General features: G+C 67.9%; 65 protein-coding genes and 1 other RNA gene (2 of these 66 running past the window's edge). 28 read left to right on the forward strand and 38 right to left on the reverse strand.

The features are described 5' to 3' along the window. The 7 genes from KX816_00300 to rbfA form a co-directional block, all read right to left on the reverse strand. A protein-coding gene (locus tag KX816_00300) for a right-handed parallel beta-helix repeat-containing protein (protein ID QXQ06571.1) crosses the window boundary here: on the reverse strand, window positions 1-1219 show its 5' portion. It extends 638 nt beyond the left edge of the window; only the first 1219 of its 1857 coding nucleotides appear in the window; its start codon is at window positions 1217-1219; the stop codon falls past the left edge of the window. A gap of 149 nt (window positions 1220-1368) precedes the next feature. Next, on the reverse strand, window positions 1369-2598 hold the full coding sequence (locus KX816_00305; GenBank protein QXQ06572.1) for an acyl-CoA dehydrogenase: 1230 nt from the start codon (window positions 2596-2598) through the stop codon (window positions 1369-1371). Between the two features lie 49 nt (window positions 2599-2647). Further along, window positions 2648-3967, reverse strand: a complete 1320-nt coding sequence (locus tag KX816_00310; GenBank protein QXQ06573.1) for a sorbosone dehydrogenase family protein — start codon at window positions 3965-3967, stop codon at window positions 2648-2650. A 23-nt stretch (window positions 3968-3990) separates the two neighbouring features. After that, window positions 3991-4866: an alpha/beta hydrolase gene (locus KX816_00315; GenBank protein ID QXQ06574.1), complete on the reverse strand. Its 876-nt coding sequence runs from the start codon at window positions 4864-4866 to the stop codon at window positions 3991-3993. Between the two features lie 10 nt (window positions 4867-4876). Continuing rightward, complete coding sequence (locus KX816_00320; GenBank protein QXQ06575.1) at window positions 4877-5407, reverse strand: GNAT family N-acetyltransferase; 531 nt, start codon at window positions 5405-5407, stop codon at window positions 4877-4879. 7 nt (window positions 5408-5414) lie between these two features. Continuing rightward, complete coding sequence (locus KX816_00325) at window positions 5415-5957, reverse strand: HIT family protein (GenBank protein ID QXQ06576.1); 543 nt, start codon at window positions 5955-5957, stop codon at window positions 5415-5417. Beyond that, entirely contained in the window at window positions 5954-6415 is a 462-nt protein-coding gene (gene rbfA, locus KX816_00330) for a 30S ribosome-binding factor RbfA (protein ID QXQ06577.1), read from the reverse strand. Before rbfA ends, KX816_00325 begins: the two co-directional genes overlap by 4 nt. Before the next feature lie 149 nt (window positions 6416-6564). Between rbfA and KX816_00335 the strand changes: the two genes are divergently transcribed. Together KX816_00335 and bfr are read left to right on the forward strand one after the other, a co-directional pair. Then, entirely contained in the window at window positions 6565-6744 is a 180-nt protein-coding gene (locus tag KX816_00335; protein QXQ08314.1) for a hypothetical protein, read from the forward strand. An 89-nt stretch (window positions 6745-6833) separates the two neighbouring features. Beyond that, complete coding sequence (gene bfr / locus KX816_00340) at window positions 6834-7316, forward strand: bacterioferritin (GenBank protein QXQ06578.1); 483 nt, start codon at window positions 6834-6836, stop codon at window positions 7314-7316. 48 nt (window positions 7317-7364) lie between these two features. On the opposite strand, the gene KX816_00345 is transcribed toward bfr, so the two are convergent. Next, window positions 7365-8126 carry a MerR family transcriptional regulator gene (locus KX816_00345; GenBank protein QXQ06579.1) on the reverse strand — a complete coding sequence of 254 codons (762 nt, stop codon included), beginning with the start codon at window positions 8124-8126 and terminating at the stop codon, window positions 7365-7367. 93 nt (window positions 8127-8219) lie between these two features. Between KX816_00345 and KX816_00350 the strand changes: the two genes are divergently transcribed. The 5 genes from KX816_00350 to KX816_00370 all read left to right on the forward strand — a co-directional run bounded on the left by KX816_00350 (window position 8220) and on the right by KX816_00370 (window position 12585). After that, window positions 8220-8702 (forward strand): glutathione peroxidase, encoded by a 483-nt coding sequence (locus KX816_00350; protein ID QXQ06580.1) that lies wholly within the window; start codon window positions 8220-8222, stop codon window positions 8700-8702. 108 nt (window positions 8703-8810) lie between these two features. Continuing rightward, complete coding sequence (gene miaB, locus KX816_00355) at window positions 8811-10121, forward strand: tRNA (N6-isopentenyl adenosine(37)-C2)-methylthiotransferase MiaB (GenBank protein ID QXQ06581.1); 1311 nt, start codon at window positions 8811-8813, stop codon at window positions 10119-10121. Next, window positions 10122-11135, forward strand: a complete 1014-nt coding sequence (locus tag KX816_00360; GenBank protein QXQ06582.1) for a PhoH family protein — start codon at window positions 10122-10124, stop codon at window positions 11133-11135. Between the two features lies 1 nt (window position 11136). Further along, the gene (gene ybeY, locus KX816_00365; GenBank protein ID QXQ06583.1) at window positions 11137-11640 is read left to right on the forward strand and encodes an rRNA maturation RNase YbeY; all 504 of its coding nucleotides are present in this window, start codon (window positions 11137-11139) and stop codon (window positions 11638-11640) included. 33 nt (window positions 11641-11673) lie between these two features. Next, window positions 11674-12585, forward strand: coding sequence for a hemolysin family protein (locus tag KX816_00370; protein QXQ06584.1), 912 nt, complete (start codon window positions 11674-11676; stop codon window positions 12583-12585). On the opposite strand, the gene KX816_00375 is transcribed toward KX816_00370, so the two are convergent. Continuing rightward, window positions 12582-13688, reverse strand: a complete 1107-nt coding sequence (locus tag KX816_00375; protein QXQ06585.1) for an MBL fold metallo-hydrolase — start codon at window positions 13686-13688, stop codon at window positions 12582-12584. The two genes, KX816_00370 and KX816_00375, sit on opposite strands and share 4 nt — an antisense overlap. Window positions 13689-13828: 140 nt before the next feature. Here KX816_00375 and prfB point away from each other — a divergent pair. Further along, window positions 13829-14957, forward strand: a protein-coding gene (gene prfB / locus KX816_00380) for a peptide chain release factor 2 (GenBank protein QXQ06586.1) whose coding sequence is annotated in 2 segments (ribosomal slippage) — window positions 13829-13891 and window positions 13893-14957 — 1128 coding nt in all. Because the reading frame shifts where the segments join, the coding sequence is not laid out codon by codon here. 5 nt (window positions 14958-14962) lie between these two features. On the opposite strand, the gene KX816_00385 is transcribed toward prfB, so the two are convergent. From KX816_00385 to KX816_00395, 3 genes are all read right to left on the reverse strand, one after another. After that, the gene (locus KX816_00385) at window positions 14963-15748 is read right to left on the reverse strand and encodes an N-acetylmuramoyl-L-alanine amidase (GenBank protein ID QXQ06587.1); all 786 of its coding nucleotides are present in this window, start codon (window positions 15746-15748) and stop codon (window positions 14963-14965) included. Window positions 15749-15762: 14 nt separating this feature from the next. Beyond that, the gene (locus KX816_00390; protein ID QXQ06588.1) at window positions 15763-16935 is read right to left on the reverse strand and encodes a hypothetical protein; all 1173 of its coding nucleotides are present in this window, start codon (window positions 16933-16935) and stop codon (window positions 15763-15765) included. Window positions 16936-17002: 67 nt separating this feature from the next. Further along, entirely contained in the window at window positions 17003-17194 is a 192-nt protein-coding gene (locus KX816_00395) for a hypothetical protein (GenBank protein ID QXQ06589.1), read from the reverse strand. Window positions 17195-17352: 158 nt separating this feature from the next. On the opposite strand from KX816_00395, the gene KX816_00400 reads away from it, so the two are divergent. Beyond that, window positions 17353-18336 carry a magnesium transporter CorA family protein gene (locus KX816_00400; GenBank protein ID QXQ06590.1) on the forward strand — a complete coding sequence of 328 codons (984 nt, stop codon included), beginning with the start codon at window positions 17353-17355 and terminating at the stop codon, window positions 18334-18336. 3 nt (window positions 18337-18339) lie between these two features. Here the strand turns inward: KX816_00400 and KX816_00405 are convergent, their stop codons facing one another. Further along, a complete protein-coding gene (locus KX816_00405; GenBank protein QXQ06591.1) occupies window positions 18340-18654 on the reverse strand; it encodes a hypothetical protein in 315 nt (104 codons plus the stop codon). A gap of 106 nt (window positions 18655-18760) precedes the next feature. Here KX816_00405 and KX816_00410 point away from each other — a divergent pair, with 106 nt between their 5' ends. The 3 genes from KX816_00410 to dcd are packed head-to-tail and all read left to right on the forward strand — an operon-like array spanning window position 18761 to window position 20866. After that, window positions 18761-19828, forward strand: a complete 1068-nt coding sequence (locus KX816_00410; GenBank protein QXQ06592.1) for a beta-lactamase family protein — start codon at window positions 18761-18763, stop codon at window positions 19826-19828. Next, window positions 19825-20307 carry a UPF0262 family protein gene (locus KX816_00415; GenBank protein ID QXQ06593.1) on the forward strand — a complete coding sequence of 161 codons (483 nt, stop codon included), beginning with the start codon at window positions 19825-19827 and terminating at the stop codon, window positions 20305-20307. Before KX816_00410 ends, KX816_00415 begins: the two co-directional genes overlap by 4 nt. Window positions 20308-20311: 4 nt before the next feature. Beyond that, the gene (gene dcd / locus KX816_00420) at window positions 20312-20866 is read left to right on the forward strand and encodes a dCTP deaminase (protein ID QXQ06594.1); all 555 of its coding nucleotides are present in this window, start codon (window positions 20312-20314) and stop codon (window positions 20864-20866) included. 6 nt (window positions 20867-20872) lie between these two features. Here the strand turns inward: dcd and KX816_00425 are convergent, their stop codons facing one another. Further along, a complete protein-coding gene (locus KX816_00425; GenBank protein ID QXQ08315.1) occupies window positions 20873-21778 on the reverse strand; it encodes an NAD(P)/FAD-dependent oxidoreductase in 906 nt (301 codons plus the stop codon). A gap of 82 nt (window positions 21779-21860) precedes the next feature. On the opposite strand from KX816_00425, the gene murA reads away from it, so the two are divergent. The 5 genes from murA to KX816_00450 all read left to right on the forward strand — a co-directional run bounded on the left by murA (window position 21861) and on the right by KX816_00450 (window position 24680). Further along, a complete protein-coding gene (gene murA, locus KX816_00430) occupies window positions 21861-23141 on the forward strand; it encodes a UDP-N-acetylglucosamine 1-carboxyvinyltransferase (GenBank protein QXQ06595.1) in 1281 nt (426 codons plus the stop codon). Between the two features lie 4 nt (window positions 23142-23145). Further along, window positions 23146-23559 (forward strand): DUF2948 family protein, encoded by a 414-nt coding sequence (locus tag KX816_00435; protein QXQ06596.1) that lies wholly within the window; start codon window positions 23146-23148, stop codon window positions 23557-23559. Window positions 23560-23614: 55 nt separating this feature from the next. Then, window positions 23615-23881 (forward strand): hypothetical protein, encoded by a 267-nt coding sequence (locus tag KX816_00440; GenBank protein QXQ06597.1) that lies wholly within the window; start codon window positions 23615-23617, stop codon window positions 23879-23881. Window position 23882: 1 nt separating this feature from the next. Beyond that, on the forward strand, window positions 23883-24083 hold the full coding sequence (locus tag KX816_00445) for a hypothetical protein (GenBank protein ID QXQ06598.1): 201 nt from the start codon (window positions 23883-23885) through the stop codon (window positions 24081-24083). 216 nt (window positions 24084-24299) lie between these two features. Further along, window positions 24300-24680, forward strand: a complete 381-nt coding sequence (locus KX816_00450; protein ID QXQ06599.1) for a VOC family protein — start codon at window positions 24300-24302, stop codon at window positions 24678-24680. A gap of 127 nt (window positions 24681-24807) precedes the next feature. Here the strand turns inward: KX816_00450 and KX816_00455 are convergent, their stop codons facing one another. After that, window positions 24808-25728: a hydroxymethylglutaryl-CoA lyase gene (locus KX816_00455; GenBank protein QXQ06600.1), complete on the reverse strand. Its 921-nt coding sequence runs from the start codon at window positions 25726-25728 to the stop codon at window positions 24808-24810. Between the two features lie 80 nt (window positions 25729-25808). Here KX816_00455 and folE point away from each other — a divergent pair, with 80 nt between their 5' ends. From folE to KX816_00470, 3 genes are all read left to right on the forward strand, one after another. Next, window positions 25809-26432 (forward strand): GTP cyclohydrolase I FolE, encoded by a 624-nt coding sequence (gene folE, locus KX816_00460; protein QXQ06601.1) that lies wholly within the window; start codon window positions 25809-25811, stop codon window positions 26430-26432. Window positions 26433-26521: 89 nt separating this feature from the next. Then, window positions 26522-27832, forward strand: coding sequence for a family 1 glycosylhydrolase (locus tag KX816_00465; GenBank protein QXQ06602.1), 1311 nt, complete (start codon window positions 26522-26524; stop codon window positions 27830-27832). A 90-nt stretch (window positions 27833-27922) separates the two neighbouring features. Next, a complete protein-coding gene (locus tag KX816_00470; GenBank protein QXQ06603.1) occupies window positions 27923-28501 on the forward strand; it encodes a urate hydroxylase PuuD in 579 nt (192 codons plus the stop codon). Window positions 28502-28644: 143 nt separating this feature from the next. Here the strand turns inward: KX816_00470 and KX816_00475 are convergent, their stop codons facing one another. Next, window positions 28645-29535, reverse strand: coding sequence for an SMP-30/gluconolactonase/LRE family protein (locus KX816_00475; protein QXQ06604.1), 891 nt, complete (start codon window positions 29533-29535; stop codon window positions 28645-28647). 84 nt (window positions 29536-29619) lie between these two features. Here KX816_00475 and KX816_00480 point away from each other — a divergent pair, with 84 nt between their 5' ends. The 3 genes from KX816_00480 to KX816_00490 all read left to right on the forward strand — a co-directional run bounded on the left by KX816_00480 (window position 29620) and on the right by KX816_00490 (window position 31790). Next, window positions 29620-30567, forward strand: a complete 948-nt coding sequence (locus tag KX816_00480) for a 2-dehydro-3-deoxygalactonokinase (protein ID QXQ06605.1) — start codon at window positions 29620-29622, stop codon at window positions 30565-30567. Next, window positions 30564-31196, forward strand: coding sequence for a 2-dehydro-3-deoxy-6-phosphogalactonate aldolase (locus tag KX816_00485; protein ID QXQ06606.1), 633 nt, complete (start codon window positions 30564-30566; stop codon window positions 31194-31196). The genes KX816_00480 and KX816_00485 overlap by 4 nt, the downstream gene beginning before the upstream one ends. A 189-nt stretch (window positions 31197-31385) precedes the next feature. Then, window positions 31386-31790: a hypothetical protein gene (locus KX816_00490; protein ID QXQ08720.1), complete on the forward strand. Its 405-nt coding sequence runs from the start codon at window positions 31386-31388 to the stop codon at window positions 31788-31790. Window positions 31791-31900: 110 nt separating this feature from the next. Here the strand turns inward: KX816_00490 and KX816_00495 are convergent, their stop codons facing one another. Next, window positions 31901-33448, reverse strand: coding sequence for a DDE-type integrase/transposase/recombinase (locus tag KX816_00495; protein ID QXQ06607.1), 1548 nt, complete (start codon window positions 33446-33448; stop codon window positions 31901-31903). A 77-nt stretch (window positions 33449-33525) separates the two neighbouring features. On the opposite strand from KX816_00495, the gene KX816_00500 reads away from it, so the two are divergent. After that, the gene (locus KX816_00500) at window positions 33526-33705 is read left to right on the forward strand and encodes a glycine zipper 2TM domain-containing protein (GenBank protein ID QXQ06608.1); all 180 of its coding nucleotides are present in this window, start codon (window positions 33526-33528) and stop codon (window positions 33703-33705) included. Between the two features lie 302 nt (window positions 33706-34007). Here KX816_00500 and dapE read toward each other — a convergent pair whose 3' ends face one another. The 7 genes from dapE to rpmH all read right to left on the reverse strand — a co-directional run bounded on the left by dapE (window position 34008) and on the right by rpmH (window position 39032). Beyond that, the gene (gene dapE / locus KX816_00505) at window positions 34008-35219 is read right to left on the reverse strand and encodes a succinyl-diaminopimelate desuccinylase (GenBank protein ID QXQ06609.1); all 1212 of its coding nucleotides are present in this window, start codon (window positions 35217-35219) and stop codon (window positions 34008-34010) included. Continuing rightward, complete coding sequence (locus KX816_00510; protein ID QXQ06610.1) at window positions 35147-35848, reverse strand: glutathione S-transferase; 702 nt, start codon at window positions 35846-35848, stop codon at window positions 35147-35149. Before KX816_00510 ends, dapE begins: the two co-directional genes overlap by 73 nt. A gap of 24 nt (window positions 35849-35872) precedes the next feature. Then, the gene (gene yihA, locus KX816_00515; GenBank protein QXQ08316.1) at window positions 35873-36499 is read right to left on the reverse strand and encodes a ribosome biogenesis GTP-binding protein YihA/YsxC; all 627 of its coding nucleotides are present in this window, start codon (window positions 36497-36499) and stop codon (window positions 35873-35875) included. Window positions 36500-36561: 62 nt separating this feature from the next. Continuing rightward, window positions 36562-38268, reverse strand: a complete 1707-nt coding sequence (yidC, locus tag KX816_00520; protein QXQ06611.1) for a membrane protein insertase YidC — start codon at window positions 38266-38268, stop codon at window positions 36562-36564. 52 nt (window positions 38269-38320) lie between these two features. Beyond that, window positions 38321-38518 (reverse strand): membrane protein insertion efficiency factor YidD, encoded by a 198-nt coding sequence (gene yidD / locus KX816_00525; GenBank protein QXQ08317.1) that lies wholly within the window; start codon window positions 38516-38518, stop codon window positions 38321-38323. 23 nt (window positions 38519-38541) lie between these two features. After that, complete coding sequence (rnpA, locus tag KX816_00530; GenBank protein ID QXQ08318.1) at window positions 38542-38865, reverse strand: ribonuclease P protein component; 324 nt, start codon at window positions 38863-38865, stop codon at window positions 38542-38544. A 32-nt stretch (window positions 38866-38897) separates the two neighbouring features. Continuing rightward, on the reverse strand, window positions 38898-39032 hold the full coding sequence (gene rpmH, locus KX816_00535; protein ID QXQ06612.1) for a 50S ribosomal protein L34: 135 nt from the start codon (window positions 39030-39032) through the stop codon (window positions 38898-38900). Between the two features lie 184 nt (window positions 39033-39216). Here rpmH and KX816_00540 point away from each other — a divergent pair, with 184 nt between their 5' ends. Next, entirely contained in the window at window positions 39217-39654 is a 438-nt protein-coding gene (locus KX816_00540; protein QXQ06613.1) for a hypothetical protein, read from the forward strand. An 82-nt stretch (window positions 39655-39736) separates the two neighbouring features. On the opposite strand, the gene KX816_00545 is transcribed toward KX816_00540, so the two are convergent. From KX816_00545 to KX816_00555, 3 genes are read right to left on the reverse strand one after another with little or no spacing between them, the layout of a single operon-like run. Next, the gene (locus tag KX816_00545; GenBank protein ID QXQ06614.1) at window positions 39737-40519 is read right to left on the reverse strand and encodes a 3-hydroxybutyrate dehydrogenase; all 783 of its coding nucleotides are present in this window, start codon (window positions 40517-40519) and stop codon (window positions 39737-39739) included. A 15-nt stretch (window positions 40520-40534) separates the two neighbouring features. Continuing rightward, window positions 40535-41755 (reverse strand): patatin-like phospholipase family protein, encoded by a 1221-nt coding sequence (locus tag KX816_00550; protein ID QXQ06615.1) that lies wholly within the window; start codon window positions 41753-41755, stop codon window positions 40535-40537. Further along, entirely contained in the window at window positions 41748-42314 is a 567-nt protein-coding gene (locus tag KX816_00555) for a carboxymuconolactone decarboxylase family protein (GenBank protein QXQ06616.1), read from the reverse strand. Before KX816_00555 ends, KX816_00550 begins: the two co-directional genes overlap by 8 nt. A gap of 282 nt (window positions 42315-42596) precedes the next feature. Here KX816_00555 and KX816_00560 point away from each other — a divergent pair, with 282 nt between their 5' ends. After that, on the forward strand, window positions 42597-44075 hold the full coding sequence (locus KX816_00560) for an alkaline phosphatase D family protein (GenBank protein QXQ08319.1): 1479 nt from the start codon (window positions 42597-42599) through the stop codon (window positions 44073-44075). Between the two features lie 21 nt (window positions 44076-44096). On the opposite strand, the gene KX816_00565 is transcribed toward KX816_00560, so the two are convergent. Next, window positions 44097-44855 (reverse strand): methyltransferase, encoded by a 759-nt coding sequence (locus KX816_00565; protein QXQ06617.1) that lies wholly within the window; start codon window positions 44853-44855, stop codon window positions 44097-44099. A 144-nt stretch (window positions 44856-44999) separates the two neighbouring features. On the opposite strand from KX816_00565, the gene KX816_00570 reads away from it, so the two are divergent. Continuing rightward, window positions 45000-46187: a histidine kinase gene (locus KX816_00570; protein QXQ08320.1), complete on the forward strand. Its 1188-nt coding sequence runs from the start codon at window positions 45000-45002 to the stop codon at window positions 46185-46187. After that, complete coding sequence (locus KX816_00575) at window positions 46177-46920, forward strand: LytTR family DNA-binding domain-containing protein (GenBank protein ID QXQ06618.1); 744 nt, start codon at window positions 46177-46179, stop codon at window positions 46918-46920. The genes KX816_00570 and KX816_00575 overlap by 11 nt, the downstream gene beginning before the upstream one ends. 21 nt (window positions 46921-46941) lie before the next feature. Here the strand turns inward: KX816_00575 and KX816_00580 are convergent, their stop codons facing one another. The 10 genes from KX816_00580 to rpoC all read right to left on the reverse strand — a co-directional run. Beyond that, a complete protein-coding gene (locus KX816_00580; GenBank protein ID QXQ06619.1) occupies window positions 46942-47289 on the reverse strand; it encodes a UrcA family protein in 348 nt (115 codons plus the stop codon). Window positions 47290-47496: 207 nt separating this feature from the next. Beyond that, window positions 47497-48669, reverse strand: coding sequence for an endo-1,4-beta-xylanase (locus KX816_00585; protein QXQ06620.1), 1173 nt, complete (start codon window positions 48667-48669; stop codon window positions 47497-47499). Window positions 48670-48884: 215 nt separating this feature from the next. Beyond that, on the reverse strand, window positions 48885-50276 hold the full coding sequence (fumC, locus tag KX816_00590; GenBank protein ID QXQ06621.1) for a class II fumarate hydratase: 1392 nt from the start codon (window positions 50274-50276) through the stop codon (window positions 48885-48887). A gap of 114 nt (window positions 50277-50390) precedes the next feature. Continuing rightward, on the reverse strand, window positions 50391-50792 hold the full coding sequence (locus tag KX816_00595) for a nuclear transport factor 2 family protein (protein ID QXQ08321.1): 402 nt from the start codon (window positions 50790-50792) through the stop codon (window positions 50391-50393). 69 nt (window positions 50793-50861) lie between these two features. Continuing rightward, window positions 50862-51335: a hypothetical protein gene (locus tag KX816_00600; protein QXQ06622.1), complete on the reverse strand. Its 474-nt coding sequence runs from the start codon at window positions 51333-51335 to the stop codon at window positions 50862-50864. Window positions 51336-51465: 130 nt separating this feature from the next. Continuing rightward, window positions 51466-51848, reverse strand: a transfer-messenger RNA (tmRNA) gene (gene ssrA / locus KX816_00605). Further along, window positions 51801-53012, reverse strand: a complete 1212-nt coding sequence (locus tag KX816_00610; protein ID QXQ06623.1) for a glycosyltransferase family 1 protein — start codon at window positions 53010-53012, stop codon at window positions 51801-51803. Before KX816_00610 ends, ssrA begins: the two co-directional genes overlap by 48 nt. Window positions 53013-53061: 49 nt before the next feature. Further along, window positions 53062-53412 (reverse strand): hypothetical protein, encoded by a 351-nt coding sequence (locus KX816_00615; protein ID QXQ06624.1) that lies wholly within the window; start codon window positions 53410-53412, stop codon window positions 53062-53064. A 14-nt stretch (window positions 53413-53426) separates the two neighbouring features. After that, window positions 53427-53810, reverse strand: coding sequence for a hypothetical protein (locus tag KX816_00620; GenBank protein ID QXQ06625.1), 384 nt, complete (start codon window positions 53808-53810; stop codon window positions 53427-53429). A 112-nt stretch (window positions 53811-53922) separates the two neighbouring features. Further along, window positions 53923-54519 carry the final stretch of a DNA-directed RNA polymerase subunit beta' gene (gene rpoC / locus KX816_00625; protein QXQ06626.1) on the reverse strand. The gene runs 3600 nt beyond the window's last position, so only the last 597 of its 4197 coding nucleotides appear in the window; its start codon lies beyond the right edge, outside the window; its stop codon occupies window positions 53923-53925.

The raw sequence follows: 54519 nt of genomic DNA on the forward strand, positions 1-54519 counted from the left end.
TGAACGACGTGAACTGGTTCTGGGCGATGGTGACGTCGTGTACGGCGACGAAGTCAAAGCCCTCGCGGACACCGGTGACGCTGTTGCCGACGACGGTCAGCCGGTCGAGCTGCGAGAACACCGCGGCGTTGTTCCATTGCTCGAAGGTCGAGTCGGCGACGACGATGTCGGTGCCGTTGTCGATCCGCAGGCCCATGCCGTCGTTGAAGGCATTGCCGTCCATCGATCCGGTGAAGTCGACGCCGACGAATCCGATGTGGCTCGAGCTGCTGACATAGACCGCCTGGGTGAAGTCCTTTTCGACCACGGTCAGCGGCCGGTGGACGTCGACGTCGTTGAAGACGAAGCCCGACGCCTTGTCGATGCGGATGTTGGCGAACACCGCGTCGTGGTTCGCATCGGCCGACTTGATCGTGACATCGCTGGTCATGATCTTGGCCTTGATGTTGATCGTGCCGTAGTCGCCGGGCGCCAGCAGGATCGTCTCGCCGCCCTTGACCACCGCGAGCGCGGCCACGAGCTGGGCGTTGGTGGCGACGTTCAGGATCTTGCCGGGGCCGCCGACGGGGGCTGCCACCACCGCGACCGCGCCGGTGAAGATGTTGTCGCGGACGACGACGTTATGCGCGTCGAAGCCGGTCGTGCTCCAGTCGCCCTTGGCGGCCCCGACGAAGCGGTTGCCGGAGATGAGCGCGTCCTGGAGGTTGGCGAGGTCGAACGACTTGACGACGCTGGTCAGGGTGTTGCCGCTGATCGTCAGTCCGGTGTCGCCCGAGAACAATCCGGCGCGGTTGAACTGTTCGAAGGTCGAGCCGGTGACCGAGACGCCCTGGCTGTCGGCGACACGCAGCGCGACGCCGTCGTTGGCGGCGTTGCCGTCCATCGAGCCGGTGAAGTCGATGCCGACCATCGCGATGTTCGACGAGCCGCTGACATAGGCGACCTGGGTGTTGGTGCTCTCGCCGGTCGCCAGCGTGCGGTGGATGTCGATGTCCTCGATGCGGAAGCCCGACGACTTGTCGATGCGCAGGTCCGAAAAGGTCGCGTCGTGGTTTGCATCGGCGGACTTGATCGTCACCGTCGTGCCCAGCATCTTGCCCTTGATGCTGACCGCGCCGTAGTCGCCGGCGGCAAGCAGGATGGTCTCGCCGCCGGTCGCGATCCGGATTGCGGCGGTAAGCTGCGCGGCGTTCGCGACGGTGATGGTCTTGGTCGACATAGGGCCCTCCGATGGCGTGAACTGCACGGTCGCCAGACAGCAGGCGACACAGTGCAGTTGACGTCAGGGGCGGGAGGGCTTTGCCGAATATCGTGCGGATGAAATGGGTTACCGGGATGGTAACCATGTCCGCGGCGGGTGATGGCCGCCTAGAAGAACGCCTGCAACCCGGTCTGCGCACGGCCCAGAATGAGCGCGTGGACGTCGTGGGTGCCCTCGTAGGTGTTGACCGCCTCCAGGTTCATGACGTGGCGGATGACGCCGTACTCGTCGGAAATCCCGTTGCCGCCGTGCATGTCGCGCGCGACCCGGGCGATATCGAGCGCCTTGCCGCAGTTGTTGCGCTTGATCAGGCTGATCGCTTCCGGCGCAAGGTTGTGCGCGTTGAGCAGGCGCCCGGCGGCCAGCGCCGCGGTCAGCCCGAGCGTGATCTCGGTCTGCATGTCCGCCAGCTTCTTCTGGACCAGCTGGGTCTGCGCCAGCGGGCGGCCGAACTGCTTGCGATCGAGCGTGTACTGGCGCGCCGCGTGCCAGCAGAATTCGGCCGCGCCCATCGCGCCCCAGGCGATGCCGTAGCGCGCGTTGTTGAGGCAGCCGAACGGGCCCGACAGGCCCTTGACGTTGGGCAGCAGGCGGTCGGCGGGAATGTGGACATCCTGCAGGACGATCTCGCCCGTCACCCAGGCGCGGAGCGAGAACTTGCCCTCGATCTTGGGGGTTACCAGCCCGGCGTCGCCGCGGTCGATGACGAAGCCGCGGATGACGTCCTTGCCGTCTTCCTCCAGCTTGGCCCAGACGACGAAGACGTCCGCGACCGGAGCGCTGGTGATCCACATCTTGGCACCGTTGAGGACATAGCCGTCGGCGGTGACGCGGGCGCGGGTCTTCATGCTGCCGGGGTCGGAGCCGGCGTCGGGCTCGGTCAGGCCGAACGCGCCGATCAGTTCGCCCGAGCCGAGGCCGGGCAAGTACTTCTGGCGCTGCGCCTCGGTGCCATAGGCCCAGATCGGGTACATCACGAGGCTCGACTGCACCGACATCGCCGACCGGTAGGCCGAATCGACACGCTCGACCTCGCGCGCGATCAGGCCGTAGGCGACGTAGCTCGCGCCGGCGCAGCCATAGCCGTCGATGGTTGCGCCGAGCAGCCCGGCCGCGCCGAACTTGCGCATCAGGTCGGGGTCATAGCTCTCGTTGCGGTTGGCCTCGCGGACGACCGGCGCGAGCTCGGCGGCGCAGAACGCGCGGGCCGAGTCGCGGATCATGCGCTCGTCCTCGGTCAACTGCGTCTCGAGCAGCAGCGGGTCCTGCCAGTCGAAACGGGCCCAGGGGTGCGCCGGGGAGGCTTCGGCGGTGTCGATCTTGGTGGCAATGTTCATGCGACGTCTCGTAATGGATGATTTCCGCCAACTCTAGCCACTGAGCGCATCAACGTGAGGCGGACTGCTGCGCTCCCGTGACGCGCCAGACCTTGTTGCCGACGTCATCCGCGACCAGCAACCCGCCCTTGGCGTCGACGATGACCCCGACCGGGCGGCCCTGCGCGTTGCCGTTCGCAGCCAGAAACCCGGTCAGCACGTCGACCGGCTGGCCGCTCGGCATACCGGCGGCGAAGGGCACGAAGATCACCTTGTAGCCCGATGGCGGGTTGCGGTTCCAGCTGCCGTGCTGGCCGACGAACGCCCCGCTGGCGAAGCTCGCGGGCAGCGCCTTGGCGCCGTCCGAGAAGGTCAGGCCGAGCGACGCGGTGTGCGGCCCGAGCGCATAGTCGGGCTTGATCGCGCGGGCGACGAGGTCGGGACGCTGTTCCTTGACTCGGACGTCGACGTGCTGGCCGTAATAGCTGTACGGCCAGCCGTAGAAGCCGCCGTCCTGCACCGACGTCAGGTAGTCGGGCACGAGATCGCTGCCGATCTCGTCGCGCTCGTTGGCGACCGTCCACAACTTGCCGTCCTGCCACGCCATGCCGTTGGGATTGCGGATGCCGGTGGCGAATTCGCGATGCTTGCCGGTGGCGCGGTCGACTTCCCAGATTGCGGCACGGCCAGCCTCGGCGGGGATGCCGTTCTCGCCGACGTTCGAGTTCGATCCGACCGTGACGTACAGCTTCGAGCCGTCGGCGGACGCGACAACGTTCTTGGTCCAGTGGTGGTTGATCGTTCCCGCCGGCAGGTCGACGAGCTTGATGCCTGGGACCGCGATCGAGGTCTCGCCCGTAGTGTACGGGAAGCGCAGCACGGCATCGGTGTCGGCGACGTAGAGGTCGCCTCCGACCAGAACCATGCCGAACGGCGAGTTGAGGCCCTTCAGGAAGACGCTGCGCTGGTCGGCGATGCCGTCGCCGTTGGTGTCGCGGAGCAGGGTGATGCGGTTCGCGGTCGGCGCGGTCGCGCCCGCCTTGCCCATGATCAATCCGGCAAACCAGCCCTTTATGCCCTTGCCGTCGTCGGGCTTCGGGGGCGAGTTGGTCTCGGCCACCAGCACATCACCGTTCGGCAACTGGTACAGCCAGCGCGGGTGGTCGAGGCCCTCGGCGAAGGCGGCGACGGCGAGTCCGGGGGCTGCAACCGGATGACCGCCGGCGGGCCAGCCCTTGGCGGGGGCGATCTTCGTCGTCGGGAACATCGTCGCGTTGGGGGCGGGCAGCTGCGGGTTGGGGCCGATGCCGGCGCTGACCGGCAGCGAGGCGGTGTCGCCGCACGCGGCGAGCGCCAGCGCCGCGGCGCAGGACAGGAGGGCAGTGCGCATCGAGGTTCCTTCTGGGCGTGTCGTCAGGTGAACGCGGCTTCGCCCGGCGGCGTTCCGGCGGCAAGCCTGCGGATCGCCGCACGGACCCGCTCCGGATGCTCGAGCGGCAGGAAGTGCGAGGCGCCGTCGATGCGCTCTACGGTCGCGCCGGACGCAGCGATGGTATCGGCATCGGGCTGCGGAACGGTCGACGCGACGGTGCCGTGGAGGAGCGCGAGCGGACCGCGCCATGCCGCCAGCGCTGCCGCGACGCCAGTTGTCACCGAGGCGAACGTCGCGCCTTCCCACGCCGGGGCGCAGGCCAGTTCGGCGCCCTCGGCGGTATCGCGCATACCGCCGCGGACGTAGGCGTCGAGGGCGGTATCGCTCCAGCCGGCAAAGACTCCGCGACCGCGCCAGTTGTCGCGGGCAGCGTCGCGTGAGGCGAACACCGAGCGCCGGCGCGCGGCCTGTTCCGCCATCGGGTTGGGGCGAGGGGTGCCCGCGCTGCGCGCCGCTTCGTAGGCGGCGGCGTCGGCGAAGGGAATCGAGGCCGGTTCGACGAGCACGACCGCGGAGGCGAGGTCCGGGCGGCGCGCCGCGAGTTCGAAGGACACGCTCGCCCCCATCGAGTGGCCGGCCAGCAGCCAGCGGCCGGGGTGGTAGCGCGCCAGCAGCACCGCGAGGTCGTCCTGGAAGACGCGCCACGAGGTCAGGCTCGCGGGGTCGGCGGGGAGGACGGACTGGCCGTGACCGCGCGCATCGCTGGCGACGATGTTGAACTCGGCTGCCAACGGGTCGAGCAGCTCGGCATAAAGGTCGGCGCACATGCCGGTGGCGTGGGCGAAGTGAAGCCACGGTCGGGCGGGATCGCCGAGCCATTCGAGGACGCCGTGGCCGCCGGTTACGGTGCGCTTCAAGCCGCTTCCCTCATCTAGACTCACCCGGAAGCAGCGAATAGACCGCCGTATCGCGGACAAAGCCGGTCCAGGTGACGCGGTTCCGCCGCAGGACGCCGTCGAGATGCGCGCCCAGCCCGGCGACGGCGGCCATCGAGCGCGCGTTACGGGTGTCGACGCGGAACTCGATCCGGCCGATGCCGAAACCGAAGGCGCGATCGATCAGCAGCGCCTTCATCCGCCGGTTGGCACCGGTGCTGCGGAGCTTCGGGTGGATGTACGTCCCACCGATCTCGACCGCGGCATTGTCGGCGTCGTGCATGTACGAGGTGCAACCGAGCACTTCGCCGCCCTGCAGAACCGCGAACGCCAGCCGGCCCGGCGTTTCCAGCATGTGGTCGAACGCGGGGTCGAAGGCGTCGCCGAGCATCGAATAGGGAAACATCGCCCAGATTTCCGGATCGGCCGCACAGGCGGTGCGCAGCCCGTCCCGGTGCGCTTTGGTGAGCGGCACCAGTTCCAGGTCGCCGTCGCTCAGCGGCGCGTGCAGACCAGTCGTCAAGGCTGGATCACCGTTGCGCGCGGATCGCCGCCGCCAGCTTCGCGGCAACCGGGGCGAGCTGTTCGATCGGCACCAGCGGCGTGCCTTCGGGCGGGATCATGTTGCGATCGCCGTCGCCGTTGTAGCGCGGGATGACGTGGAGATGCAGGTGGAAGACGCTCTGCGCGCTGCCGTTGTTCTGCAGCATGACGACGCCGGTGGCCCCGAGCGCGGTGAACTCGGCGCGGGTGACGCGCTGGGCCACCGCCAGCATCCGCGCCAGCTCGCGCGGCTCGATCTCGAGCAGGTTGCGGGCGTGCGACGTCTTGGAGATGACCAGCACATGGCCCGGCACCAGCGGGTGGTTGTCCATGAACGCCAGCACGTGCGCGTCCTCGTAGACCTTGGCCGCGGGCAGCTGCCCCCGGATGATCCTCGCGAACGGGTTCTGCAGGTCGTAGGTACCCGCCAGTTGCGGCGGCAGCATCTCGATGGCGCGCGGCGCGGCGATCGCAGGACCTGCCAGCAGCAGCGCCATCACCAGCACGCGGATCGTCGGCGCGCCGCTCACGCGTCGTCGTAGTCCGGCCCGAGCCGGAGGTCTTCCTCGTCGAGCTCGGCGATGGTCGTGACGTGCGCTGCCGGACCCAGGTCACGGGCGATATTCGGGCGCTTCAGGATCGCGTCGATGCGCGCCCCGGCGTCGAAGCTCTCGTCCCGGCGGAAGCGCAGCTCGGGAGTGTATTTGGTCGCCAGCTGGCGCGCGACCTCGCCGCGCAGGTATTTCGCGTGGCTGGCCAGCGCCTTGATGATCGCCTGCTCGTCGGCGTCGCCGAGCGGTTTCACATAGGCGGTGGCGATGCGCATGTCGGCGGTGACGCGGACCTCGCTGACCGAGACGATGGTGTTGGTCAGCAGTTCGTCGCGCAGGTCGCCGCGCAGCAGCACCTGGGCGAGCGCGTGGCGGACTTGCTCACCGATGCGGAGCAGGCGGACCGACTGGCCTTTTTCATTGGGGGAGACTTTCATGCGCGCGGTTTAGCGCGGACCGGCCGCAAGGGACAGTCCGGGGTGCCGGACCCTCACCAAGTCCCGGCCGAAGGAAGCGCTTGCGAGGCACTTGCAACAGTGGCAGTGTTTCTGATACTGATTCGCAACTCACTGCGGGAGTGCGTGCCTTGATCGTCTGCCACTGCAACGCCATTCGCGACGCCGAGGTTCGCGCCGTCGCCCGTGACTGCGGCGGCTGCGTCCGCAACGCCTACGCCCGCCTCGGCTGCGAGGTCCAGTGCGGCAGTTGCGTCGATCATGCCGAGGACATCATCGAGGCCGAGACGCGGCAGTTGCTCGCCGCCTGACACAGGTTCGTTGGTACGCTCGCCGCCGTTCGAATTGACCTTGCGCCCTCGGTTCCCGATAGTCGCCCGACGAATTCAGGAGCGACACGATGAAGGGCGACCCCAAGGTTATCGGGTATCTGAACGCGGCGCTCAAGAATGAGCTGACCGCGATCAACCAGTATTTCCTGCACTACCGGATGCTCGACCACTGGGGCTTCGCGCGCCTGGCGAAGTACGAATACAGCGAATCCATCGACGAGATGAAGCACGCTGACTCGCTGATGGAACGCATCCTGTTCCTCGACGGCCTGCCCAATTTGCAGGCGCTCGGCCACCTTCGTATCGGCGAGAATGTCGAGGAGGTCCTGCGCTCCGACCTCGCCCTCGAGATGGAAGCGCTCGGCCAGCTCCGCGAAAGCATCGGCTATTGCGAAAGCATTCGCGACTACGTCTCGCGTGAATTGTTCGTCCACATCCTCGACAACGAGGAGGAGCACGTCGACTTCATCGAACGCCAGCTCGACATGATCGCCGCGATGGGCATCCAGAATTACATCCAGCTGCAGTCCAAGCCGGCGGACGACAAGTAGGCCAGCTTGTCATTCCGGCCTTCGCGGGAATGACAAGACACGCGGCGCTCAGCCAGCCTTTGCTCCCGACGCCGCCTTGATGAACCCCCACACGTCGCTCGGGAACGGCGGCTTCATGTCGCCCGACCACTCGTCCATGCGGTCGTACATCGTGCTCGCTCCTGCCCACATCGCGGGCGTCGCGACCTTGGCGAACGGGCTCAGCAGCACCTGCCATTCCTTGACGAAGGCCTGTGCCGCGGCGCTTGCCGGGGCCATCGGCAGGGCGGCGGCGATGCGCGTGCCGAGGTCGGCCCATTTGGCGCTGTAGTCGTTCTGGTCGAAACCGGCGGGCACGGCGGCCATCTTGTCGGCCCATTTCTCTTGCTCGTCGTTGGTGAAATAGCGGTCGGCAACGGTTTTCCACGCGGCTTGGTCGGTCATCGTCCGGGCTCCTTGCTTGATGAGGTCGCAAAAACTGTCGAGGTCGGGCAGGCGTCCGGCGGCGAGCGCAGCCTGTGCCGCCTTCAGGCTGCACGACGCGGCGTCGAGCTCGCGGCGCCCGGCCTCCAGATGCCCCAGCTGCGCTTCGATCACCGCCGCGAGGTCGAGGCCGTCGGCCCCGAGCAACTCGCCGATCCGGGTCAGACCGAACCCCGCTCCCTTCAGCGCAGTGATCTGGTGGAGGCGCGCCAGTTCCGCCGCGCCGTAGCGCCGCTGGCCCGCGGCCGAGCGCTGCGCGGTCAGCAATCCGCGGCTCTCGTAGAAACGCAGCGCGCGGGCGCTAAGCCCGGTGCGGCGGCAGATTTCGGTGATCGGCAGGGTCTCCATGACCCGAGTCGTAACCGATGACGCTCCGTCAACCGCAAGCGCTTATTGCGACGCGTGCGGGCCCGGTGCATCCTCTACGCCAAGGGGACCGCCATGACCGATGTCTATGACTTCACCGCGACCACGCTCGATGGGACGCCGAAGCCGCTCGCCGACTATCGCGGCAAGGTCGTGCTGGTCGTCAACACCGCGAGCAAGTGCGGTTTCACCCCGCAATACGCCGGACTCGAAAAACTCCACGAGGACTTCCCCGACCTCGCCGTGCTCGGCTTCCCGTGCAACCAGTTCGGCAAGCAGGAACCGGGCGACGCCGCCGAGATCGCCAGTTTCTGCTCCCTGACCTACGACGTGAAGTTCCCGATGTTCGCCAAGGTCGAGGTCAACGGCCCGGGCACGCACCCGCTGTTCAAGTGGCTCAAGGCGCAGGCGAAGGGCGTGCTCGGCAGCGAGTCGATCAAGTGGAACTTCACCAAGTTTTTGGTCGGGCGGGATGGCAAAATGGTCGACCGGTTCGCGCCGACGGTGACGCCGGAGAAATTGCGGGGGGAAGTGGAGAAGTTGCTGAGGCAAGGTTGAGGCTTGCCCCCACCCCGGCCCTCCCCACTCTCGGTTCGCGAAGGCGCTCACCTTGGGGGGAGGGAGCAGCAGGATGACGCGGCGTACGCCGGCCGCTATACCGCCGCGATGTCCGCCACCTATCACGTAAAATCCTTCGGCTGCCAGATGAACGCCTATGATGCCGAGCGCATCGGCGAACTACTGGAGGCGGACGGGCTGATCGCGTCCGACATGAGTGAGGCGGACGTCGTCGTGCTCAACACCTGCCACATCCGCGAGAAGGCGGCGGAGAAGGTCTATTCCGACATCGGCCGGCTGCGCGAGCGGACGGGCGGAGCGCCGCGGATCGTCGTCGCGGGCTGCGTCGCGCAGGCCGAGGGCGCGGAGATCGTGCGGCGCGCCCCTGCGGTCGACGTCGTGGTCGGCCCGCAGGCCTATCACCGGCTGCCGGAGCTGCTGCGCCAGGGCCGCGCCATCGACACCGACATGCCGGCGGTCCCCAAGTTCGACGCGCTGCCGGCGCGGCGCAAGCAGGTCGGGACCAACGCCTTCCTGACCGTGCAGGAGGGCTGCGACAAGTTCTGCACCTTCTGCGTCGTGCCCTACACCCGCGGCGGCGAGGTCTCGCGGCCCGTCGCGGCGGTGCTGGCCGAGGCGGTGGCGCTCGCCGAGGCGGGCGCGCGCGAGCTCACTCTGCTCGGGCAGAACGTCAATGCGTACCATGGTGAAGATGCCGCCGGCACGCTGAGCCTCGCCGGGCTGATCCGGCAGGTGGCGCGCATCCCGGGCATCGCGCGGATCCGCTATACGACCTCGCATCCGCGCGACATGACCGACGACCTGATCGACGCACACCTCGAGGTGCCGCAGCTGATGCCGTACCTGCACCTGCCGGTGCAGGCCGGGTCGGACCCGCTGCTGCGGCGGATGAACCGGGCGCATACGCGGGGCAGCTACCTGGCGCAGATCGCGGGGATCAAGCGCCGCGTGCCGGGCATCGCGATCTCCGGCGACTTCATCGTCGGCTTCCCGGGCGAGACCGACGACGACTTCGAGCAGACGCTCAGCCTCGTCCGCGAGGTCGGTTATGCGCAGGCCTACAGCTTCAAATACTCGCCCCGGCCCGGCACGCCGGCGGCGACGATGGCGGGCCAGGTGCCTGAATCCGTGAAGGACGCGCGACTGTTCGAACTCCAGCGCGTCATCGCGGAAGGGGCGATCGCCTTCAACCGCGCGTCGCTCGGCAAGCGCTGCGAAGTGTTGTTCGAACGCATCGGTCGGCGGCCCGGACAGCTGATCGGCAAGTCGCCATGGCTGCAGTCCGTTTTCGTGAGTGACGCCAGCCTCAGGATCGGCGACATTGCCGAAGTGGAGCTGATCGACGCGCAACCGAACTCGATGGAGGGACGCTTAGTGACCCTGGCCCAGGCCGCCTGAGTGGCAAAACCCAAAACGCACCGCGAGCCGGTTGCCGGGACCGACCGGGTTCGAGTCGAGGCGGAGTTCGAGCGGCCGCAGCTCCTTGGACCGCTGTTCGGCCAGTACGACCAGAATCTGATCGCGCTGGAAAACCGCCTCGGGGTCTATATCCAGGCGCGCGGCAACCGGGTCACGATCGAGGGCGAGGCTGAAAGCGCGGCGCGCGCGCGCGACGTACTGACCGGGCTGTACAACCGGCTGTCGCAGGGGCTGTCGGTCGATCTTGGCGATGTCGAGGGCGCAGTGTCCGTCGCCAACGAGCCGTCGCTGTTCGGGTTGACCCACGCCGATGCCGGGTTCGGCAGCTCCGCCGCGGTCATCCGCACGCGCCGCAAGACCATCGTCGCGCGGTCGCCGACGCAGGTTAAGTACATCGAGGCGCTGGGGTCGAAGGACATTATCTTCGCGCTCGGGCCGGCCGGTACCGGCAAGACCTATCTCGCGGTGGCGCAGGCGGTCAGCCAGTTGATCGCGGGCTCGGTCGACCGGCTGGTGCTGTCGCGCCCGGCGGTGGAGGCGGGCGAGCGGCTCGGCTTCCTGCCCGGCGACATGAAGGACAAGGTCGATCCGTACCTGCGCCCGCTGTACGATGCCCTGTACGACATGCTGCCGGCCGAGCAGGTCGAGCGGCGACTGGCCTCGGGCGAGATCGAGATCGCGCCGCTGGCGTTCATGCGCGGTCGTACGCTGGCGCACGCCTTCATCATCCTCGACGAGGCGCAGAACACCTCGCCGCTGCAGATGAAGATGTTCCTGACCCGCTTCGGCGAGGGCTCGCGGATGGTGGTCTGCGGCGACCCGAACCAGGTCGACCTGCCCGACCCGACCAAGTCCGGGCTGGCCGACGCGGTCCGCAAACTCGACGGCATCGACGGCATCGCGACCCTGCGCTTCTCGTCGCGCGAGGTCGTCCGCCATCCGATCGTCGGCAAGATCGTCGACGCCTACGAAGGCCCACCGCAGGACGGTTGAGATGCTGATCGTCGAAACCACCGTAGCCGCCCCGGGCTGGGGCGACGCGACCGACTGGGAGTCGCTGGCCTCGAAGGCCTGTGCCGCAGCGCTGGCCGAGACCCCGCACGCCGGGCTCGACCGGGCCGGATACTCGGTCGAGGTCGCGGTCCGGCTGGCCGATGATGCCGAGGTTCAGGGCCTCAACAAGCAGTATCGCGGCAAGGACCAGCCGACCAATGTGCTGAGCTTCCCGATGGTCCAGCCCGACCTGATCGAGGCGCTGTCGGCGGGCGACGACGGCCAGACCCTGCTCGGCGACATCGTGCTGGCCTGGGAAACCGTTGCGGCGGAGGCGGCGGCGAAGGCGTTGTCCCCGCCGGACCATGCGTCGCACCTGATTGTGCACGGCCTGCTCCACCTGCTAGGTTACGACCATGGGGACGACGCGCAGGGGACACACATGGAAGCTCTGGAGACCGCGGCGCTCGCCGGGCTCGGGCTCGGCGACCCCTACGCGAGCTGAATTCCGGGCTACCGGATCCTGGACAATCGAACGATGAGCGAACCTCGAAGTAGCGGCGATTTCGGCACAAGGCTGTGGCACGGGCTGCGCGCGCTGCTGACCGGCACCGACGCCGAGCCGTCGCTGCGTGCCAGCCTCGAGGAGGCGATCGACGAGCACGCCGCCGCCGGCGAGCAGGGTGACGATCTGTCGCCGGTCGAGCGCACGATGCTCAAGAACCTGCTGCACTTCGGCGAGCGCCTGGTCGGCGATACCGCCGTGCCGCGCGCCGACATCATCGCCTTCGACGTCGACGACAGCTTCGCCCAGCTCGTCGCGCAGTTCCGCGAGGCCGGCCACAGCCGCATGCCGGTGTTCCGCGACAGCCTCGACCAGGTCATCGGCATGGTCCACATCAAGGACGTCTACGCCCATATCTCGGAGACCTTCTCCGACGACGTGTCGTCGAAGGCCTATGAGCAGATCCCCGTCGCCTCGCTGCTCCGCGAAGTTCTCCACGTTCCTGAATCGATGCGCGTCCTCGACCTGCTGGCGCGGATGCGCGCCGGCGCGACCCATATGGCGATCGTCGTCGACGAGTACGGCGGCACCGACGGCCTGGTGACCATCGAGGACCTGGTCGAGGAGATCGTCGGCGACATCGAGGACGAGCACGACGAGTTGGCCGAAAAGCAGCTGCTGGCGATCGGCGAAGGCATCTACGAGGCCGACGCGCGCCTCGACCTCGAGGAACTGCATGAGGCGCTCGGGGTCAACCTGGCGAACGACGACATCGGCGAGGACGTCGATACATTGGGCGGCATGGTCTTCATGCTGGCCGGCCGCGTCCCCGCGATCGGCGAAACCGTCGAGCACCCCGCCGGCTGGAAGTTCGAGGTCATCGACGGCGACCCGCGCATGGTCCGCCGGGTCCGGCTTTACCCGCCGGAAGTAGCGATCGCCTAGCGGCTGGCGATCCCCTCCGGCCCGGCAATCGCCGGAATCTCCCAGGCCCCGCCCGCTTCCAGGACCCGGAAGCGCCCTGCCTCGATGTGCTTCTCGGCAAGCACCTTCGCCAGCAGCTGGGGTGGCTCGTCGATGGCTTCCGAGGTCAGCTCGAACGTTCCCCAGTGGACCCCCAGTGCATAGGCTGCACCAAGCTGCCCGAACGCCGTGACCGCCTCCGCCGGGCCGATGTGATTGCCGCTCGGGGCGCCCTCGAGCTTGATCGCGCCGATCGGCAGCACCGCCAGCCGCACCGGACGCTCGGTGCGCGCTTCGAGGCCCCACTTCATGTCGCCCGGCCCGGTATCGCCGGCGTAATAGAGGTCGCCGCCCGGCAGGGTGACGCGGAATGCGGTCCACAGGGTCAGGTCGTGGTCGTCGACCCAGTGCGCGCTCCAGTGGTGGGCGCGGTGGAGGGTGACGATGACTCCGGGGGCTACGGCCACGGTGCCGCCCCAGTCGCGCGCCACCGCCTTGATGCCGTGGTCCGCCAGCAGGACGTCGTTGCCGAGCCCGGTGACGATCAGCGGGTGGTCGCGGCGCCACAACTTGCCCATCACCGCGAGGTCGAGGTGGTCGTAGTGGTTGTGGCTGAGCAGCACGAGGTCGATCTTCGGCAGGTCGGCGAAGCGCACGCCGGGCTCGCGGACGCGGCGCGGCCCGGCGAACGCGACCGGTGAATCGCGCTCCGACCAGACCGGATCGAGCAGGATGTTGAGCCCGTTGGTCTGGATCAGCGCGGTAGCGTGCCCGATCCACGTTACCCGCATCGCCGTGCCCGCGACGCGCGCTGGCGGGACCGAGGGCGTCACCGGCACCGACTTCGGCCAGCTGCTGTGCTGGCCCTTGCCGAAGGCACGCTCGAGAAGGCCGAGATTGGACTGTTTCTCCTGCCCGCCGGTGCCCTGCTCGCCGTCGGGATTGAAGAACTTGCGGCCGTCGAAGTGCTCGCTGACCGGCCCCGTGTAGAAGCGATCGCGATGCGGCCCGGCGGCCGAGCAACCCCCGGCCGCGATCAGTCCCAGCGTCGCGACGACGGTGGCAACAGCGAAAATTATACGCATCCGTGGCCCCCCGGCTGACTTCCGGCGGGCACCAAAGTCCGGTTCGCAGCGGCTGTCAAACCGCGGGCCAACGCACTGCGCCTTGCGCCGACGGGGGCAGCGGCCCTATGTGCGGCGCTCACCGACAGGACCGAGACACCATGCGCGCCGAGGGCCAGGCCCATATCGACTCCATCAAGCAGGCGCTGGACCTGCTGAGGAGGTTCCTTTGACTGGGATCGTGCACTCCGACGCCTCGACGAGCTGAACGCGCGGGTCGAGGACCCGACCCTGTGGAACGACCCCAAGGCGGCGCAGGCCGTGATGCAGGAGCGTCGCCGTCTCGACGAGGCGATCGGCGCGACCCGCGCCATCGAGCGTGAACTCGACGAGACCGCCGAGCTGATCGAGATGGCCGAGGCCGAGGGCGACGTGGCCATGGTCGACGACGGCATCGCGGCGCTGAAGGCGCTCGCGGCCAAGGCCGAGACCGACAAGGTCCAGGCGCTGCTGGCGGGCGAGGCGGACGCCAACGATTCCTATATCGAGGTCAACTCGGGCGCCGGCGGCACCGAGTCCCAGGACTGGGCGTCGATGCTGCAGCGCATGTATCAGCGCTGGGCCGAGCGCCACGGCTACAAGGTCGAGCTGATCGACTTTCACGCCGGCGAGCAGGCCGGGATCAAGTCGGCGACGCTGCTGCTCAAGGGCCCCAACGCCTATGGCTGGTCGAAGACCGAGAGCGGCGTCCACCGGCTGGTGCGGATCAGCCCCTACGACTCGGCAGCGCGGCGGCACACCAGCTTCGCCAGCGTTTGGGTCTATCCGGTGGTCGACGACGACATCGACATCGTGGTCGACGACAAGGACCTGAAGGTCGACACCTACCGCGCCTCCGGGTCGGGCGGCCAGCACGTCAACACCACCGATTCCGCCGTACGCCTCACCCACATCCCGACCGGCGTCGTCGTCGCGTGCCAGAACGAGCGCTCGCAGCACAAGAACCGCGCCACCGCAATGAAGATGCTGAAGGCCCGGCTGTACGAGCGCGAGCTGGCGATCCGCGAAGCGGCGGCAGCGGACGTCGAGGCCGGCAAGACCGACATCGGCTGGGGCCATCAGATTCGCAGCTACGTCCTGCAGCCCTATCAGCTGGTCAAGGACCTGCGGACCGGGGTGACCAGCACCGCGCCGTCGGACGTTCTCGACGGCGACCTCGACCCGTTCATGGCGGCAGCGCTGTCGCAGCGGGTGACCGGCGAGGCGGTGACCGTCGAGGACGTCGACTAGGGCGCCTACGGACCCGCGGGTGCGAACAGCACCAGCCACGTCTTGGGGCCGACGATGCCGTCCGGGACCATGTCGTGCTCGCGCTGGAAGGCGCGGACCTTGGCCTCGGTGCCCCCACCGAACAGGCCGTCAACACCGATCTTCAGGGCGGCCTGGAGCTGCTTCACGGCATCGCCGCGGCTGCCGTTCCGCAACGTCGGGCGGGCATCGGCATCGACCGCCGGAACCGGCGGCGGCACTGGCGTGGTGCCCGACATGAAGCCCTGGATCTGGCTGCGGAACGCTTCCATGTCGAACGACGGGTCGCTCTTGCGGCCGTGGGGCACGGCCCATTCCTTGTGGCCGCAACACATCCCGACGGGCAGGTCGAGATGGCGGAAGATCGCCGCGATGCCGCGCGCATAGGCTTCCATCTGGATCGACGGCCACGGCGTGTCGTTGGGAAGGCCGGTATTCTCGGCCTCGATGCCGATGAAGTTGGTGTTGCCGCTGGTCTGGCCGTGCCACTCGCCTTTGCCGGCGTGCTGGCAGAAGCCCGCGGCGATGACATAGAAGGTGCCGTCGCGGCCAAGCCCGAGCTGCGCCAGCGGGCCCTGCAGGTCGGGGCGTCCGGTCTTGATGAGGTTCAGGCTGGGCATGTTTCCGGTGACGGGGCCGGCCGTGTGGTGGCAGATCACGCCGCGAATATCACCCATGTCCTTGAGGCCGCGTGCGCGCCATTCCGGCACCTCGGCAACCTTCAGGCCGGCATCGAGCAGGACCTCCGCCAGCCAGGTCAATGAAAACGCCATGGTCCCCCTCCCGCTCAGTTCGCTGGTGCGGCGACACCGCCGGCGGCGGGCGGCAGCGCGTCGTCGGGCGTCTCCTCGGACGGATCGAGGGCAGCGTCGCTCAGGCAGTCGCCGCCATGGTCGTCGGCATCGGTAGCGGCAGGCGGTGCGCCGGGGGCCGACCCGGTCGCGCCCGCGACCGCGCCCCTCGCGTCGCCGCCGTTGCCGCCGCCCTTGCCGTCCTTGTCGTCGGATCTGGATGACAGCGGCGCGGCAACCTTGGGCGGATCGGCCGTTACGACCACCGTCGCCAGCAGGTTACCGACCAGCCGCTCGACGAAGCCGGCGAGGAAGCCGATCACCGCCACCAGCATCGGGCTATAGTGGTCCTTCGCGACCCCCGCGCTGCCCCTGGTCAGGTCGCTGACGTTGTTCGGATTGAGCTTCGCGGCGTCGGCACCGAAGGCGATGCTGGAGACCAGCCCGGTCCGGAAAAGCTCGATCAGCACGACTGCGCCGATCATCCCGATGATCACCCGCAGGACCGCGTCGATACCGCTGTCCCACAACCGCAGGTCGCTCAGCGGTGCCCGGTCGCGTGTGGCGATGGCGACCGAGAAGAACGCGCCGAGCGCCCCCGCCCCGGCGGCGAGCATCAGGTTGTTGCCTTCCGCTTCGTAGTTTTTCCAGGTGAGGCCGACCCAGGCGAGGATGAGCAGGAAGAGCGAGGCGAACGCTGCGGTCGCGACATAGAAACGGCGGGCCCGGGCGCTGCGCTCGTCCTCGATGTCGTGCTTGACCCCGTCGAGATAGAGCAGTGCCGAAGGGACGTCGTTCTCGAGCGCGAGCGACAGCGCGTCGGCTACGCGGCGGTCGTAGCGCGCGGCGGCGGCCCGGCGCTGCGGACTGTCGCCGTCGCCGGCGATCCAGCGATGGGCGCGGGCAATGATGCCCGGATGCTCGTCGGCGCGTCCACCGACCGGGCCGCGCCAGCCGTCGATCAGGCCGTTGATCTGGCCACGCAACGGGTTGATCGGCGCCAGCACGCGGCGCTGCTCCTCCTGCTTGTCGGGGTCGTCGTGATAATGGACGACGACGCGGTCGGCCGCTCGAAAGATCGCGTAGTGGGGTGGGTTCCGATAGTAGATCTGCCCGATCTTGTTACCGGTTTCATCAAGGCCGCCCTTGACGATGCCTGCGACATCCATCCCCCACCTCCGCTTTGTCCCCTTGCTGGTTTATCCTAATCGCGGGTTTTCGCCAATGTGAGTTAACTCACGCGGCGCGGAGGCGGATCGTGTTCCAGTAGGGGGCGACGATCGGGAGTGCGGCGGAGCAACCAGCGCACTCGGCCGTGGCGCGACCGACAATCCAGTTGGTCTGGCCGCAGTCGGGGCAGCGGGTCTCGACACCCGGTCGGTACATCAGAACGGACGGGGCCGGGTCGGCGCGCTCAGGTCTCGCCATGATGCAATACCTCTCCTACGCCGGGTCAACGTGCGACGAGTCGGTGTGGTTGCGTGACGAGTCGTCGATAATTGTGCATAACTTTTTCACCGCTCCGTGCAGCACGTGCTCCAGCGACACCGGCGGCGTTTACGTTGCCACCTCAATCCGGTAGCGGCTTGGCGGTGCTAAGGATTTTCTCCCCCGGCGAAAACGGCGCGGCGTGCGTCACCAACTGCGACCTGTCGACATTACCCGCCGGCGCGGTGTGGATCGACATGCTGTGCCCGACCCAGGAGGAAGAAGATTTCGTCGAAGGCGCGCTCGGCGTTTCGGTGCCGACCCGCGATGAGATGGTCGAGATCGAGCCTTCGAGCCGGATGTACGAAGACAACGGCGCGATCTACGTCACCGCCAACATCGTTGCCGGCTTCGGTACCGACAAGCTCGCTTCGACCGCGGTGTCGTTCGTCCTGACACCCGCTCACCTGGTCACCGTGCGCTACGAATCGCCGAAGGTGTTCGAGGTCATCAAGGCGAACTTCGAGCGCAACAAGTCGCTGACCGCCGACCCCGCGACGACATTGGGCCAACTGCTCGATGCCGTCATCGACCGGCTCGCAGACGGGCTCGAGCATGTCGGCAGCGAGATGGACCATATCTCGCAGTCCACCTTCCGCCGCGCGGTCGTCGGCCAACGCCATGCACGTCTGTCGACGGTGGCGCTGCAGGCGCTGCTGTCGCGTATCGGGCACACCCAGGACGTCGTCTCCAAGGCGCGGGATTCGGCGCTGACGCTGGCACGGTCGCTCAGTTTCCTAGCGTTCGCGCTCGGCAAGGACGGGCCGCGCGAGCATCTGAAGTCGCTGTCGCGCGACGTCGCGGCGCTGACCGACCACGCCAATTACCTCGGTAACAACATCACTTTCCTGCTCGACGCGGTGCTCGGCCTGATCAACCTGGAACAGGCGAACATTTCCAAGATTTTCTCGGTCGCGGCGCTGGTGTTCCTGCCGCCGACCCTGATCGCGGGAATCTACGGCATGAACTTCGCGATCCTGCCGGAGCTACACTGGCAGTACGGGTATATCTGGGCGCTGTGCCTGATGCTGACCTCGGCGGTGGCACCGTATCTGGTGTTCCGCTGGAAGGGGTGGCTGTAACGCTCAGTCGTCGAAGCTGCAGCCGTATTCGCCCTTGAACGACGCCGAGCGCCGGGCAATGCCGGGCACCCACGCCGTGATGCGCTTCGCCGCCGGGTCGTCGGACATCTGGACAATCTCCATGCCGGGCTCGAAGTCGGTGGCGCAGCTTTTCATGTCGCGGCCACCGGCGTAGCGGCACGAGCACACGACATGGGCGACATAGCCGCTGGCGAGATACGCTCGCTTGCCCTGCGGCCCGAACTTGAGCCACGCGAAGCCGCCGCCGAGCGCGACCAGCACGACCGCGACCAGTATCAACCAAGTCCTTGCCTTCACGGACGCGCCCCCACTAACGTCGCCTGGCGAGCAACACTGCGTCGCTTACGAGCAACACGAACTTCGCCGCGAGGGCGAGCAAGGGAGACTGAACCGGATGCGGGGCGTGCGATCAAGCCTGTTCGCATTCGCCCTGTGGCTGGGGGTGCCGCTGGCTGCCCAGACTACGGGCCAGACCACAGGCCAGACCGCGCTGGTCGACGCCTTCTTCACCGACCCGAAACTCGCCGAGACCCGCGCCGTCATCGTCCTGCAGGACGGCAAGATTGTCGCCGAGCGCTACGGCAAGGGCTATGGACCCGCGAACCGCCTGATCGGCTGGTCGATGTCGAAGTCGATCACCGCGACGCTGATCGGGCAGCTGATCGGCGAGGGCCGGCTGGTCCTCGATGCCCCCGCGCCGGTCGCCGCATGGCACCGCGACCCGGCCGACCCGCGCGGCAAGATCACGCTTCGCCAGCTGCTCCATATGTCGTCGGGCGTGCGCCACGACGAGCTCGGCAACCCCGACGTCCAGGACGCCGACACCAACCGCGCGCTGTTCGCCGACGTCTCCGCCGATGCCGCGACCTTCGCCGAGACGCGCCCGCTGCAGTCGCCGCCGGGCACGGCCTACAATTACTCGTCGCTGACCACGGTGGTCCTCGCCGACATCGCCGTGCGGGCGATCGCCCCCGACGCGCGTACTCCGGTGGCCCGGCGCGAGGCAATGCGGGCCTATCTCAAGTCGCACCTCGTTGATCCCGTCATGCCGAGCCTGATCTGCGAGTTCGATGCGGCCGGCACCATGATCGGCGGCAGCTTCTGCCACGCGACGCCGCGCGACTGGGCGCGCTTCGGGCAATTGTACCTCGACGGCGGCAAGGTCGGCGACCTCCAGCTCGTGCCGCCCGCCTGGGTCGTGTTCGTCCGCACGCCCGCCCCGACCAACCCGAGCTACGGCGGGCACTTCTGGCTCAACCGCGCCAATCCCAAGGCCGACGATGCGGCGCTGTTTCCCGATCAGGGTCCCGCCGACACCTTCTCCCCGGTCGGCCATCTCGGCCAGTTCGTGACGATCACGCCGTCGAAGCGCCTCGTCGTGCTCCGCATGGGCAAGACCCAGGATCCGCAGCTGGCCCCGGTCAAGGTCGCGCTCGGCCGGCTGGTCAACAGTTACCCCGACGCGCCATGACCGATCACCGGATCTCCGACGTCAAGCTCGACGAGCGCACCATATTGTGGCGCAACGCCGATATCGAGCAGGAGCGCCGCGTCGCTATTTTCGATCTGCTCGAGGCCAATAGTTTCAGGCCGTTGACCGACTATCCCGACGGCTACCAGGGGCCGTACCGCATCGTCATGGGGGTCGAGGAGGGCCGGCTGACGGTACAGGTCAACGCCGAGGACGACCGCCACCTCGAGAGCTTCGTGCTGCCGCTGTCGCCCTTCCGGCGCACGGTCCGCGACTATTTCGCGATCTGCGACAGCTATTACAAAGCGGTCCGCGCCGCGACCTCGCAACAGATCGAGACCATCGACATGGCCCGCCGCGGGCTCCACAACGAAGCGGCCGAGATGCTCATCGAGCGCCTCGGCGGCCGCGTCGAGGTCGACTTCGACACCGCGCGGCGCCTGTTCACGCTGATCTGCGTGCTGCACATCCGGGGGTAACCAAGTGTCCGTCCAATCCGACCGCTGGATCCGCGAGCAGGCGCTCGCGACCGGCATGATCGAGCCGTTCGTCGACCGCCAGCAGCGCGACGGGGTGATCAGCTATGGCCTGAGTTCCTACGGCTACGACGCGCGCGTGTCGGACGAGTTCAAGATCTTCACCAACGTCGACTCGGTCATCGTCGACCCCAAGGACTTTCACCCCAACAGCTTCGTCGACCGCAAGACCGACTGCTGCATCATCCCGCCGAACAGCTTCGCGCTGGCCCGCACGGTCGAGTATTTCCGCGTGCCCCGCGACGTGCTGGTGATCTGCCTCGGCAAGTCGACCTACGCCCGCTGCGGAATCATCGTGAATGTCACCCCACTCGAGCCGGGCTGGGAGGGGCACGTCACGCTGGAGTTCAGCAACACAACGCCGCTGCCCGCCAAGGTCTATGCCAACGAGGGTGCCTGCCAGTTCCTGTTCCTGAAGGGCAACGAGCCCTGCGAGGTCAGCTACGCCGACCGCGCGGGCAAGTACCAGGGGCAGCGCGGGGTAACGTTGCCGAAGTTGTAGCCGCCATCAGCCTCGCGCCGGCACCTTCGGCAGCCGGTTGTGGATCGCGGTCGCCGCGATCGCGGCGTGACCCATGGCGACGCTGATCTGGTCGAGGCCCGGCACGATGTCGCCGGCGGTCCAGACGCCGCGCAGGCTGGTCTCCATGTGGTCGTCGCCGGGGACGCAGTTGTCGCCGACCATCTCGATGCCGAGTTCGCGGGCGATGCGCGCGTTGGCGTGGGTCCCAAGTGCCGGGTACAGCGTGTCGAAGGTCTGGCTGCTGCCGTCCTCAAGGTCGACGCGGACGACGCCGCCGCTAAAGTCGAAGCCCCGGACGGCGGGCTCGACGACGGTCACCCGCGCCTCCGCCAGTTCGGCTCGCTTCCCCGCATCGAGGTCGGCGAAACTTGCCGGGAGCAGGGTGACATCGGTGCTGTAGGTGCGCAGGAAGGTCGCCTCCGCGACGCCGTGCGCATCGCTGCCGAGCACCGCGACGCGGCGATGCTGGACCTCATAGCCATCGCACACCGGGCAATAACGGATCAGCCCCTCCGCCACCGCCGCGTCGTGGGTGGCGTCGTCGAGCAGTGCCGGGCGATGGTTGGTGACGCCTGTCGCGAGCAGCACGGTCCGCGCCCGGATGCGCTCGTTACCCGCCAGTCCGACGAAGCCGTCGCCGTCGACCTCGACATGGTCGATCTTGAGGTCGCGGACCGTCACACCGTACTCGGTCGCCTGCTCGCGCATCCGGGCGAGCAGCGACGGCCCGGTGATGCCACCCGGAAAGCCCGCGTGGTTGTGGCTCGTGGGGATCCACCGCGCCCGGCTACCGCCCGCGTCGGCGACCAGCGTCCTGCGCAGGAAGCGTGCCAGGTAGATCGCCGCGGTCAGCCCGGCGGGACCGCCGCCGACGATCAGGCAATCGAGCATGTCGTCATCGGGTCCTGTGGGGGGCATGGGTGTTTCCGGGGCGGCTCTTCCGCCGCACCCTCCAACGCGTTAGGTGACGAAGATGGACCAGATCGTCATTCGCGGTGGGCGCACACTTTCCGGCAGCATTCAAATCTCGGGGGCCAAGAACGCGGCGCTGACGCTGATGCCGTGCGCGTTGCTGTCGGAGGAACCGCTGACGCTGCGCAACCTGCCGCGCCTCGCCGATATCGACACCTTCGGCCACCTGCTCAACAATCACGGCGTCTCGACCACCATCGAGGGCTCGCACCCGGCAGAGTTCGGGCGGGTGATGACGCTCAGGGCCAACCGCATCACCTCGACGGTCGCGCCGTATGATATCGTCCGCAAGATGCGCGCCTCGATCCTCGTGCTCGGGCCGCTGCTGGCGCGGGCCGGCGAGGCGACGGTCAGCCTGCCCGGCGGCTGCGCCATCGGCAACCGCCCGATCGACCTGCACCTGAAGGCGCTGGAGCACCTCGGCGCGGAGATCGAAGTGTCGGCGGGGTACGTCAAGGCGACCGCCCGGAACGGCCTGCGCGGTGGCCGCTACGTGTTTCCGATGGTCTCGGTCGGGGCGACCGAGAACGCCCTGATGGCGGCCGTGCTGGCCAGGGGCGAGAGCGTGCTGGAAAACGCCGCGCGCGAGCCCGAGATCATCGACCTGTGCCGCTGCCTGATCGCGATGGGGGCCAGGATCGACGGCGTCGGCACCGAGCACCTGACCATCCAGGGCGTATCCAAGCTCCACGGCGCGACCTATGCCGTGATGCCCGACCGGATCGAAACCGGCAGCTACGCCTGCGCTGCGGCGATCACCGGCGGCGAACTCGAGCTTTTGGGGGCCGAGGAAGCGACGCTGGGCGCGACCTTCGATGCGCTGCGCGAGGCCGGCGTCGAGGCGACCCCGACGGCACGCGGCCTGATGGTGCGCCGCGCCAACGGCCTCCACGGCATTACCGTCTCGACCGCACCGTACCCGGGCTTCCCGACCGACATGCAGGCGCAATTCATGGCGATGCTCAGTGTCGCCGACGGGGCGTCACTGCTGACCGAGACGATCTTCGAGAACCGCTACATGCACGTGCCCGAGCTGGCACGGATGGGGGCCGACATCACGGTCCGCGGCCGCTCGGCGATCGTGCGCGGCGTGGCTGGGCTGGTTGGGGCCGAGGTCATGGCGACCGACCTCCGCGCCTCGATGAGCCTCGTGCTGGCCGGGCTGGCGGCGAAGGGCGAGACCATCGTCAACCGGGTCTATCACCTCGACCGCGGCTACGAACGGCTCGAGGAGAAGCTGTCCGCGGTGGGCGCCGACATCGAGCGCATTTCCGATGGCTGAGAGAGTGGGGACTGAGAAAGCGGGGGCCGAGCCGCTCCGGCTGCTGGCGCAGGAAGCGGACGACGTGCCGGCGCTGTCGGCGCTGGTCCAGTCGGCGGCGCTGCGCTGCGACGAGATCGCCTACGACGCGCGCGCCCGGCGGCTGGTGCTGATGCTCAGCCGCTACCGCTGGGAGGCGGCCGACAAGACCCGCGTCCGCGCGGCGCTGCGCATCGAGTGCGTCACCGGGGTCAAGCGCAAGGCGTGGCCGATCGGCGAGGCGGTACTCGAACTGCTGGCGCTGGAGTACGCCGGCGGCGCACTGACGCTGAGCTTTGCCGACGGCGCGACCTTGCGGGTCGAGGTCGAATGCCCCGACCTTGTGCTCGAGGACCTGACCGAGCCGTGGCCGGCGATCCGAGAACCCAGGCACGACTGAGCGCTCGGGAACGGCTGGCCGCGGCGCCGCGTTGGCAGGGTGAAGGAGACCCGCCATGTCCGATCAGAACGACAACAGCCCCGCACCGCCGACCACCGCCCACGCCGACGATCGCGAGCTCGGCTACGGTGCGGTCGACGCGCGCCCCGACGATGGTGCGTCGGGTGAAGTCGCGGGTGCACTCAACAGTGGCGGGCAATCGGCGGGCAACGCCTACCCAAGCACCGCGCCCGCGACCGACGGCGGCAAGCACGACGGCCAGTCCGAGCAGGGTTATTCGGGTACCCCGAACCCCAACGCGACCAGCACCGGGGACGACTAGCATGACCGCGCGTCCCGAGGACCAGCCGCTGCCGCTCGACCGGGGCCACGCCGAGAAGGCGGGCCGCCCGCCGCGCGACAGCGCCGACGACGGTAAGCGCGGCGGGCAGTCCCAGGGCGGCAAGCCGGGTGCCGGGCACATGCACCGCGAGCAGACCGCCCCTGGGTTGGCGACCGGCAAGAAGGTCGACGACGCGAAGTAGAGCGCAGGCTGGTCCTTCAGGGCGACCAATCTTTCGCATCCTCGAGCGAAAGCCCGAAAGTGGAGGATTCTTGTCAGTCCGATTAACGTCGACCACACGTGGAAACGGCCGTTTCATCCCGTTGACTTGTCCGCACCGAGAAAGCAGCAAGCAGGTCCGGACACCGCTCCGCAACCGGCACGCGCACCGCCGCCCCTGCCTGCAAAGGAAAAGACGATGGCGGACTCCGTTTTGGATGGGATTGCGTTCGGACGCGTGGCGCCGGGGATTTGCGTTCGAGACATCCACGCCGCCCACAATTTCTATTCGCGCGTATTGGGCTTCGAAAAGGTCTTCGAAAACGGTGATCCAGTCGGCTTTATGGTGATGAAAAAGGATCGCGCCGAAATCCACCTGAGCCAGAAGATCGACCACAAGGCTTCAACGGTCAACGTCATGCACATGTTCGTCAGTGACGTGGCAGCGCTTTACGCTGTTTGCGAGGCCGGGGGCGTGAGGATCATCAAAAGCCTCATGGACACAGACTACGGGCAGCGGGCGTTCGTGTTTGCTGACCCGGATGGCAATCGGATCGATATAGGCGAACGACGGCTTTAGCCCCGCTTGCCGCCGAGGGCCGCTTTTGGGCGGCCAGCGAGAGGAGAGTGAACGTCCACTTCTCGGCGAAACCGGTCGTCCGGAGAGCGGTTCGGCAATCGACTGATCGTGACCCAATTCTGACGTTCTACGCCGCCTCGCTCCAGCCCCCGGCCTTCGCCACCCGCGACGGTAACGCCCGCCCGAGCACCCCCGCGAACCAGGCGTTCGCCGCGATCATCGCCTCCAGATCGACTCCGTTCGCGACCCCGCTGCGGTCGAGCAGGAAGACGAGGTCCTCGGTGGCGATGTTGCCTGTTGCCTTGGGCGCGAACGGGCAGCCGCCGAGGCCGCCGAGGCTGGCGTCGAGGACGTGGACCCCGGCCTGATACGCCGCCCAGGCATTGGCGATGCCGGTGCCGCGCGTGTCGTGAAAGTGAGCGCGCAGCCGGATGCCGGGGACCGCGGTGGCGACGAGCCCGAACAGCTCGCTGACCTGCGCCGGGACCGCGACGCCGATGGTGTCGGCCAGCGCAATCTCGACTGCGCCCGCGTCCGCCATCTGTTCGGCGAGCGCGACCACCGTCGCCGCCGGCACCGCACCCTCGAACGGGCAGCCGAAGGCCGCGGAGATCGTCACCTGCGGCACCAGCCCCGCGTCCGCCGCCAAGCGCAGCATCGCCCGGTTCTCGACGATGCCCTCGGCGATGGACTGGCCCTGGTTGCGCTCGCCGAAGCTGTCCGACGCGACCAGCACGCACCCCGCCTCGTCGACCCCGCGCCGGCCACCCTCGCGCGACGCGATGGCGCGCAGCACGCCGCGCTTGTTGAGGCACAGCCCGATGTAGCTGACGTCCTTGCGGTCGGGCAGCGCCGCGATCACCGCTTCGCCGTCGGCCATCTGGGGAACCCGTGCCGGGTTGACGAACGAGGCCACCTCGATGCGCCGAATGCCGGCATCGAGCACCCGGCCGATCAGCCCGAGCTTGCCAGCGGTGCCGATCACCTCGGCCTCGTTCTGCAGGCCGTCACGCGGCCCGACCTCGACGATTTCGACTTGACGCGGCATTCGTGTCTCCAATCTCAGCTTCATATAGTGCGACTATTTCGCGGTTGTCAGGCGCGGTCGTTCCGCTTCTAAACGCCGGCATGGATGACCTGCTAGAAGACGACCCCCAGCGTCGCGCCGACGCCGTCGCACACGCTCCGATCCCCCAGGCCGAAGCCGAGGCGGCCGTCCGCACCCTGCTGCGCTGGGCCGGCGATGACCCGGACCGCGAGGGGCTGGTCGATACCCCGGCACGCGTGGCGCGGGCCTTCCGCGAGTATTTCCGCGGTTACCTCGAGGACCCCGGCATGCACCTCAGCCGGACCTTCGCGGAGGTCGGCGGCTATGACGAGATCGTGCTGCTCCGCGACATCCCGTTCCAGTCGCACTGCGAACACCACATGGCGCCGATCACCGGCATGGCGCACATCGCCTATTTGCCGCGCAGCCGCGTCGTCGGCATCTCCAAGCTGGCCCGCGTCCTGCACGGCTTCGCGCGCCGCCTGCAGGTCCAGGAGCGCCTGACCGCCGAAGTCGCCGACTGCATCCAGCAGCACCTCGATCCGGTCGGACTCGCCGTCGTCATCGAGGCGACCCACGCCTGCATGAGCGCGCGCGGCGTGATGACCCAGGGCGTCACCATGACCACCAGCCGGATGATGGGCAGCTTCCGCGACGACGACCGCAGCCGCAAGGAAGTGCTTGCGCTGATGGGCCGCGGGTAACCGGGCGGGGCAAAGCGACGAACCACCGGGCGCAAGCGTTCAGTCCGCCGATCCGGTCTGCACGACCGCGACCGAGAAAGACCCCGCTTATGTTCATGTTCGCCACCGGCATCGAGAACTCCAATCCGACGGTCACCGGCCGGCGGGTCGACCAGATGGCGAGCTGCGGCCACTACACCCGCTGGCGCGAAGACTTCGACCTCGTCGAGCAGCTCGGCATCCAGTTCCTGCGCTACGGCCCGCCGATCCACACGACGTGGCTGGGCGAGGGCCGGTATGACTGGGAATTCGCCGACCTGACGCTGGGCGACCTGCGCCGCCGCAACATCGTGCCGATCATCGACCTCTGCCACTTCGGCGTGCCCGACTGGATCGGCGACTTCCAGAACCCGGATTTCGGCCGGTTGTTCGGACGTTATGCAGCCGACTTCGCGCGCCGTTACCCGTGGATCCAGCTGTACACCCCGGTCAACGAGATGTTCATCTGCGCGCTGTTCAGCGGCAAGTACGGCTGGTGGAACGAGGGGCTGGCGACCGACCGCGGCTTCGTTACCGCGCTCAAGCACATCGTCAAGGCGAACGTCCTCGCGATGAGCGCGATCCTCGATGTCCGCCCCGACGCGATCTTCATCCAGTCGGAATCGTCGGAATATTACCACGCTGAGGATCCGCGCGCGATCAAGCCGGCAGAGATCCTGAACTCGATGCGCTTCCTCGGCCTCGACCTGAACTACGGCCGCCGCATCGATTCCGAGATGTTCGAGTACGTCATGGACAACGGCATGAGCCGCGAGGAGTACCAGTTCTTCCTCGACAACCGCTTCAAGCAGCACTGCATCATGGGCAACGACTATTACGTCACCAACGAGCACCGGGTCCGCGCCGACGGCAGCAGCACGGCATCGGGCGAGGTCTTCGGCTACGACGGCATCACCTGGCAATATTACGACCGCTACCGCCTGCCGGTGATGCACACCGAGACCAACATGACCGACAATGCCGAGGGCACGGCCGCGGTGGCGTGGCTGTGGAAGCAGTGGGCGAGCGTGCTCAGGGTCAGGAACGACGGCGTCCCGATCGTCGGTTTCACCTGGTACTCGCTGACCGACCAGGTCGACTGGGACACCGCGCTCAGGGAGGACAACGGCCGGGTCAACGCGGTTGGCCTGTACGACCTCGACCGCAACATCCGCCCGGTCGGCCAGGCCTACAAGCAGCTTATCCAGGACTGGGACAGCGTCCTGCCGATGCAGTCGGTGTGCCTGATCGTGCCGGTGGTGAAGCCGCAGGAGTACGAGGATGCGTGGGCGGTCCGGCGGCGTGACACGGCGCGCCAGTGGCGGCAGCGCAAGTCGACGATGATGGAGCCGACCCAGAACCAGTTCAGCGCGACGGTTTGAAAGGCGCGCGGTCGTTTCGCCGGAATATTGTGACAGCGGCGTAACTGCACGCTAGACTCCGCGATCGGGGCTAAAAACAGGGGGCGTTCGATGACGAAGCTGCTCGGGAATCTCAATACCGCGATCTTGATGGGGCTCGTGCTCCTGTTCATCATGGCGGTCGGGCTGCACAGCGCCGACTTCAGCCACGCCTACGCGACCCCGGTCATGCTGTTCCTCCACGTCCTGTCCGGCATCGTGTGGATCGGCCTTCTGTATTATTTCAACCTCGTGCAGATCCCGACGATGCCCAAGGTCCCCGCCGAGCTGAAGGGCGGCGTCACCAAGTACATCGCGCCCGAGGCGCTGTTCTGGTTCCGCTGGGGCGCGGTCGCGACCCTGGTCACCGGTCTCGGCGTCGCCGGGCTCAAGGGCTACACGGTCGAGGCGTTCACGCTGCAGCCGGGCTACCGCGCCATCGGGCTGGGCATGTATTTAGCGATCTTCATGGCCGCCAACGTCTGGATCATCATCTGGCCAAACCAGCAGCGCGCGCTGGGGCTGGTGCCCGCCGACGACGCCGCCAAGGCGACCAGCGGCCGCATCGCGATGCTCGGCTCGCGCACCAACTTCATCCTGTCGCTGCCGATGCTGTACGGCATGATCACGCAGAACTACCTGGCGAGCTGAGGCGCGCCGCAGCGTTGTCCCGGGCGCCGCTTGTAACCCCGGGCCCCACTGTCATCCCGGGCTTGACCCGGGACACAGCTAACCCCGGGATCGGACTTCGGAAGAAGCTGGGTCCCGGGTCAAGCCCGGGATGACAACGGCGCTCAACCCGCGAACTCGACCGGCGGGCAGCCGCGCGCCCCGTCCGCGTCGAGCTCGAACAACCCGCCCGCCAGCGGCTGAGCCTCCAGCGCGTCGCAGTCGAGCGCCTGCCGCGCGGTGGTGACGAACAGCCGGTCGAGGCCGGGGCCGGCGAAGGCCATGCTGGTGACGTTCGACACCGGCAGGTCGAACTTCGCCAGCACCGCGCCCGCCGGCGACACCCGGCGGACGCAGCAACCGCCCCAGAACGCCACCCACAGGTCGCCGCCGGCGTCGACGGTCATGCCGTCGGGGCTGCCGAAGTCCCTGGGCCACTGCGCGAATACCCGCTTGCCCGCGATGTTGCCGTCCGCCGCGACGTCGAAGGCGTAGGTCGTGCGCGAGCGCGTGTCGCTATGGTACATCACCCGCCCGTCGGGGCTGAACGCAGGGCCGTTGGTGATGCCGTAGTCGCAGTCCTCGGCGGTCCAGCGCAGGTCGGCGTCGACGCGGTACAGGCTGCCCTGCTTGTGGCGCTTGGTGTCGTCCATGGTCCCCGCCCAGAAGCGACCGGCGGGGTCGACCTTGCCGTCGTTGAAGCGGTTGGCGGGCAGGTGCGTCTCGGGCTCGGCGAAGATGTCCCAGCGGCCGGCGACGGGGTCGACCAACGCCAGCCCGGCCTCGGTCCCGGCGATGAAGCCGCCGGCGACGCGCGGCGCGATCGACCCGACCCGCCACGGCGGCGTGAAGCTCGCGTGCTTGCCGGTCGCGGGGTCGAAGCGGTGGACGGCGGGCCGCTCGATGTCGACGAACCACAGTGCCTGGTCGCGCTCGACCCACACCGGCCCCTCGCCGAGCTCGCAGCACAGTGGCCACGCGCATTTCCAGCCGGGGCCGGTCAGTTCGGTTTCCATGAGGTATCCGTCGCTGTTTTTGCACCGCCGACGCTATAGGCTAGACCGCGCGGGCTCAATGGACGGCGAGGGCGTTTAGGGACGATGACCGAGACCGCACCTTCCGCCGCAGCCCCAGCTTCCACCCCCGCCGGCCCGGCCCTCGTCGCCGTCGACTGGGGCACCTCGAACCGCCGGATCTTCACGCTCGACGCCGATGGCAGCGTGCTCGACCGCCACAGCGACGACCACGGCATCCTCAACTGCACCGACTTCCGCGCCGAGGTCGCGGCGATCCGCGCGCGCGCCGGGGGTGCACCGGTCCTGATGGCCGGGATGATCGGGTCGAACCGTGGCTGGGTCGAGGTGCCGTATGTCGCCGCGCCTGCCGGCCTTGCCGCGATCGCCGCGGGCATCAAGTGGATCGAGCCCGGCGTCGGCATCGTCCCCGGGGTCGCCTACCACGACGGGTTGGCGGCGGACGTGATGCGCGGCGAGGAGGTCCAGATCGTCGGCGCGCTGGCGCTCGGCCTGATCGGCGACGGGCTCGCGGCCCATCCCGGCACCCACGGCAAATGGGTCGAGGTCGTCGACCACCACATCGCGCGCTTCCGGACGGTGATGACCGGCGACATCTTCGCGGCGCTCAAGGCGAAGTCGATCCTCAGCGACCTGCTGGTCCACGAGGCCGGGACCGGCGATGCCTTCGTCGCGGGCGTCGACCACGGCCTCGCGCAGACCGACCTGACCGCCGAACTGTTCACCGTCCGCGCTCGCGTCCTGCTCGGCGCGGCCCGTGCCGAGGACGCCGCGAGCTATGTCTCCGGGCTGCTGATCGGCAGCGAGGTCCGCACCGGCCTCGGACGGCTGCGCGCCGATATCGTGCCCGTGATCGGCACCCCCGAACTGACCGAGCGCCTCGCCATCGCGCTCGGCCGCGCCAGCCGCACCGCGCTGATCGTGGACGGCGAGACGGTGTTCATCGCGGGCATCCGCGCCATCGCCGACGCCGCCGCCAAGGCCGCGGACGCCGCCCCGGGAGCCGCCACTTGAGCGCCGTCCAGATCTTCCGCGGCCACCTCCGGGCCTGCCCGCTGATCGCCATCGTCCGCGGCCTCGCCCCCGAGGAGGCCGAGGCGGTCGGTGCGGCGCTGATCGAGGCCGGCATCCGCATCATCGAGGTGCCGCTCAACTCGCCGCGCCCGTTCGACAGCATCGGGCTGCTGGCGAAGCGCTTCGGGGGCGACGCGACGATCGGCGCCGGCACCGTGCTCGACCCGGCCGACGTCGCGCGGGTCCAGTCGGCAGGCGGCGTCCTGACGGTCTCGCCTAACACCGCGCTGCCGGTGATCGAGGCCACCGTCGCCGCTAACATGGTCGCCGCGCCCGGCTTCTTCACCCCGAGCGAAGCCTTTGCCGCGCTCGGCGCCGGAGCGCACGCCCTCAAGCTGTTCCCCGCCGAAGCCACGACGCCGGCCGTCGCTAGGGCGCTGCTCGCGGTGCTGCCCAAGGGCACCGACCTGATCATCGTCGGCGGCGTCGGTCCCGACACGATGCAGCCGTGGCTGGCGGCAGGCGCGACCGGCTTCGGTCTAGGCTCGGGGCTGTTCACGCCGGGGCGGAGCGCGGCGGAGGTCGGGGCGAAGGCGCGGGCGTATGTGGCGGGGTTGGCGCGCGGCTGAGCGCGCCACGATCCCCAATTGTCATCCCGGCGAACGCCGGGACCCAGCTTGACCGCGTGAACCGGGCTTTGACTTTGTGGGGCAACTGGGTCCCGGCGTTCGCCGGGATGGCAATGGGGCTCCGCAAACCCATTCATCCCCGGTAGCCCGGACCGGCGCATTGGGTCTCCACCAACACGGGAGACCCCAATGAAACGCCTGACCTCATTGACCGCCCTCGCCGCGACGCTCTGCCTGAGTGTCACGCCGGCGCTTGCGCAAAGCCGTGGCGACGAGGCTCGCTTCGAGGCTGCCCAGCAGCGCTTCGCCAACGAGCTGAACATCTTCCGCGGCGAGTTCGACCGCTACCAGCGCGCCCGCGCCAATGGCCCGCAGGGGCGCTATTACCCGCAGGGCGGCCCCGGCTATGGCGGCCCGCCCCCGGGCTACAACGACGACCGCGACGAGGGTGGCTACGACCCCGGCCGCTACTACCGCGACGGGCCGAGCTACCAGGAGCGCGTGCTGGCGCAGGACGACCGCGTCTACCGCGGCAACGACGGGCGCTATTATTGCAAGCGTGTTGCCTCACGAGAAGATGTTCCCGAGCGGTGATGCCGTTGCCTCACCAGAGTGTTCCCCTACGCCGATCACCAGGCGAGGTCGATTCCCGGTTGATGGGACGCTGTGGAGCGGAGCCGTAGGCGAAGCGGAGCAGCGTCCCATCAACCTTCGACTAGCACCGACACCGGCATCGCCGTATCCGTAGGAGATTCCGCCGCCAGCCCGGAATGAGTGAACACCAGTGCGTGAGCGTATTCGGACCGCCAGACCTTAAGGCGGCGCTGGACGGTACGGATCAGGCCATCGGGATAGTTGTCGGGCCGCTCGACCTGAAGTTTTTCCAGCAGCTCCCTGCCGGTGCGCCACGGCTCGTCCTCGAACCAGCGCTTCAACTGCTCGCTCACCTCGATCAGCGGATCGGGACGGCGACGACCGCGCTTGATGACCGGTTTATTGGATGCAGTCGGTCGCGCTTCACCGCCCTGCCATATCGTTTGCAAGCTGGAGAGGAACGCGTCCAATGGTGGGGCCGCGGGCTGCTCGCTCACCGGTACTGGGCTGACCATGTCGGCAAGGGCGACCAGCCGCTGTTGGGCCGCCCTGATATCGCGCAGCAAGCGGACGGGATCGAGGTCGGCAAAGATCGCACGCACGCGTGTCCGGGTCTTATCAGATACCCGCGGATCGTCGAGCAACCGCTGATAGGGCGTCGCTGGTGCATGATAGCGCTTGCGAACCCGCGCACCGTCGCGGTGCTTCTCGGCCAGCTTGAACGAGGGCTGGAAGAAGTTCACGAACAGGCGCGACGCCGCGTACAGCTCAGCCAGCGCAACGGTCGCCTCCAGCCCCTCGAAGCGACGATAGCCAGCCAGGCGGCGCACGACTGATCCGTTCTTTTGCTCCACCCATGCCTGGTCGTTCTTGCGATAGGGTCGGCAGCGCGTGAACGCGATGTCGGAGGCAGCGCAGTAATCGCGCACCGTCTCGTTGATGAAGACGCTATCGTTGTCAGTGTCGAACCCCAGCAGCGGGAACGGCATCAGCCTGCGCACCTCGCTAAGCACCGCGACGAGCACCGTCTGCTCGCGAACCAGTAGCGGCGCGCACTCAGTCCAGCCGGTCGCGATGTCAGTCAACGTGAACGTCCACGCAAAGCTTCCCTTCGCGACCGGACCGCTGTGCGATACGAGATCGGCTTCGACATACCCCGGTGCCGGATTGTCCCAGTCGTCAAACGTCCTGATCGGTACGCTTTGCCGGAGCGCCGTTCCCGCGACACCACGTCGCCGCGGTTTGCGATTACCGGCCTTTGCGGCGCGAAGCACGCGATCGATCGTTGCCGCGCTCATCTTCGTCAGCTGCGACCTCACCGCCGGCGCCAAGTCCAGATGGCCATGGCGCTCCATCGCCTCCAGCAGGATCGGAATGAGCGGTCGCAATCGCTTGCCGCACAGCCGATCCGCCGCCTCCCAGAGCACGATAAGCGCGGTCCGGGCCGCCTCGTCGTAGATCCGACGCTCGATGCGGACGTTCGCCGTCGTGACCGCGGGGCCCGCCCGCATCAGCCGCATCGCATGCTTGCGGTGAAATCCCGTCACCGCAACGAACTCGTCCAGCACCCGGCCCTTGCTTGCTCGATCAGCCGATCGGTACCGTTCGCTGATCGCAGCGACCAGCTCCGTACGCGTTGCCATGCTCACCGTCCTCATAGCTCGCTCCCGAACAATCTCGAGAGCATTTTAAATGAGGCAACGACCCCCGCCGCGGGAGCAAATCAGGCGAGGCAATGCGCAAGCGCAACGACGGCACCACCGGGCTGATCGTCGGCGCGGTCGGCGGCGGCATCCTGGGGAACGTCATCGACGGCGGCCACTCGCGCGCCGCGGGGACGCTGATCGGCGGTGCGCTCGGTGCGATCGCGGGCAAGGCGGTCGACCAGAACAACGCCCAGGTGCGCTGCCGCTAGGCGCGCGCGCGACCACTCGGAGGGCGTTACCCCCGTTGTCATCCCGGGCTTGACCCGGGACCCAGCTAATCACGGAGTCCGAGCGCCGGGGTAGCTGGGTCCCGGGTCGAGCCCGGGATGACAATGGCGCCGGCGATGACTGCAGGGGCAATTGCCGGTGTTGTCCGCTGTCCTACGCCGAACCTATCCGGTACACTCACGGCATGGAACCGAATTGTCCGCCTCGCCCCGACGCCAATCTTTATAGTGCGTTACCCCGCACAAGCGTAAAGTTCCTAACGCTTGCGGCGTCGCAGTGCCCGCTAACCCCGCGCGAAGACGCGCTCGATGACGCCGGCATAGATCGCCTGCAGCGCCACGATATCGGCGACGGGCACCGACTCGTCGATCTTGTGCATGCTGGCGCCGACCAGTCCGAACTCGATGACCGGGCACAGGCGGCGGATGAAGCGCGCGTCGGAGGTGCCGCCCGTGGTCGACAGCTCGGGGCGGCGGCCGGTGACCGCCGCAACCGCGTCGCCGACGATATCCGACAGGTCGCCGGGTTCGGTCAGGAAGGCCTCGCCGGAGATGCGCACCGTCACTTCGGCGCGGGGCGCATGAGTGGCGACGACGCCGCGCAGCCACGCCTCGAGTGCGATACCCTCGTGGGTGTCGTTGAAGCGGATGTTGAGTCGGGCGTGGGCTTCGGCGGGGATGATGTTGGTCGACGGGTTGCCGACGCCGAGGTCGACGATCTCGAGGTTCGACGGCTGGAACCAGTCGTTGCCGTCGTCGAGCACGCGGGCCTTCAGCTCGGCGCAGATCGCGACCAGGCGGCTGACCGGGTTGTCGGCACGGTCGGGGTAGGCGACGTGGCCCTGCGTGCCGTGGACGGTGATCCAGGCGTTCAGCGACCCGCGCCGGCCGATCTTAACGGTGTCCCCCAGCACCACGGCGCTGGTCGGCTCGCCGACGAGGCAATAGTCGGGGACGAGGTTGCGCGCCGCCATCCAGGCCAGCAGCGGCGCGGTGCCGAAGGTTGCCGGGCCTTCCTCGTCGCCGGTGATGATCAGGCTGATGCGTCCCCCTCGCGTGGCAGCGACGGCGGCAGCGGCGAAGGCAGCGACCGCGCTCTTCATGTCGGCGGCACCGCGCCCGTGCAGGCGCCCGTCGACGACCGCGCCGTCGAAGGGCGGCGACGTCCACGCTTCGGTGTCCCCGGCGGGAACGACGTCGGTGTGGCCGGCGAAGGCGAAGTGCGGGTGGCCGTTGCCGGCGGGGTCGGCGATCGTCGCGAAGAGGTTGTCGATCGGGCCGTCGGGGGCTTCGCCGAACGGCAGGCGGTAGACTGTGAAGCCGTGCGCCTCGAGTGCGGCGGCCAGAACGTCCTGCGCGCCTGCGTCGGCAGGCGTCACGCTCGCGCAGCGGATCAGGTCCCGCGCCAGCTCGACCGCGTCGATCACGCCGGCACGCCGCCCGACTTGAGGTAGCGCGCAAACGGGTAGGTCTCGGCCTTGGCGGCCGTGGTCCATTCGACCATCCACGGATGCGCCGCGACCGCCTCGGCGTAGGCACGGGCGGTGTCGCTCATCGGCAGGCCGTAGGTGCGGAAGCGGGTGACGACCGGGGCGTACATCGCGTCCGCCGCACCGAATGCGCCGAACAGATATGGCCCCTCGTGGGCGACATCGGTGTGCGTCCCGAAAACCTCGCGGGCCTGGCTCCACAGCGCATCGATGCGGGCGACATCGGCAAGCACCGCGTCGTCGGCGACGAAGCCGGGGTAGTTCTGCTTGAGGTCCATCGAGCACTCGGAGCGCAGCGCCTGGAAGCCGCCGTGCATCTCCGCCGCCATCGAGCGAGCGAGGGCCCGCGCCGCCAGCCCGTGCGGCCAGAAGTGCCCGCGGCTGAGGCGGCTCTCGCGGACCCGGTCGGCGAGCCAGTCGATGATCGCCAGGCTGTCCCAGACCGGGATGTCGCCGTCCCAGATCACCGGCACCTTGCCCGACGGCAGGTCGCCCTTGGACGCACCCGAGTCCCACTCCGGCGTATCCATCGGTAGCACCTCGGTCTCGAAGTCGAGCGCCGACAGCTTGCATGCCAGCCAGCCCCGCAGCGACCAGCTCGAATAGGCCCGGTTCCCGATGATCAGCCTGAGCATGCGTGTCTCCCCAAGTCGTGCCGGCTAGTCGTTGACCGCGCTCATCACCGCCGCCCGCAGCTCCGGGATGCCGGTGCCCTTCTCGCTGCTCGTGCCGAGCAGGGTCGGGTACGCCGCCGGGTGCTTCGCCGCCTCCGCCGCGACCTTGGCGAGCGTCGCCGCAAGCTCGGTCGGCTTGATCTTGTCGGCCTTGGTCAGGGTGATCTGGTAGCTGACCGCGGCCTTGTCGAGCAGCGCCATGATCTGCGCATCGACAGGCTTGATGCCGTGGCGGGCGTCGATCAGCAGCAGCACGCGCTTCAGCACGGCGCGACCGCGCAGATAGTCGAAGACCAGGTCCTGCCACTTGCGGACGATGTCCTTGGGCGCTTCCGCATAGCCGTAGCCGGGCATGTCGATCAGGCGGAAGGCCAGCGGCTCGCCGACGTCGAAGACGTTCAGCTCCTGCGTCCGGCCCGGCGTGTTCGAGGTCCGCGCCAGCCCCTGCCGCCCGGTCAGAGCGTTGAGCAGCGACGACTTGCCGACGTTGGAGCGGCCGGCGAAGGCGATCTCGGGAACCAGCGCATCGGGGAGGAACTCGAGCGCCGGGGCCGACAGCTTGAACTCTATTGGCCCGGTGAAGATACGGCGCGCGTCCTCGAGCTTCCACAGCCGCGCGCGCTCCTCCTCCTTCGGGTCGACAGCGTCCGCAGCACCGAAGCCGGGGTCGTCGCTCACTTGGCCACGACCGGCGGTGTCGCCGGCATCGGGTACTTGCGCAGCATGAACCACTGCTGCGCGATAGAGAGCAGGTTGTTGGTCGTCCAGTACAGCTGAAGGCCGGCCGCGAACGGCGCCATGATGAACATGAACACCCACGGCATCAGCGCGAACACCTGCTTCTGGACCGGGTCCATGACCGCCGGGTTGAGCTTCTGCTGGAGCCACATGGTGATGCCGAGCAGGATCGGCAGGATACCGAGCGCGATCATGTGCGGCGGCTGCCACGGTATCAGCCCGAACAGGTTGAGCGGCGTCACCGGGTCCGGCGCGCTGAGGTCGTGGATCCACAAAACGAACGGCTGGTGGCGCATCTCGGTGGAGATCAGCAGCGTCTTGTACAGCGCGTAGAACACCGGGATCTGGACCATCACCGGCAGGCAGCCGGCGACGGGGTTAACCTTCTCCTTGGCGTACAGCGCCATCATCTCTTGCTGGAGCTTGGGCTTGTCGTCCTTGTACTGCTCCTGCAGCGCCTTCAGCCGCGGCGCGACGATCCGCATCTTGGCCATCGACGCGAACTGCTTGCTGGCGATCGGGAACATCAGGGTACGGATGACCAGCGTCAGCCCGATGATCGCGAGGCCGAAGTTGCCGGTGAGCTTGAACAGGAAGCTGAGCAGTTCGTAGATCGGCTGGGCGATGACGCGGAACCAGCCCCAGTCGACGGCGCGCTCGAACAGCGGGATGCCGAGGGTGTCGCGGTAGCGGCTCAGCGTCTCGACCTCCTTGGCACCGGCGAACAGCCGGGTGGTGACGGTCGCAGTGGCGCCGGGCGCGACACTGACCGGCGCGGTCTGCAGGTCGGTCTGGAAGCGCTCGCCGGGTGCCGAGGCGAAGCGCATCGATACCGGCGCGCGCTGGTCGGGAATCAGCGCCGCGAGCCAGTACTTCTCGGTAATGCCAAGCCAGCCACCGGTCGTCGTCGCGGTCTTGGGGCCTTCCTCGATCAGCTTCTTGAAACCGACGTCGGTGTCGTGAAGGACGCCGCCGTAGACCCCGAGCGGCCCGACATGGAGGTTGTAGGCGTCCTTCTCATGCCCCTCGCCGGTGCGCGAGACGAGGCCGAACGGACGCACGGCGAGCGGCGTCGTGCCGGTGTTGCGGACGCGCTGCTCGGCGGTGAACATCCACTCGGGATCGACGTGCAGGACGATCTCGAAGACCGCGCCGGTCGGGCCGGTGGTGGACAGCGTGATCGGCGTGGTCGGCGTCAGGGTGCCGGTCGCGGTCCACAGCGCATCGGCGGCGGGGGCGCCGGTGCCGGTCCAGCCGAACTGCGCGAAATAGGCGTCGGTGGTGCCGCTCGGGCTGAACAGCCGCACCGGCGGTGAGTTCTTCTCGATGCCCTGGGCGTAGGTCTTGAGGATCAGGTCGTCGATCCGCGCACCGCGCAGGTTGATCGTGCCGCCAAGCTTGGGGGTGTCGATGCGGACCCGGGGCGAGGCACCCACCGCGGTCGCGACCGGCAACACTGCACCGGGGGCGAGTTGCGGACCGCTGCCGGGCACGGTCAGCGTCGGCGATCCCGGCGTCGCCGGCGCAGTTGCATGCGTCACCGGCTTCGGTGTCGGGAAGAAGCGGTCGGACAGGAAGGTCCAGCCGAGCAGCACCAGCGCCGACAGGGCGATGGCGAGGATCATGTTGCGTTGGTCGGTCACTCAGGGACTTTCGGCGTCGGAACTTTCGGGAATGCGGGGGTGCCTTAGCCGATCAGGGCACCGGGTCATAGCCCGACCCGCCCCATGGGTGGCAGCGGCAGACCCGCCGGGTGCCGAGCCACAGCCCCCTGAGCGCGCCGTGCTTCTCGATCGCACCGATCGCATAGGCCGAGCAGGAGGGCTGGAAGCGGCAGGACGGCGGCAGGATTCGGCTCGGGCCGAGCTGCCACGCCCGGATCGGCGCGGTCAGCACGGTGGTCAGTAGGCTGTTGGTCACGAGCTTGGCGCGCACCGGGCCAGCGCCTTCCTCAGATCGTCGGCCATCGCGGCGAAGTCGCGGGTCAGGCCGTCGGAGCGCCCGATCAGGACGTGGTCGGCGCCCGCCACGCCCGATACCGGCAGGACTTCGCGGGCAAGGGCACGCAGGCGGCGCTTCAGGCGGCTGCGGACGACGCTGTTGCCGATCTTCTTGGTCACCGTGAAGCCGGCGCGCATCGTCGAATCGTCGTCGCCGCGCTGGCGGACCAGCACCACGAAGGCCGGCGAGGGTGCCCGCCGGCCTGTGTTCGCGGAAAGGAAATCGCACCTCAGGCCGATCGTCGGCAGCCCGGCGAGGACGCGGCCCGTAACTAGGCGCTCAGCTTGGAGCGGCCCTTGGCGCGGCGGTTGGCCAGCACCTTGCGGCCACCGGGGGTCGCCATGCGCGTACGGAAGCCGTGGCGACGGGCGCGGACCAGCTTGCTCGGTTGAAAGGTGCGCTTCATGGTGTCGTTCCCGATAGTCTTGGCTTGATACCCCGCCGACGGCAGGGCTGATCGAATTGAAGGCGGGGCGTTACCGGCAGGACCGGCAAAAGTCAATTGCGCGTTACCTGGCGTGGAGTCTGGCAGTGGAATCTGCTAGCGATTCCGCGGGAGCCCGAGGTTCCCGGCAATAAGGGAACAAGCGATGCATCACTTGCGCAATCTCGCTCTCGCCGCGACCGCCGCCCTTACCTTCAGCAGCTCTGCCATAGCCGCCGACCCGATGGTCAAGAGCGGCACGATCACGATCAGCGAGACCCAGTTCGGCTTCCTCGTCGGCGGCAGCACCGGCGGTGGCACGCTCCGGTACAAGGGCAAGTCCCACGCCTTCAAGATCGGCGGTCTCGCGGTCGGCAACATCGGTGTCTCGAAGGTTCGCGGTGCCGGCACGGTCTATAACCTGCACAGCCTGTCGGACTTCGCCGGCACCTATTCGAAGCTCGAGGCGAGCGCGACGCTGGGCAAAGGCGAGGGTGCGCTGACCCTCAAGAACGACAAGGGCGTCGTCCTCAAGCTCAACACGAGCTCGGGCGGCCTGCAGCTCAGCGCCGGTGCCGGCGGCGTGAAGATCAAGTTGAAGTAGGCGTTCCCGCGTAAGCGGGCCACCGTCATCGGCCACCGTCATCCCCGCCTACGCGGGGATGACGAATGGGCGCGCCCTCGTCTTACTGCATGAACCAGCCGTGGCTGACGACGATGCTCTGTCCGGTCAGCGCGTTGCTCGGAAAGGCCGCCAGGAACAGCGCGGTCTGGGCGACGTCGTCGACGGTGGTGAACTCCCCGTCGACGGTTTCCTTGAGCATGACGTTCTTGACGACGTCGGCCTCTGAAATCCCGAGTTCCTTCGCCTGCTCGGGGATCTGCTTCTCGACCAGCGGGGTCCGCACGAAGCCAGGGCAGATGACGTTGGCGCGGACATTGTGGGCCGCGCCCTCCTTGGCGACGACTTTCGACAATCCGACCAGCCCGTGCTTGGCGGTGACATAGGGCGCCTTCAGCACCGACGCCTCCTTGGAGTGCACCGAGCCCATGTAGATGACGCTGCCGCCGCGGCCCTGCGCGTACATGTGGCGCAGCGCGGCGCGCGTTGTCAGGAACGCACCGTCGAGGTGGATCGCCAGCAGCTTCTTCCAGTCGGCAAACTTATAGGTCTCGAGCGGCCCGACGATCTGGATGCCGGCGTTCGAGACGAGGATGTCGATGCCGCCGAACTTGGCGGCGACGGCGTCGATGCCGGAGTCGACCTGATCCTCCTGGGTGACGTCCATGGCGACGCCCATGGCACGCTCGCCCGACGGGTCGAACTCGAGTGCGGTGGCATTGGCCGCGTCGATGTTGAGGTCGGCGATCGCGACCTTGGCACCGGCGTCGAGGAAGACCTTGGCGATGTCCTTGCCGATACCGCTGGCGGCTCCGGTGACGACGGCGACCTTGTCCTTGAGATTCATGGGGATGGCGTCCTTTTACTTGGCGATGGGTTGGACCGCGGCCGGGGCGGAGGTGGCGGGCTCATCGTGATGCGGGGTGGTGAAGTCGTAGACCTCGACGCCGTGGGCTGCGGTCGGCAGAGTCAGCACCTCGGGGTGGGAGAGGGTATGGACCGCGTCGCGGTGTCCGGCGCGCCAATGCTCCTCCATCGTACGCCGCGAGAACTCGTAATCCTTCGACTGGCCCTCGTAAGTCGGCGAGCGGTAGACGAGCTGGACGATGTTGAACACGGCCGGGTCGGAGGCTTCCGTGAGCAGCTTCGCCTGTGGGCTCGCCTTGAGGTCGTCGGGCATCTGCGCAAGCAGCTCGTTGAAGGCGGCACGAAGCTCCTGCGTGCGGCGGAAGGCGTCGGTCGCGGCGCGGGTCCGGCTGGAGAACTGCACCTCCTTCATCCGCACCGCGACGGCGGCGAGGTCGGTCGGCATCTCGCCGCGGGCGCTCCACAGGTCGACCTGGAGGACGAGCGTGTCGAGGTCGGAGCGTGACGACAGCACCCAGTCGAGCGGGGTGTTGGAGACCATGCCGCCGTCCCAGTAGAACTCGCCGTCGATCTCGATGGCGGGGAACGCCGGCGGCAGCGCGCCCGAGGCCATGATGTGCTCGGCGCGGATGACGTCGGTGGCGTTGTCGAAATAGGCGAAGTTGCCGGTCGCGACGTTGACCGCGCCGACACTGAACCGAGTCCCACCGGCATTGATCCGGTCGAAGTCGACAAGGCCCTCCAGCGTCGTCTTGAGCGCCGCGGTGTCGTACCAGCTCGTCGCGTCCGCGCCGCCGCTCGCGAGGTAGGGCGGCGGAAAGCGCGGCGTGAAGAAGCCGCGGACGCCGTTCGACATCACCGCTCCGGCGGCGAGCGAGTTGGCGAAGCCGCGCGCCTTGTCGCCGTGCAGGAGCCCCGACCAGAAATTGCCGAGCCCGCCGTCGCCGGCGTCGCTGACCAGCTCCCAGAACGCGCGCAGCTTGGCGACGCGGTCGCTCACCGGGTTGCCGGCAATTATCGCGCTGTTGATCGCGCCGATCGAGATGCCCGCAATCCACGTCGGCTCGATATTATGTTCGATAAGCGCCTCGTAGACGCCGGCCTGGTAGGCACCGAGGGCACCCCCGCCTTGGAGCAGCAGCGCGACGCTCTCGAACGGCGTCGCGCACCACTTGCGCGTCTCACGCGGCGCGCTGCGGGGGCGGTGCCTACTCACGCTCGGGCACCGGCACGTTGAAGCCGTTGAGCGTCGTCGAGACCATCGCGTACAGACCGACGAGGTAGATCATCTCGTTGAGGCCGTGCTGCCCGAAGGTCTTGAGCGCGAGCGCGTAGATCGGCTCGGGCAGGGTGCCGCCGCGGACCAGCGCGTAGGCGAGGTCGAAGGCGATGCTTTCCTCCGGGCTGAAGTCGGCGGGCTTCAGGTCGGCGGTGATCGTCGCGAGGCGCTCCGGGCTCATGCCCTCGCGTTCGGCGACCGCAATGTGGGCGTAAAGCTCGTATGCCGCGTCGAACTTCGCGCCGACCACGAGGATGACGATCTGCCGGATCGGGTCGGGCAAAGTCGCCTGCGCGGTCATCGCCAGCGTCAGGTTCCAGATCGCCTTGCCGATCACCGGTTCGTGGAGCCATGGATTCCACGGCCCCATCAGCGCGCCGTCCTCGCGCTCGACCTTGAAGGCGTTGAAGTTACTGGCGATGCCCTTGCGCATATCCTCGTAGAGAGGCTTCTGTTCTGGCGTCAGGTCGGCGGGAGCGATGAGTGGCAGGCGCATACGGCGTTACCTCGGAGTCGATGTTGCGACGCAGCATGTACGCCGATGATGACGTTTCAGCCAACCGTATCGGCGTGATTTTCAGGACGTGCCCGTGCTGCCGCGTCAACGGCATCGCGAACGCGTCATGATCCCGTGGTAGAGCGATGCGGCTCGTGAACGCGATTGGCGAGGACTGGCCGATTGAAGATCTTCTCGTCCCGCCGTGACCTGCTCAAAGCGTCGATCATCGCCGCACCGGCGCTGCTGGCGACGCCCTTGCGCGCGGCCAGCCAGCTGCTCATGGAGACGCTGTTCACCCTCGGCGTCGCCTCGGGCGATCCCAGCGCCGACGGCATGGTGCTGTGGACGCGCCTGGCACCGCGGCCGCTGGAGGCCGGCGGCGGGATGCCGCCGCATCCGGTACGCGTTCATTGGCAGGTCGCCGAAGACGACAAATTCGCGCGGATCGTGCGGTCCGGAACCAGTCTCGCGGTTCCGGAGAGTGCGCACTCCATCCATGTCGAAGTGTCCGGCCTGCGCCCGGCTCGCGTGTATTTCTACCGCTTCCTCGCATCCCGGCAGAGCAGTCCGGTCGGACGGACACGCACGGCACCGGCCGCGGGGGCCACGGTCGACGGCCTGCGGTTCTGCTTTGGCTCATGCCAGAAATACGAATCCGGCCACTATGCCGCGTGGAGCCATGTCGTCGCGGAAGACCCCGACCTGATCGTGTTCCTCGGCGACTATATCTACGAAGGCGCACCTACGGACGGCGGCGTCCGCCGGCACCTCGACCCGGAACCGCGCGATGTCGCCGGCTATCGGACGCGCTACGCCACCTACAAGCTCGACCCGCAATTGCAGGCCGCGCATGCAGCCGCGCCGTGGATCTCGACATGGGACGATCACGAGGTCGCCAACGACTATGCCGGGGACCTCGACGAGAAGAACGGCGACCGCGCGCTGTTCCTGAAGCGTCGCGCCGCCGCCTACCAGGTCTATTGGGAGCATATGCCGTTGCGCGCCGCGGCGCGGCCGACGGGTCCGGATAGTCGGCTGTACCGGACGCTGGACTGGGGTCGCCTGGCGCAGTTCCAGGTCATCGACGACCGGCAATTTCGGGGTGCCCGGGCCTGCCAGCCGCCCGAGCTGCTGGCGGCGCATCTCCCGTACCTGTCGGGCGTCCTCGATTGTCCGCAGCGGCACGATCCGGCGCGGACCATGCTCGGCGACAGCCAGGAGGCGTGGCTGATGCAGGCGCTGGCCAGCACGCACGCGCGCTGGAACCTGCTGGCGCAGCAGACTTTGATGGCGCCGTTCGCGCTGATCGACCCGACCCATCCCGAGCGCGGCGCGACGCTGCACCCGGCCGACCGCTGGGAAGGCTATCCAGCGGCGCGCGACCGTATCTTCCGGCGCTGGGCCGAGGCCGGCACACCGAACCCGGTCGTGCTCAGCGGCGATATCCACGCCTTCACGGCCGCCGACATTCACCACCCCGACACGCCCGACGGCCCGGCGATCGCCGCCGAGTTCGTCGGCGGGTCGATTACCTCGCTTAACCACCATCCGGCGTGGCGCGACGAAGCCAAGGCCAACCCGCACATTCGTTTTGCCGAGAACGAGGTCCGCGGCTACGCCCGCGTCGACCTGAGCGACAAGGGCGGCGAAGTTCTTTTCCGTGGCCTCGCCGACGCCCGCGACCCGGCGTCGGCAGCGTCGACCATCGCAAAATTCGAACTCGAGGCCGGTCGCGGCGGGATCGCCGGCAACAGCTGACGCGCCTCGGCTGCCCTAGAGTCAGGGCTTCCGAAATTTGTAGATGAACTGGTCGGTCGTACCGCGGACGGCGGGATCGAACACCTTCTTGGTGTGCGTGTCGGCGGGGTTGGCAAGCAGGCGGCTCTCGCCGACGAAGCGGAACCCAGCTGCCGTCACTTCCGCCTTCACCGCCGCCGGGTCGATACGGTGCAGCGTGTCGGTGTCGCGATGGCCGCTGCCGGGCTCAGCGGCGTGATCGATGATCAGGTAGATGCCGCCGGGCTTGAGCGCCGCGAACACCGCCTTGTTGAGTGTCGCCGGATCGACCGGCCCCATGAACTTGTCCACGTAGTCATGATAATTCTGCGCGGTGAAGACGAGATCGACCTTCTCGGGCGTCGCGAACGCAGCGGCGGGTTGGTCGAGCACGCTGACGTTCGCGTAGCCCGGCGACGCCACCAGCGCCCGGTAGGGGCCGGGCTCGTCGTCGTCGACCTTGGCGTATTCGGCGGGCCAGACGCCGTAGACGTGACCCTTGGGGCCGACCGACTTGGCCAGCAGGCGCGTCCAGTAGCCGCCGCCGGGGATCAGGTCGACGACCTTGCTGCCGGGGCGAACGCCGGCGAACGCGAGGATTTCGGGGCCGTGGCGCTTGGCGTCCTGCGCGGCCTGGTCGCTGCGCGCGGGATCGGCGGCGGCGCTGGCGATGTTGGCGGGGAGGGCCGACGACGCGCCGGCCGCGCCGCCGCCAAGGGCACCCAGCAGGCAAGTGGCAAGCAGGAATCGGTAGCTAGGCATAAAGTTCGAACCTTTTGGTTGGACTCGCCCATCGCAGGCTATTTCCGCCGCTGGCGTGAACAGTTTTCGGCCAACCGCCAACCGGCGTCGACCAACACCCGATCGCCCGATGCGCCACCGGAGCACGCAGGCTATGCCTGGGTGATGACGACCGAAGACACCGCCACGCCGCTCGCGCCCCGCATCGCACTGATTTCGATCGCCTCCTTCTGGGCGTTCTATTTCGCGATCTGGTCGGTGCGCGGCGTGGTGCTCTACAGTCACCACCAAGTCAGCATGCTCGGCACGCGGGCGATCGTGTCGCTGGGCAGCGCCGCGGTCACCGTGGTCTTCTATCTGCTGATGCGGCGCGTCATGGCGACCAGCCTGACGCGCACCATAGGCCTCGCGCTGGTGCTCGCGCTGCCTGCCGCGGTCCTGTATTCCGGGCTAAACTGGTACATGTTCGACCACCTCGGCGAAGGTAAGTCGATGCGGTGGAGCTGGTCCGCGTCACCGTCGACGACGGCCCCCACATCACCCCCACCATCGGTACCGGGGTCGATGTCGGTGAGCGTCGGCATGACGCCGCCCGGCTGGAGCGACGATATGACCCCGCTCCAGGCGATCGCGGACCAGGCCGGCAACGGCTATTTCTTCTTCATCGCGTGGGCGGCGTTGTACCTGGCGCTGTGCTACGCGGCCGAGATCGGCGCGCTCGAGCGGCGGACTGCAACGCTGCGCGCCGCTGCGCAATCCGCCGAGCTGAGGGCACTGCGCTACCAGGTCAACCCGCATTTCCTGTTCAACACGTTGAACGCGCTGTCGTCGCTGGTGCTCGGTGGCAAAAGTGAGCAGGCCGAGCAGATGATCATCAACCTCGCGACCTTCTTTCGGACCAGCCTGACCGGCGATCCGACCGAGGACGTCCGGTTGTCGGAGGAGATCAACTTGCAGCGGCTGTACCTCGATATCGAGCGAGTGCGTTTTCCCGACCGCCTGCTCGTCGCCATCGACGTGCCCGACGCCTTGCTCGCGGTCTGCATTCCCGGGCTTATCCTGCAGCCGCTCGTCGAGAATGCGGTCAAGCACGCGGTCTCACGATCGCCGCGGCCGATAACGATCCGCATCGCGGCGCATGAGGTCGGGGCTGGGCTGACGCTCGCTGTCGAGAATGACGGTGATCCGGTGGCTTCCGAACGTGGCGAGCCCGGTTCCGGCGTCGGTCTGCGCAACGTTTGCGACCGACTGGCGGCGCGCTACGGCAATGCCGCCACCTGCAATTGGGGCCCAAAGCCCGGCGGCGGCTTCGCGGTTCATCTGACGCTGCCGCTGGTCCGTGATGGCTGCTGAGCCGCCGCTGCGCACGCTGATTGTCGACGACGAACCGCTGGCGATCGAGCGGTTGCAGATACTCTGCGCGCAGATCGCCGGGATCGAGCTTGTTGGCACGGCTTCGGACGGCGAGGCGGCGCTTCGGATGATCACGGCGCTGCTACCGCAACTGGTGCTGCTCGATATCTCGATGCCCGGGCTCGACGGGCTCGGCGTGGCGCGCGCGCTGGAAGGCAGGGCGAAGCGCCCGGCGATCATCTTCTGCACAGCCTTCGACCAGTTCGCGGTGGCGGCGTTCGATGTGGCGGCGGTCGGTTATCTGCTCAAGCCGGTTTCGCCCGATCAACTGGCGCGGACGGTGGCGCGCGTCGCCGAGACACTGCGCGCCGCCGGTGCGGCGCCAGACGCGTCACCGAGCTGGATCGAGGAGTTCTGGGTGCCGCATCGCTCCGAGGTGATCCGTATCGCCGCGATCGACATCGACCGGGTCGAGGCTGAGCGTGACTATATGCGGCTCCACATCGGCGCGCGCAGCTTCCTGCTGCACCAGACGATCAGTGCGCTCGAGCAGCGGCTCGATCCGGCGCGTTTCATCCGGCTGCACCGCTCGACTATCGTCCGGCGCGACCGGATCGCTAAGCTTCACCACGACGGTCTCGGCACGTGGTACGCGGTCCTGAGCGACGCGAGCGAGATGCGCATCGGGCGGAGCTATCTCGCCGCCGTGCGTACGCTCATGGGGCGCGGATAAACGGCCGGCGGTGCGGTAGCCTCAAGAAGCGGAGAGCCAGCTCCCATTGTCGCTGGCGGCATAGCCCTTGCCCGAGCGCGCATCGGCGATCGCCATCTGCATCTGCGGCATTGCCTTCGTCATCGCGGCTGCGCGGCATTCGCGTATCGCCGACAAGGCCCTGAGATCGCGCGGATCGGCCTCACCGCAGACGAGGCCGACCGCGCGTGTGATGCGGCCATGTAGCGCCTGCTCGCCCGCCAGCGTCGTAAGATTGAGGTCGGCGGTATGGACGGTCACGCTGCCCGTCGCCGGCCTGGCGAGCGCGGGTGCCGCTGCGAGCCCGCAAAGCCCGAGTGACAGGATTGTGCGGCTGATGACTTTGGACATGATCGAGGCTCCTTGGCGGGCGGGGGGTATTCAGCGACGGCCCGGGGAATGGGGTCGCCGAAGCCCTTGCTAGGCAGGCCTCGCGGTCGATGCGCGGCGCTTTCGATTGAGCGCCGATAGCGGTCGATCAATCTCGAACGGCGTCGACAAACGGTGGATGGTCTTCGACGAGGGTCGGTGGGTAGGACCGACGCTCATCAGCCCTAGTCACGAACGCACTCGGGCGCTCCGGATCGCGCCGGTGATCGCCGCCCGCAGCGGGGTCGGCCGCAAGTCGGAGTCAAACGGGCAGCCGCGTTGTGGCAGGCCGTCCGACCTCGGCACAAATCGCTGCAGCCATGACGAGCCATTATCCAGGCCCCAGCAGAGAATGTCCCTCACACCGGGCTGATCGAGCGTGACGTCGAGGAACGCGCGGGCCGTATCGGCGACGATCCGGTCTCGGCGGCCAATGTCCGAAGGTGCACGCCGGTCATCGATATCGAACTCCGTGACCAGCATCCCGTAGCCCAGGTCGTGGACCTCCTGGAGGAAGTCGCGCCAGATCTTTTGACTGGCAACGAGCTCCGACCCGACATCACCTCCAGGCACGGCGATATGCCCCTGGATGCCGAGGGCGTCGCAGGGAACGCTACGGGCCTTCATCCCCTCGAGCAACGCAAGGACGCCCCGGCGATGGGCGTCGCCGTCCGGGCCCCAGTGCATGTAATCGTTGTAGACGAGCTGTGCCGCGGGTGACGTGCGGCGCGACGCCGCGAACGTGACATCGAGTAGCCTATCGCCGAGGATGCGGGTCGCTACGGTGTCTCGCATCGAGCCGGTTTCGGGTTGGACCGTCTCGTTAACGACATCCCACGAGCGCACCGCGCGAAAGTGTTCGAGCATCGCCTGGATATGCGCCCCGAGAAGACCCTCAAGCGCGACGGCAGGAGCCGCGCCGAATGGGTAGTTGGCCAGCCAAGCCGGCACGTATTTAGGCTGATTCCAGAATAGGGAGTGGCCGCGCAGCGCAATGTCGTGATCAGCCGCATATGCCGCCACCTTGTCGGCGGGCTCGAAGTCGAACGCGACCCCGTGTTTGTGGACCGATCCGAACTTGAACTCGTTCTCGGCGACGAGAATGCTGGATTCGGACGCCGCCAGGGCACCACGCCGGCTTCCGGAAGACGCCGCATTGACTGCAGTCCCGAAGCGCATGCCCTTGGCCGCCGCGATGTCCCGCAGCGCGGGGCTGGGCGTCGCTGTGATCAACTCCGCCAGCGGCTCGCAGCTCGCAAGCGCCAAGGCTCCAACCCCGGCAAGTGCCGTTCGACGGGAAAACGAGCTTGGTGCGGCAACGGTCATGCCATCGCGCCGATCCCTGCCCTCGTCGTCGCCCATAGCCGCGTTTCCCGATTGCACCGCGAACGATGGCACCACCGATAACACGTTTGATACCGGTCGACATTTCGCGACGCGACGATGTCGAACCCGGCGGCGGACTTGCCGCGACGGTCCGGGGCCGGTGCCAGCGCCCGGAAGGCCTGGCAACCATCCGGTCGGCGAAGCGCGGTCGTCAGCGTGACGCGGCTGCCCAGCTCGAAACCATTGGGGACTTATTCCCCGATCATCGCTTCCGGCCGCACGACCTCGCGGAACCGCGCCTCGTCGATCAGCCCGAGCGCGAGTGCCGCATCGAGCAGGCTTGTGCCCTCGTGGTGGGCGTGCTTGGCGATCTTGGCGGCGTTGTCGTAGCCGATCTCCGGGGCGAGCGCGGTGACCAGCATCAGCGAGCGCTCGACGAGCTCGGCGATGCGCGCGCGGTTCGGGGTCATGCCGTCGACCATGCGCAGGCGGAAGCTGTCGATCGCGTCGGACAAGAGTTCGATCGAGCGCAGCACGTTGTAGACCATCACCGGCTTGAAGACGTTGAGCTCGAGGTGGCCCTGCATGCCACCGACGGTGACCGCGACGTGGTTGCCCATGACCTGCGCGGCGACCATGGTCAGTGCCTCGGCCTGGGTCGGGTTGACCTTGCCGGGCATGATCGAGCTGCCGGGCTCGTTCTCGGGCAGGCTGAGCTCGCCGAGGCCGGAGCGCGGCCCCGAGCCGAGCAGGCGCAGGTCGTTGGCGATCTTGGTGACCCCGACCGCGATGACGTTGAGCACGCCCGACGCCTCGACCATCGCGTCGTGGGTGGCCAGCGCCTCGAACTTGTTGGGCGCGGACACCCACGGCACGCCGCCGGTGACCTCGGCGAGCGCGGTGCAGAAGGCCTCGCCGAAGCCCTTGGGCGCGTTCAGCCCGGTGCCGACGGCGGTGCCGCCCTGAGCGAGGCGCGACAGGCGCGGCCACAGCGCGACGACGCGGTCGGCGTTGTCCTCCAGCGTCTGCGCATAGGCCGACATCTCCTGGCCGAGGGTCACCGGTGTGGCATCCTGCAAATGGGTGCGGCCGATCTTGACGATGCCGCTCCACTCGCTCTCGTGCTTGCGGAACGAGGTGGCGAGGCTGCGCAGCGCCGGCAGCAGGCGGTCGCGGGCCTGCAGCGCGACCGAGACGTGCATCGCAGTCGGGAAGGTGTCGTTCGACGATGCGCTCATGTTGACGTGGTCGTTGGGGTGGACCGGCGACTTGCCGCCGCGGGTCCCGGTCAGCATCTCGTTGGCGCGGCCGGCGATGACCTCGTTGGCGTTCATGTTGGACTGGGTGCCGCTGCCGGTCTGCCAGACGACGAGCGGGAACTGGTCGTCGTGCTTGCCGTCGGCGACCTCGGCCGCGGCGGCCTCGATGGCGTCGGCGATCCTCGCGTCGAGCCCGTGCTGGCGGTTGACCCGGGCGGCGGCGAGCTTGATCTTGCCGAGCGCGTGGACCACCGGAAGCGGCATCCGATCGCCGATGCCGCCGATCGGGAAATTGCCGATCGAGCGCTGCGTCTGCGCACCCCAATAGACGCTGGCGTCGACATCGATCGGACCGAAGCTGTCGGTCTCGCTGCGGGTGGTCATGCGCGTGTCTCCATCGCTATCGTCCCGACAGGCGCCGGAACACTGATTGCTTTGCGCGCTGTGTCGCGGGAGTTTGCCCGGATGGCAACCGGCTGGGTCGTGCGACCTCGCAGGCTAGCCCCTGCTCGCCGTAATCGCGTTCGCCGGTTCGACAAGATGCGCGCGCGAGGGGCCTGGTTCGAACCCGTCGGTGAAATACTGGGTTTCCTGCGCGACCAGACCGTCCTCGAACTCCATGATGCTCACGACATACGATGGACGGTCGTCGTAGGTCAGGATGAGCTCGGTGATCCAGAGGGCCCCTGAACCGGTAATCCGCCGGACCGTGAAACGCTTGTGGCTCGGCTGAACGGCACGGCTTTCCCGGATGTTGTGCCGGCCACGGATACGCTCGCCAGACTGGGGGTAAAACAGCAGCGCGTCCTCGCGGTAAATCTCGTGCTCTGCCGCGAAGTCGTTGGCGTCCGAGGCTTCCCAGTGGCGCTCCAGCGCCGCGGCTATGAAACGATCATTCACCATGACCTCGCAGCGAAGCGCCTCGACCGGGAGCTATCATTCGGCTGCAGAGCGCAGAGGCGCGCAATCCTATTTCTTCCGAAATCGATCCAGCGTGACGACGTTCGACCCGTCCTCGACCGGGGGCGGCGGCGGCGCGGCCTCGGGTACGGCGGCAACGGCGGCCTCGCCCTCCTTGGGCTGGAACTGGAGCGCGAAGTTGACCGCTGGGTCGACGAAGCCGGTGACCGCGTCGAAGGGGATCACCAGCTTTGCCGGGACCTGGTTGAAGCTCAGCCCGATCTGGAACTTGTGGTCGTCGATCGCGAGGTCCCAGTAGCGATGCTGGATGATGACGGTCATCTCCTCGGGATAGCGCTCCAGCAGGTGCTTGGGCATCTCCACGCCCGGGTATCGGGTCCGAAAGGCGATGTAGAAATGGTGGCTGCCGGGCAGCCCGCCCTCGGCATCGATGCGATCGAGCACGCGCCGGACGACCGAACGCAACGCGTCCTGGACGATCTCGTCGTAGGGGATCAGGCTGTCGGCAGTGGTGTCGTTCACGACTCGGCTCCGGGGTCTGGCGGCAAGCTTACGGCATCGACCCCCCCGGCGTCATCCCCACGCAACAACGTCGTGTCGAGCGGACGTTCGGGTTGCTGCGTCACGCAGGGTTCGGGCTGGCTCAAGGGAAAGTGGGGAGCTTCTGTTGCTCGGTGCTCCCCAAACCGCCGGTTTCCACTTCTGTTGCCCGGTGTGGCCCGTACCGCGCTTTCGGCCAGTGTAACTTAGTCCGTTAGGACCGGGTTACGCTGCGATTGCGAATGCCTCGTTGTCGTTGGCATTTAGGAGTTAGAACGGTTTAACGGCTCATTCAGGCCGGGCAAATACGTCGTCTTTGAATGCACGTCGATCCTGTTTCGGCCCCGCACGTCCCGCGACAACCGGGGGAGATTGGTGGAGCCGCCGGGTACCGCCCCCGGGTCCGAACATCTATTTCACGACACAATTTATCACCATAGTCGGCCGCTAAGCCGACTCCGCCAAGATAGGCGAACGGGCGTGTTTTGCAACCACGGCGCGGTAATGACCGAGCAGCGTCGCATTGATCGCGTCCCAATCGTAGGTCGCGGCCCGCGCAAGGCCCGCCTGGCCAACCGCGGCGCGCTTCGCCGGATTCTCGACCAGAGCTTGGATCGCGTCGGCAAACGCGGTCGCATCGCCGGGCGGGACGAGCGCGCCCGTAACTCCGTCGACGACGAGGCAGGTGTTGCCGGTGGCGTCGGCGGCGATCACCGGCAGGCCGCTCGCCATCGCCTCAAGGGTGACGTTGCCGAAGGTCTCGGTGGTCGACGGGTTGAGCATCATGTCGGCCGACGCATAGGCGCGGGGCAGCGCCAGCCCGCCGAGGAAGCCGGTCAGCACGGCTTCCGGCACCTGCGCCTGGAACTTGGCGCGGGCCGGGCCGTCGCCGACCACCATCAGCCGGTGGGGCACGCCGCGGCGGGTCAACTCGGCCATCGTCGCGGCGACGACGTCGAGGCCCTTTTCGGGGACTAGCCGCCCGACGAAGGCAATCGTTGGCTCCTCGATGCCGATGCCGAGACCGCGCCGCCACACCAGGTCGCGCCGGGTCGGGGTGAAGCGGGTCTTGTCGATGCCGCGGCTCCAGACCTTGATGCGGTCCGACATGCCCTGCGCGAGGAGAACCTCGGCAAAGCCTTCGGAGGTCGCGTAGATCTCGTCGAGGTCGTGATAGAAGCGGCGCAGGTGGCGCTCTGCCCAGCGCCGCAGGAAGGCGAGGCCATAGAAGGCGAAATAGGTCTCGAAGCGGGTGTGGACCGACGACACCACGGGCACGCCGGCGTGCTTGGCCCATTTCTTGACGCTGAAGCCGAGTGAATCGGGTGCGGCGAGGTGGACCAATGTCGGTGCGAACGCCTCGAGGTCGCGCCGCGTCTCGGCCCCGAGCGGCTTGGCATAACGGTAGTCGGGGCGCAGCGGAATCCGCCACGCCGGAACCGATATCAGCGTACCCGACGGTTCGAACGCCGGGAACGCGGTGGTCGGCGAATAGACCCGAACCGCTATACCCTGGCGCTCAAGATAGTCGACGAGCTTGTTGAGCGCCTGGTTGGCACCGTCGCGGACGTAATTATAGTTTCCGGAGAACAGCGCGACACGGAGCTCCGGCGCAGTGGGCGCGGATTTGGGGACGGGGAGCGGCAACACGACGTTCATGGGCGGCGCATAGCACGTCCGGGGCGGGACCCGACAATGATACGGTCGGTCACCGCCCGATGCGGACCAGCGCGCTCGCGGCCCAGTCGTACATCCGGGCCTGGTCGGCGCGTTGCTGGCGGCTCAGCCGGCGGGCACGGTCGCCGACTTCGCGGAGCAATTGCCGGGCCTCGCCGGTGCGCCCGGCCGCCATCAGCAAATTGGCGTAGCGGCAGCGCACCTCCTCGCCCGGGACACGCGCGACGAGGTCGGCGTAGATCGGCATCGCCTCCGGTGCGCGTCCGACAGCTTCGAGGACCTTGGCCCGAAGCAACGCATTGCGGCCGCCGTCGCTCGATTCCGCCGTCGGCAGCGCCTCGGCGACCTGAAGCGCACGGGCGGCGTTGCCGGAGTCGAGCAACGCGCTTCCCAGCTTTAACAACGTGCTGACATTGCCCGACTGAATGCCGCCGAGCGCCGCCTCGTAGCGGACGATGGCATCGCCGGCCCGATCGAGTTCGACCAGCGCGTCTGCGACCGGGCGTGGTTGAGCGGCGTGTCGGCGAGGTCGAGCGCATCGCGGGCGGCGCGGAGCTGGCGCTCCGGGGCGAGCGCCTTGGCGACCCGGCCGCGCGCCGCGGCGGCGGTCCGCCCGCCCCACAGGCCGGGTGCGATCTCGATGACGAAATAGGCGATGCAGCCCGGTCTCGACAGCATCACCGCGGCCAGCACCCAGGCCTGGTTGCGGCCGTGGCGGATGACGTGAACCACGGTCAGCACCTGGATCAGCACCGACAAGACGACGAGACCCATGCGCATACCCCCGAATGTCGTTACTGAAGCGTTACGCTTTCGACGAGGTCAAGCGGCCACGAAAAAGCCCCGCCGGATTGCTCCGGCGGGGCTGGTTCGTTGGTCCGCGGTGCGGAGGCTAGCCCCCGACGACCTCCCCGAGCGGGCTCGGGATCGGTGCGGCGGGGATCGGCACGGCGACCGGGGTAGCTGCTGCCAGCTTCTGCGCCTGGGTCGCCCGCAGCGCCGCATCGCGCGACGTCGCGGTAACCCGGGCCCGGGCCAAAGCAGCACCGGTACCGGCCGGGATCAGGCGGCCGACGATGACGTTCTCCTTGAGCCCGGTCAGGGTGTCGATCTTGCCCTGGACAGCAGCCTCGGTGAGGACGCGCGTCGTCTCCTGGAACGAGGCGGCCGAGATGAACGACTTGGTCTGCAGCGATGCCTTCGTGATCCCGAGCAGGACGGGCTTGCCCTCGGCGTGGATCTGCTTCTTCTCGAGCTTGGCGTTCTCGGCTTCCATCTCGAGCCGGTCGACCTGTTCGCCGACCAGCATCGTGGTGTCACCCGACTTGGTGATCTCGACCTTCTGCAGCATCTGGCGAACGATCACCTCGATGTGCTTGTCGTTGATCTTCACGCCCTGCAGACGATAGACCTCCTGGATCTCGGCACACAGATACTCGGCCAACGGCTCGATCCCGAGCACGTCGAGAATGTCGTGCGGGTTCGGGTT

The sequence above is a fragment of the Sphingosinicellaceae bacterium genome (assembly GCA_019285715.1).
GTDB lineage: Bacteria > Pseudomonadota > Alphaproteobacteria > Sphingomonadales > Sphingomonadaceae > Glacieibacterium.

What these genes read in the sequence shown, in the direction of transcription:
- KX816_00305 (QXQ06572.1), bottom strand. Translation starts at nt 2,598, where the DNA reads ATGAACATTGCCACCAAGATCGACACCGCCGAAGCCTCCCCGGCGCAC.
- KX816_00310 (QXQ06573.1), bottom strand. Translation starts at nt 3,967, where the DNA reads ATGCGCACTGCCCTCCTGTCCTGCGCCGCGGCGCTGGCGCTCGCCGCG.
- rbfA (QXQ06577.1), bottom strand. Translation starts at nt 6,415, where the DNA reads ATGAAAGTCTCCCCCAATGAAAAAGGCCAGTCGGTCCGCCTGCTCCGC.
- bfr (QXQ06578.1), top strand. Translation starts at nt 6,834, where the DNA reads ATGAAGGGCGACCCCAAGGTTATCGGGTATCTGAACGCGGCGCTCAAG.
- KX816_00345 (QXQ06579.1), bottom strand. Translation starts at nt 8,126, where the DNA reads ATGGAGACCCTGCCGATCACCGAAATCTGCCGCCGCACCGGGCTTAGC.
- KX816_00350 (QXQ06580.1), top strand. Translation starts at nt 8,220, where the DNA reads ATGACCGATGTCTATGACTTCACCGCGACCACGCTCGATGGGACGCCG.
- miaB (QXQ06581.1), top strand. Translation starts at nt 8,811, where the DNA reads ATGTCCGCCACCTATCACGTAAAATCCTTCGGCTGCCAGATGAACGCC.
- ybeY (QXQ06583.1), top strand. Translation starts at nt 11,137, where the DNA reads ATGCTGATCGTCGAAACCACCGTAGCCGCCCCGGGCTGGGGCGACGCG.
- KX816_00370 (QXQ06584.1), top strand. Translation starts at nt 11,674, where the DNA reads ATGAGCGAACCTCGAAGTAGCGGCGATTTCGGCACAAGGCTGTGGCAC.
- KX816_00375 (QXQ06585.1), bottom strand. Translation starts at nt 13,688, where the DNA reads ATGCGTATAATTTTCGCTGTTGCCACCGTCGTCGCGACGCTGGGACTG.
- KX816_00385 (QXQ06587.1), bottom strand. Translation starts at nt 15,748, where the DNA reads ATGGCGTTTTCATTGACCTGGCTGGCGGAGGTCCTGCTCGATGCCGGC.
- KX816_00390 (QXQ06588.1), bottom strand. Translation starts at nt 16,935, where the DNA reads ATGGATGTCGCAGGCATCGTCAAGGGCGGCCTTGATGAAACCGGTAAC.
- KX816_00395 (QXQ06589.1), bottom strand. Translation starts at nt 17,194, where the DNA reads ATGGCGAGACCTGAGCGCGCCGACCCGGCCCCGTCCGTTCTGATGTAC.
- KX816_00415 (QXQ06593.1), top strand. Translation starts at nt 19,825, where the DNA reads ATGACCGATCACCGGATCTCCGACGTCAAGCTCGACGAGCGCACCATA.
- KX816_00425 (QXQ08315.1), bottom strand. Translation starts at nt 21,778, where the DNA reads ATGCTCGATTGCCTGATCGTCGGCGGCGGTCCCGCCGGGCTGACCGCG.
- murA (QXQ06595.1), top strand. Translation starts at nt 21,861, where the DNA reads ATGGACCAGATCGTCATTCGCGGTGGGCGCACACTTTCCGGCAGCATT.
- KX816_00440 (QXQ06597.1), top strand. Translation starts at nt 23,615, where the DNA reads ATGTCCGATCAGAACGACAACAGCCCCGCACCGCCGACCACCGCCCAC.
- KX816_00445 (QXQ06598.1), top strand. Translation starts at nt 23,883, where the DNA reads ATGACCGCGCGTCCCGAGGACCAGCCGCTGCCGCTCGACCGGGGCCAC.
- KX816_00450 (QXQ06599.1), top strand. Translation starts at nt 24,300, where the DNA reads ATGGCGGACTCCGTTTTGGATGGGATTGCGTTCGGACGCGTGGCGCCG.
- KX816_00455 (QXQ06600.1), bottom strand. Translation starts at nt 25,728, where the DNA reads ATGCCGCGTCAAGTCGAAATCGTCGAGGTCGGGCCGCGTGACGGCCTG.
- folE (QXQ06601.1), top strand. Translation starts at nt 25,809, where the DNA reads ATGGATGACCTGCTAGAAGACGACCCCCAGCGTCGCGCCGACGCCGTC.
- KX816_00465 (QXQ06602.1), top strand. Translation starts at nt 26,522, where the DNA reads ATGTTCATGTTCGCCACCGGCATCGAGAACTCCAATCCGACGGTCACC.
- KX816_00470 (QXQ06603.1), top strand. Translation starts at nt 27,923, where the DNA reads ATGACGAAGCTGCTCGGGAATCTCAATACCGCGATCTTGATGGGGCTC.
- KX816_00475 (QXQ06604.1), bottom strand. Translation starts at nt 29,535, where the DNA reads ATGGAAACCGAACTGACCGGCCCCGGCTGGAAATGCGCGTGGCCACTG.
- KX816_00480 (QXQ06605.1), top strand. Translation starts at nt 29,620, where the DNA reads ATGACCGAGACCGCACCTTCCGCCGCAGCCCCAGCTTCCACCCCCGCC.
- KX816_00490 (QXQ08720.1), top strand. Translation starts at nt 31,386, where the DNA reads ATGAAACGCCTGACCTCATTGACCGCCCTCGCCGCGACGCTCTGCCTG.
- KX816_00495 (QXQ06607.1), bottom strand. Translation starts at nt 33,448, where the DNA reads ATGAGGACGGTGAGCATGGCAACGCGTACGGAGCTGGTCGCTGCGATC.
- KX816_00500 (QXQ06608.1), top strand. Translation starts at nt 33,526, where the DNA reads ATGCGCAAGCGCAACGACGGCACCACCGGGCTGATCGTCGGCGCGGTC.
- dapE (QXQ06609.1), bottom strand. Translation starts at nt 35,219, where the DNA reads ATGGACCACGGCCGCCAAGGCCGAGACCTACCCGTTTGCGCGCTACCT.
- KX816_00510 (QXQ06610.1), bottom strand. Translation starts at nt 35,848, where the DNA reads ATGCTCAGGCTGATCATCGGGAACCGGGCCTATTCGAGCTGGTCGCTG.
- rpmH (QXQ06612.1), bottom strand. Translation starts at nt 39,032, where the DNA reads ATGAAGCGCACCTTTCAACCGAGCAAGCTGGTCCGCGCCCGTCGCCAC.
- KX816_00540 (QXQ06613.1), top strand. Translation starts at nt 39,217, where the DNA reads ATGCATCACTTGCGCAATCTCGCTCTCGCCGCGACCGCCGCCCTTACC.
- KX816_00545 (QXQ06614.1), bottom strand. Translation starts at nt 40,519, where the DNA reads ATGAATCTCAAGGACAAGGTCGCCGTCGTCACCGGAGCCGCCAGCGGT.
- KX816_00555 (QXQ06616.1), bottom strand. Translation starts at nt 42,314, where the DNA reads ATGCGCCTGCCACTCATCGCTCCCGCCGACCTGACGCCAGAACAGAAG.
- KX816_00560 (QXQ08319.1), top strand. Translation starts at nt 42,597, where the DNA reads ATGGAGACGCTGTTCACCCTCGGCGTCGCCTCGGGCGATCCCAGCGCC.
- KX816_00565 (QXQ06617.1), bottom strand. Translation starts at nt 44,855, where the DNA reads ATGCCTAGCTACCGATTCCTGCTTGCCACTTGCCTGCTGGGTGCCCTT.
- KX816_00570 (QXQ08320.1), top strand. Translation starts at nt 45,000, where the DNA reads ATGACGACCGAAGACACCGCCACGCCGCTCGCGCCCCGCATCGCACTG.
- KX816_00575 (QXQ06618.1), top strand. Translation starts at nt 46,177, where the DNA reads ATGGCTGCTGAGCCGCCGCTGCGCACGCTGATTGTCGACGACGAACCG.
- KX816_00580 (QXQ06619.1), bottom strand. Translation starts at nt 47,289, where the DNA reads ATGTCCAAAGTCATCAGCCGCACAATCCTGTCACTCGGGCTTTGCGGG.
- KX816_00585 (QXQ06620.1), bottom strand. Translation starts at nt 48,669, where the DNA reads ATGGGCGACGACGAGGGCAGGGATCGGCGCGATGGCATGACCGTTGCC.
- fumC (QXQ06621.1), bottom strand. Translation starts at nt 50,276, where the DNA reads ATGACCACCCGCAGCGAGACCGACAGCTTCGGTCCGATCGATGTCGAC.
- KX816_00610 (QXQ06623.1), bottom strand. Translation starts at nt 53,012, where the DNA reads ATGAACGTCGTGTTGCCGCTCCCCGTCCCCAAATCCGCGCCCACTGCG.
- KX816_00620 (QXQ06625.1), bottom strand. Translation starts at nt 53,810, where the DNA reads ATGCGCATGGGTCTCGTCGTCTTGTCGGTGCTGATCCAGGTGCTGACC.